The organism is Sphingorhabdus sp., assembly GCF_046596595.1.
GTDB lineage: Bacteria > Pseudomonadota > Alphaproteobacteria > Sphingomonadales > Sphingomonadaceae > Sphingorhabdus_B.
Map to the genome: position 1 here is coordinate 57,672 of NZ_JBKJMB010000036.1, position 57,671 is coordinate 115,342.

45 protein-coding genes and 1 tRNA gene (2 of these 46 cut by a window edge) are annotated in these 57,671 nt (G+C 54.9%); 31 read left to right on the forward strand and 15 right to left on the reverse strand.

All coding sequences use genetic code 11. The features are described 5' to 3' along the window. From ACLL9E_RS03205 to ACLL9E_RS03215, 3 genes are all read left to right on the forward strand, one after another. A protein-coding gene (locus ACLL9E_RS03205; protein ID WP_411290296.1) for a DUF885 domain-containing protein crosses the window boundary here: on the forward strand, window positions 1–877 show its final stretch. It extends 956 nt beyond the left edge of the window; 877 of the gene's 1,833 nt are visible here — the last part of the coding sequence; the start codon falls outside the window, past its left edge; it ends in the stop codon at window positions 875–877. 242 nt (window positions 878–1,119) lie between these two features. Further along, a complete protein-coding gene (locus ACLL9E_RS03210) occupies window positions 1,120–3,042 on the forward strand; it encodes a CocE/NonD family hydrolase (protein ID WP_411290297.1) in 1,923 nt (640 codons plus the stop codon). Window positions 3,043–3,206: 164 nt separating this feature from the next. Further along, window positions 3,207–4,436 carry a threonine synthase gene (locus tag ACLL9E_RS03215; protein ID WP_411290298.1) on the forward strand — a complete coding sequence of 410 codons (1,230 nt, stop codon included), beginning with the start codon at window positions 3,207–3,209 and terminating at the stop codon, window positions 4,434–4,436. Window positions 4,437–4,606: 170 nt separating this feature from the next. Here the strand turns inward: ACLL9E_RS03215 and ACLL9E_RS03220 are convergent, their stop codons facing one another. Both ACLL9E_RS03220 and ACLL9E_RS03225 read right to left on the reverse strand, forming a co-directional pair. Then, complete coding sequence (locus ACLL9E_RS03220; protein ID WP_411290299.1) at window positions 4,607–6,217, reverse strand: M28 family peptidase; 1,611 nt, start codon at window positions 6,215–6,217, stop codon at window positions 4,607–4,609. 422 nt (window positions 6,218–6,639) lie between these two features. Continuing rightward, complete coding sequence (locus ACLL9E_RS03225; RefSeq protein ID WP_411290300.1) at window positions 6,640–7,536, reverse strand: helix-turn-helix domain-containing protein; 897 nt, start codon at window positions 7,534–7,536, stop codon at window positions 6,640–6,642. A gap of 113 nt (window positions 7,537–7,649) precedes the next feature. On the opposite strand from ACLL9E_RS03225, the gene ACLL9E_RS03230 reads away from it, so the two are divergent. The 12 genes from ACLL9E_RS03230 to ACLL9E_RS03285 all read left to right on the forward strand — a co-directional run bounded on the left by ACLL9E_RS03230 (window position 7,650) and on the right by ACLL9E_RS03285 (window position 18,650). Beyond that, window positions 7,650–8,513: an SH3 domain-containing protein gene (locus ACLL9E_RS03230; RefSeq protein ID WP_411290301.1), complete on the forward strand. Its 864-nt coding sequence runs from the start codon at window positions 7,650–7,652 to the stop codon at window positions 8,511–8,513. 277 nt (window positions 8,514–8,790) lie between these two features. After that, window positions 8,791–10,869 carry a hypothetical protein gene (locus ACLL9E_RS03235; protein ID WP_411290302.1) on the forward strand — a complete coding sequence of 693 codons (2,079 nt, stop codon included), beginning with the start codon at window positions 8,791–8,793 and terminating at the stop codon, window positions 10,867–10,869. 240 nt (window positions 10,870–11,109) lie between these two features. Beyond that, a complete protein-coding gene (locus ACLL9E_RS03240; RefSeq protein ID WP_411290303.1) occupies window positions 11,110–11,553 on the forward strand; it encodes a hypothetical protein in 444 nt (147 codons plus the stop codon). Between the two features lie 89 nt (window positions 11,554–11,642). After that, entirely contained in the window at window positions 11,643–12,011 is a 369-nt protein-coding gene (locus ACLL9E_RS03245; protein WP_411290304.1) for a SnoaL-like domain-containing protein, read from the forward strand. Next, entirely contained in the window at window positions 12,004–12,645 is a 642-nt protein-coding gene (locus ACLL9E_RS03250; protein WP_411290305.1) for a hypothetical protein, read from the forward strand. Before ACLL9E_RS03245 ends, ACLL9E_RS03250 begins: the two co-directional genes overlap by 8 nt. Next, window positions 12,645–13,943 (forward strand): MFS transporter, encoded by a 1,299-nt coding sequence (locus tag ACLL9E_RS03255; protein WP_411290306.1) that lies wholly within the window; start codon window positions 12,645–12,647, stop codon window positions 13,941–13,943. The genes ACLL9E_RS03250 and ACLL9E_RS03255 overlap by 1 nt, the downstream gene beginning before the upstream one ends. Window positions 13,944–14,049: 106 nt before the next feature. Then, window positions 14,050–14,259, forward strand: a complete 210-nt coding sequence (locus tag ACLL9E_RS03260) for a hypothetical protein (protein WP_411290307.1) — start codon at window positions 14,050–14,052, stop codon at window positions 14,257–14,259. Between the two features lie 111 nt (window positions 14,260–14,370). After that, a complete protein-coding gene (locus ACLL9E_RS03265; protein ID WP_411290394.1) occupies window positions 14,371–14,733 on the forward strand; it encodes a DUF411 domain-containing protein in 363 nt (120 codons plus the stop codon). Between the two features lie 15 nt (window positions 14,734–14,748). After that, on the forward strand, window positions 14,749–15,147 hold the full coding sequence (locus tag ACLL9E_RS03270) for a BLUF domain-containing protein (RefSeq protein WP_411290308.1): 399 nt from the start codon (window positions 14,749–14,751) through the stop codon (window positions 15,145–15,147). 136 nt (window positions 15,148–15,283) lie between these two features. Next, window positions 15,284–16,717 (forward strand): histidine kinase dimerization/phosphoacceptor domain -containing protein, encoded by a 1,434-nt coding sequence (locus ACLL9E_RS03275; RefSeq protein ID WP_411290309.1) that lies wholly within the window; start codon window positions 15,284–15,286, stop codon window positions 16,715–16,717. A gap of 164 nt (window positions 16,718–16,881) precedes the next feature. After that, window positions 16,882–17,727, forward strand: a complete 846-nt coding sequence (locus ACLL9E_RS03280; protein WP_411290310.1) for a metallophosphoesterase family protein — start codon at window positions 16,882–16,884, stop codon at window positions 17,725–17,727. Beyond that, entirely contained in the window at window positions 17,724–18,650 is a 927-nt protein-coding gene (locus tag ACLL9E_RS03285; RefSeq protein WP_411290311.1) for a diacylglycerol kinase family protein, read from the forward strand. Before ACLL9E_RS03280 ends, ACLL9E_RS03285 begins: the two co-directional genes overlap by 4 nt. 51 nt (window positions 18,651–18,701) lie before the next feature. Here ACLL9E_RS03285 and ACLL9E_RS03290 read toward each other — a convergent pair whose 3' ends face one another. Next, window positions 18,702–20,207: a tryptophan halogenase family protein gene (locus tag ACLL9E_RS03290; protein WP_411290312.1), complete on the reverse strand. Its 1,506-nt coding sequence runs from the start codon at window positions 20,205–20,207 to the stop codon at window positions 18,702–18,704. Window positions 20,208–20,360: 153 nt separating this feature from the next. On the opposite strand from ACLL9E_RS03290, the gene ACLL9E_RS03295 reads away from it, so the two are divergent. The 4 genes from ACLL9E_RS03295 to ACLL9E_RS03310 all read left to right on the forward strand — a co-directional run bounded on the left by ACLL9E_RS03295 (window position 20,361) and on the right by ACLL9E_RS03310 (window position 26,861). Continuing rightward, window positions 20,361–23,543, forward strand: coding sequence for a TonB-dependent receptor (locus ACLL9E_RS03295; RefSeq protein ID WP_411290313.1), 3,183 nt, complete (start codon window positions 20,361–20,363; stop codon window positions 23,541–23,543). 86 nt (window positions 23,544–23,629) lie between these two features. Beyond that, on the forward strand, window positions 23,630–24,604 hold the full coding sequence (locus tag ACLL9E_RS03300) for a family 16 glycosylhydrolase (protein WP_411290314.1): 975 nt from the start codon (window positions 23,630–23,632) through the stop codon (window positions 24,602–24,604). Window positions 24,605–24,607: 3 nt separating this feature from the next. Further along, on the forward strand, window positions 24,608–25,669 hold the full coding sequence (locus ACLL9E_RS03305) for a LacI family DNA-binding transcriptional regulator (RefSeq protein ID WP_411290315.1): 1,062 nt from the start codon (window positions 24,608–24,610) through the stop codon (window positions 25,667–25,669). Then, window positions 25,623–26,861, forward strand: a complete 1,239-nt coding sequence (locus ACLL9E_RS03310) for an MFS transporter (RefSeq protein WP_411290316.1) — start codon at window positions 25,623–25,625, stop codon at window positions 26,859–26,861. Before ACLL9E_RS03305 ends, ACLL9E_RS03310 begins: the two co-directional genes overlap by 47 nt. On the opposite strand, the gene ACLL9E_RS03315 is transcribed toward ACLL9E_RS03310, so the two are convergent. Beyond that, window positions 26,858–28,135, reverse strand: coding sequence for a sugar MFS transporter (locus ACLL9E_RS03315; protein WP_411290317.1), 1,278 nt, complete (start codon window positions 28,133–28,135; stop codon window positions 26,858–26,860). The two genes, ACLL9E_RS03310 and ACLL9E_RS03315, sit on opposite strands and share 4 nt — an antisense overlap. Window positions 28,136–28,154: 19 nt before the next feature. After that, window positions 28,155–30,593, reverse strand: coding sequence for a glycoside hydrolase family 3 N-terminal domain-containing protein (locus ACLL9E_RS03320; protein WP_411290395.1), 2,439 nt, complete (start codon window positions 30,591–30,593; stop codon window positions 28,155–28,157). Window positions 30,594–30,801: 208 nt separating this feature from the next. Here ACLL9E_RS03320 and ACLL9E_RS03325 point away from each other — a divergent pair, with 208 nt between their 5' ends. Next, complete coding sequence (locus ACLL9E_RS03325; RefSeq protein WP_411290318.1) at window positions 30,802–31,701, forward strand: B12-binding domain-containing protein; 900 nt, start codon at window positions 30,802–30,804, stop codon at window positions 31,699–31,701. A 47-nt stretch (window positions 31,702–31,748) separates the two neighbouring features. Here the strand turns inward: ACLL9E_RS03325 and ACLL9E_RS03330 are convergent, their stop codons facing one another. After that, entirely contained in the window at window positions 31,749–32,498 is a 750-nt protein-coding gene (locus ACLL9E_RS03330; protein WP_411290319.1) for a response regulator transcription factor, read from the reverse strand. A 184-nt stretch (window positions 32,499–32,682) separates the two neighbouring features. Between ACLL9E_RS03330 and ACLL9E_RS03335 the strand changes: the two genes are divergently transcribed. The 4 genes from ACLL9E_RS03335 (at window position 32,683) to ACLL9E_RS03350 (ending at window position 36,511) form a co-directional block, all read left to right on the forward strand. Beyond that, the gene (locus tag ACLL9E_RS03335; RefSeq protein ID WP_411290320.1) at window positions 32,683–34,650 is read left to right on the forward strand and encodes an EAL domain-containing protein; all 1,968 of its coding nucleotides are present in this window, start codon (window positions 32,683–32,685) and stop codon (window positions 34,648–34,650) included. A 2-nt stretch (window positions 34,651–34,652) separates the two neighbouring features. Beyond that, entirely contained in the window at window positions 34,653–35,078 is a 426-nt protein-coding gene (locus tag ACLL9E_RS03340; RefSeq protein WP_411290321.1) for a BLUF domain-containing protein, read from the forward strand. A gap of 309 nt (window positions 35,079–35,387) precedes the next feature. Next, window positions 35,388–35,843, forward strand: a complete 456-nt coding sequence (locus ACLL9E_RS03345) for an Ig-like domain-containing protein (protein WP_411290322.1) — start codon at window positions 35,388–35,390, stop codon at window positions 35,841–35,843. A gap of 44 nt (window positions 35,844–35,887) precedes the next feature. After that, window positions 35,888–36,511, forward strand: coding sequence for a PilZ domain-containing protein (locus ACLL9E_RS03350; protein WP_411290323.1), 624 nt, complete (start codon window positions 35,888–35,890; stop codon window positions 36,509–36,511). Here ACLL9E_RS03350 and ACLL9E_RS03355 read toward each other — a convergent pair. The 5 genes from ACLL9E_RS03355 to ACLL9E_RS03375 form a co-directional block, all read right to left on the reverse strand. Continuing rightward, complete coding sequence (locus tag ACLL9E_RS03355) at window positions 36,503–38,020, reverse strand: ATP-binding protein (RefSeq protein ID WP_411290324.1); 1,518 nt, start codon at window positions 38,018–38,020, stop codon at window positions 36,503–36,505. The genes ACLL9E_RS03350 and ACLL9E_RS03355 overlap by 9 nt on opposite strands. A 127-nt stretch (window positions 38,021–38,147) precedes the next feature. After that, window positions 38,148–38,699, reverse strand: a complete 552-nt coding sequence (locus ACLL9E_RS03360) for a VOC family protein (protein WP_411290325.1) — start codon at window positions 38,697–38,699, stop codon at window positions 38,148–38,150. Continuing rightward, the gene (gene hppD, locus ACLL9E_RS03365) at window positions 38,696–39,784 is read right to left on the reverse strand and encodes a 4-hydroxyphenylpyruvate dioxygenase (RefSeq protein ID WP_411290326.1); all 1,089 of its coding nucleotides are present in this window, start codon (window positions 39,782–39,784) and stop codon (window positions 38,696–38,698) included. Before hppD ends, ACLL9E_RS03360 begins: the two co-directional genes overlap by 4 nt. A 77-nt stretch (window positions 39,785–39,861) precedes the next feature. Further along, a complete protein-coding gene (locus tag ACLL9E_RS03370) occupies window positions 39,862–41,097 on the reverse strand; it encodes an alpha/beta fold hydrolase (protein ID WP_411290327.1) in 1,236 nt (411 codons plus the stop codon). A gap of 79 nt (window positions 41,098–41,176) precedes the next feature. Continuing rightward, the gene (locus ACLL9E_RS03375; RefSeq protein ID WP_411290328.1) at window positions 41,177–41,611 is read right to left on the reverse strand and encodes a hotdog fold thioesterase; all 435 of its coding nucleotides are present in this window, start codon (window positions 41,609–41,611) and stop codon (window positions 41,177–41,179) included. Between the two features lie 242 nt (window positions 41,612–41,853). Here ACLL9E_RS03375 and ACLL9E_RS03380 point away from each other — a divergent pair, with 242 nt between their 5' ends. Continuing rightward, the gene (locus ACLL9E_RS03380) at window positions 41,854–43,977 is read left to right on the forward strand and encodes an RNA degradosome polyphosphate kinase (RefSeq protein WP_411290329.1); all 2,124 of its coding nucleotides are present in this window, start codon (window positions 41,854–41,856) and stop codon (window positions 43,975–43,977) included. A 5-nt stretch (window positions 43,978–43,982) separates the two neighbouring features. After that, window positions 43,983–45,437: a Ppx/GppA family phosphatase gene (locus tag ACLL9E_RS03385; RefSeq protein ID WP_411290330.1), complete on the forward strand. Its 1,455-nt coding sequence runs from the start codon at window positions 43,983–43,985 to the stop codon at window positions 45,435–45,437. A gap of 270 nt (window positions 45,438–45,707) precedes the next feature. Here the strand turns inward: ACLL9E_RS03385 and ACLL9E_RS03390 are convergent, their stop codons facing one another. Both ACLL9E_RS03390 and ubiA read right to left on the reverse strand, forming a co-directional pair. Continuing rightward, window positions 45,708–46,727, reverse strand: coding sequence for an aldo/keto reductase (locus ACLL9E_RS03390; RefSeq protein WP_411290331.1), 1,020 nt, complete (start codon window positions 46,725–46,727; stop codon window positions 45,708–45,710). A 9-nt stretch (window positions 46,728–46,736) separates the two neighbouring features. Further along, a complete protein-coding gene (gene ubiA / locus ACLL9E_RS03395) occupies window positions 46,737–47,648 on the reverse strand; it encodes a 4-hydroxybenzoate octaprenyltransferase (protein WP_411290332.1) in 912 nt (303 codons plus the stop codon). 101 nt (window positions 47,649–47,749) lie between these two features. Between ubiA and ACLL9E_RS03400 the strand changes: the two genes are divergently transcribed. Further along, a complete protein-coding gene (locus ACLL9E_RS03400; RefSeq protein ID WP_411290333.1) occupies window positions 47,750–48,493 on the forward strand; it encodes a 16S rRNA (uracil(1498)-N(3))-methyltransferase in 744 nt (247 codons plus the stop codon). Window positions 48,494–48,509: 16 nt separating this feature from the next. On the opposite strand, the gene ACLL9E_RS03405 is transcribed toward ACLL9E_RS03400, so the two are convergent. Next, window positions 48,510–50,366, reverse strand: a complete 1,857-nt coding sequence (locus tag ACLL9E_RS03405; protein ID WP_411290334.1) for a CshA/CshB family fibrillar adhesin-related protein — start codon at window positions 50,364–50,366, stop codon at window positions 48,510–48,512. A 236-nt stretch (window positions 50,367–50,602) separates the two neighbouring features. Between ACLL9E_RS03405 and ACLL9E_RS03410 the strand changes: the two genes are divergently transcribed. From ACLL9E_RS03410 to ACLL9E_RS03425, 4 genes are all read left to right on the forward strand, one after another. After that, a complete protein-coding gene (locus tag ACLL9E_RS03410; RefSeq protein WP_411290335.1) occupies window positions 50,603–52,549 on the forward strand; it encodes a proprotein convertase P-domain-containing protein in 1,947 nt (648 codons plus the stop codon). Between the two features lie 49 nt (window positions 52,550–52,598). Then, a complete protein-coding gene (locus ACLL9E_RS03415) occupies window positions 52,599–53,972 on the forward strand; it encodes a glutamate--cysteine ligase (protein WP_411290336.1) in 1,374 nt (457 codons plus the stop codon). Between the two features lie 153 nt (window positions 53,973–54,125). Beyond that, window positions 54,126–56,468, forward strand: a complete 2,343-nt coding sequence (locus tag ACLL9E_RS03420) for a TonB-dependent receptor (protein WP_411290337.1) — start codon at window positions 54,126–54,128, stop codon at window positions 56,466–56,468. 210 nt (window positions 56,469–56,678) lie between these two features. Then, a tRNA-Trp gene (locus ACLL9E_RS03425) sits at window positions 56,679–56,754 on the forward strand. A 492-nt stretch (window positions 56,755–57,246) separates the two neighbouring features. Here ACLL9E_RS03425 and ACLL9E_RS03430 read toward each other — a convergent pair. Next, on the reverse strand, window positions 57,247–57,671 hold the 3' portion of the coding sequence (locus tag ACLL9E_RS03430; protein WP_411290338.1) for a PEPxxWA-CTERM sorting domain-containing protein. The gene runs 175 nt beyond the window's last position; the window shows 425 of its 600 coding nt (coding positions 176–600); the start codon falls outside the window, past its right edge; its stop codon occupies window positions 57,247–57,249.

The following is a 57,671-nucleotide window of genomic DNA, read 5'->3' on the forward strand; positions in this document are numbered from 1 at the left end:
GATCGAAGCCGAGCAGGATACGTTGGCACAAACTGCAGGATTCAAGGACCGAAGCGCTTTTTATGCCGAACGCGCAAAGCTTTTTCCGCCCAAGCCCTATGACGACGCCTCACGCGCCGAATATCTCGCCACCGCCAATGCGTTTGTCGCTAAAACCCGCACTTTGCTTCCGGCATATTTTGGTATGTTGCCAGCTTACCGGATCGAGGTGGTTCGCGAGCCAGCTTTTAGTGAAGTTGCCGGTGGCGCAGCGCATGCATCGGCGCCAAGTCCCGATGGTGTGCGTCCTGCTCGCACATATGTTCACCTCGCCGGAAATACTGGCGACCCTGCAGCACTTTATACACTGATGTGTCACGAAGCCGTTCCAGGCCACAATACCCAAGGCGACATCCAGGTCCGGCAAAGTGGAGGACCAAAGTTCCGTTCAGTGACCGGCTATGTAGCATTTGGTGAAGGCTGGGGACTTTACGCTGAGGCCTTATGCAAGGAAATGAATGCTTTTCCTGACGTCGCGGCTGATTTTATGCGGTTGGATGCCGAATTGTTCCGCGCGGCGCGCCTCGTGACCGATACCGGTATTCATGCGCTTGGTTGGACTGAAGATGAAGCCGTGACATATATGAACACGACGGGTCGGCAACCAATCGAACGGTCCCGCTCCGAAGTCCGTCGCTATATTACCCTACCTGGGCAGGCCACGGGATATAAGATCGGCATGATCAAGATTATCGCAGAGCGTAAGAGGGCCGAGGCGGCGCTGGGCAATAAATTCGATATTAAGGGATTCCATGATCTCCTCATCGCATCCGGTTCGCAGCCTCTATCAATACTCGAACGCCGGGTAGACGAGTGGATTGCAGCACGAGCCAAATAATGGATAAACAGCCCTCAGGGACATGTGGCAGGATAAAGTGGCGGATGAAAACAGCGGCTGAATATGGGTTTTTTTGGCAGCATTTTTGTAGTCGCGGTACCACCTGCCAACGCCCAAAATTCTTCAGGAGCATCCAAGATCAGAATGCCCACAAAATTGATGCGCTATTTGCTATGGGTAGATCGATTTAAACTTCCCAACTGTTTTTCCCCCAGACTACGACCCTCAGAAAGATTTTTTGGATGACGAAGCTATTCTTATCAAAAGTGCAAATTATTGTTGCGCTTATTACGTTCTCGCTTCTGGTACCTTCATTGGCATTAGCCCAAGAGGCTAAGTTTCCGCCTAGCGACATCCCAGAAAAATTCTTACCTCCTGAAGATGCAAACGACTATGTAAAACGGGAAGTAATGATCCCGATGCGAGACGGCATAAAGCTTTACACTGTGATAGTGTTTCCCAAAGGAACAGCGAACGCGCCGATCGTCCTGACGCGCACGCCATACAATGCTTCAAAGCGCGCCAACCGGATGGATAGCCCGCATATCCTCTCCACGCTGCCCTTGGCCGATGAGATATTCGTGAAGGCTGGGTATATTCGTATTTATCAAGACATTCGGGGAAAATATAAGTCGGAGGGCGACTATATCGTCACCCGCCCTGTGCGTGGGCCGCTCAATCCAACCAGTGTCGATCATGTAACCGATGCGTACGATACGATTGATTGGTTGGTCAAGAAAGCAAACCTTGCCGAATCCAACGGCCGCGTCGGTATGATCGGATCGAGCTATGAAGGCTTCACGGTTGCCATGGCGCTACTTAACCCGCACCCTGCACTCAAGGTTGCTGTTCCTGAAAGTCCGATGATCGACGGTTGGATGGGCGACGACTGGTTCCATTACGGTGCCTTTCGCTTAGCCAATATAGGATGGATCGGATCACAGACTGGATACAAGGGCGAAGGCAAGGACCCTTCGACCGGCATATATGATAATTATGAAGAGTTCCGCCGTTTAGGTGGGGCAAACGAATGGGCAAAGGCATCGGGGTTCGACCAGTTGCCCGCATGGCAGAAAATGGTCGCCCATGTAGCCTATGACGATTTCTGGCAGGGGCAAGCTCTGGATAAGCTGCTTGCTGCCAACCCGTCCAATGTGCCGACGTTGTGGGAACAGGGGCTGTGGGACCAGGAAGACATGTACGGAGCAATCACTGCGTGGGAAGCTCTAAAAGCCAAGGGCAAAATGGCCAACAATTTTTTGGTTATGGGGCCATGGAGGCACAGCCAAATTAATCGCGAGGGACGAGAGCTGGGCGAGTTCAAGTGGGACGGCGATACCGCTGCCTACTTCCGCGAGCAGATGGTGCTGCCCCTTTTCAACCAATACCTAAAGGATGGCCCAGCAGCCAATCTGCCAGCCGCGACCATTTATAATACGGGTGAGAACCGCTGGGATAGGTTTTCCGATTGGCCATTAGCCTGCCCAACGAAATGCGCCGCACCACTCAAGGCTATTTATCTGAAAGATGATGGTGTGCTCGGCTTTGACAAAGGTGCAGAAGGCGGTGATAGCTATGTTTCAGACCCGGACAAACCTGTGCCGCATTTACCTCGTCCGGTGAATTTCAGTGATGGTCGCTGGGGCGACTGGCTTGTTTCTGACCAACGCCATGCCGACGGCCGAACTGACGTAATGACATATCAAACGCCTGTACTAACTGAAGCAGTGCGTCTGTCTGGTGCCCCGTTAGCGGAGATTTTTGCAAAGACGTCGGGCAGTGATGGTGACTTTGTTGTGAAACTTATTGATGTGTTTCCTGATGAAATGGCGACCGAGCCTAAAATGGGGGGATATCAGTTAGCGATCTCGCTCGACATATTCCGAGGCCGCTATCGGGACAGCTTCGAGAAGCCAACGGCGATTCCGGCTGGAAAAGTGCAACGCTACAGTTTTCGGCTCCCAACAGTAAATCATGTGTTCCAACCAGGGCATCGGATCATGGTACAGATCCAATCAAGCCTGTTTCCGTTGTATGATCGTAACCCGCAGAAGTTTGTGCCTAACATTTTCTTGGCCAAGAAATCTGATTATCAAAAGGCGACCGTAACGTTAGAACGCGGCGGAGCGACTGCTAGCGCTGTGTGGCTGCCAATTGTTGATTAACATTTTTGTTTTGAGCGGGGGCTTCTGAAAGGCTCCAGCCTGTTTATTTACGCAGAAGTAACGCCGGTGCGTTCGACAATTGGTCAACTCATGACGAGTTGACCCCACGGCGGTTATTGCTCAAATATTTGAATACTAACACATTAATCGGAGCGATCGTATCAATGGAATTAGCCCACAACATCGTTGCCCAACGCAAGTCGTTTGTAACGCATCTTGAATGCTCAATCACGGGTGAGATTTATCCTGCTGATCAAATCCATGGACTTTCGCGCGCTGGACGCCCGTTGCTCGTTCGGTACGATCTTGCTGCTATTCGCGCGCATCTGTCGCGGTCCGAGCTGGAAGGTCGTGGCACTGATCTATGGCGTTGGAGAGAGTTGCTACCGGTAAGGAACACCGAAGACATCGTCAGTCTTGGTGAGATTGAGACTCCGCTTGTGCCCATACCCAAATCAGGCGGCGCAAATGTTCTGGTGAAGGACGAAGGACGATTGCCTACAGGATCTTTCAAGGCACGTGGATTGGTCATGGCAGTCTCAATGGCCAAAGCGCTTGGTATCAAGCGCATAGCCATGCCAACCAACGGCAATGCTGGCGCAGCTTTGGCCGCATATGCAACGCGATGCGGCATTGAGACCATAGTTCTGTGTCCTGAAGATACGCCTGAAATTAATGTCCGGGAGATTGCCTTGCAGGGTGCCAGGGTATGGCGCGTGAACGGGTTGATTGATGAATGTGGCGTGATTGTAGGCCAAGGAGCAGCTGAGGGGCACTGGTTCGATTTTTCGACCTTGAAGGAGCCTTATCGGATCGAGGGCAAGAAAACGATGGGTCTGGAGCTTGCCGCACAGCTTGGTTGGAAGCTGCCGGACGCTATCTTTTACCCAACCGGAGGCGGAACTGGCCTTATCGGCATGTGGAAGGCTTTCAACGAACTTGAAGAACTTGGTTGGATAGGTCCAGAACGTCCAAAAATGTTCGCTGTGCAAGCGACAGGATGCGCGCCAATCGTCAAAGCGTTCGATGACGGCGTCGAACATGCTGAGCGTTGGGAAAATGCGCACACTGTGGCCGCTGGAATCCGCGTTCCCAAGGCTGTAGGTGATTTCATGATATTACGCGCAGTCCGTGAAAGCGGTGGCATAGCGATGGCTGTGAATGACGAGCAGATTGAACATGCAGTGTTGCAAACAGCAAAGCTGGACGGATTGTTGCTTTGTCCTGAAGGTGGAGCAACACTTGCGGCTTACCATGATGCCCTTGCGCTGGGACATGTTACGCACTCCGACAGAGCGGTGTTATTCAATTGCTCGACCGGATTAAAATACCCCATGCCCGCAGCGCCACAGTGGCTCGACCGAAACGCCCCAATGGATTTTAGCGTGCTCTAAACTTCGTGGCGATCCCAAAACCAGACAGTCAGATCCCGGCCCAGGTTCAGCCATTCGGCTGAGCCCAACCTGGACCTTCACGGCTGATAAGCAATCGATCTTGAACGAACTCCCAAGAATTGTGGAACGGCAGCTAGGTTCGCACCGATCACGATCGACGCAGATGAGTCTTAGCGCCGCTCACCTTCACTTGATCGGCGCGCTGCCGCGTAAGCACTGCCTGGAAGCCAGCCGGGCCAGTACACTGCGTCCGCCACCATCTGCCCAACCCTGTAGGCGGCGAGCGCCTCCTGCGCGGTGCCCGCAAACGTCCAGCTGGCACTGAATTCATCGCACGGCTGGTGATAGCAGCGCACATTATAGGCTTCGACGATCTGCTGACCGGCCTTGACCCCTCCAACCTTAAGGTCCCGCCCCGCCCGGAAGGCAAGTGCCGGCACGCCCCGTTGCGCGAAGGGGAAATGGTCGGACCGGAAGTACCAGCCAGCCTCTGGGCTGGGCTCAGGTTCAACCTGCAAGCGCTGCTCGCTTGCGGCCTTGACGAGCAGGCCCTCGAGGTCGGTCTGCCCCGGCCCAATAAGCTCAAGGTTGCGGGCCGCTGGCAGCACGACATGCGGGTCGAGATTGATGACTGCCGCGGTGCGCGCCAGCGAATAGAGCGGGTGCTGAGCGTAATATTCCGCTCCGAGCAGCCCCTTTTCCTCGGCTGTCCAAGCCGCGAATACAACTGAGCGCGCCGGCCGCTTGCCGGCCGAGAAGGCTCGCGCCACCTCCAGCAGTTCGGCCGTGCCGGTTGCATTGTCGACCGCCCCGTTGCGGATCGTGTCGCCACTCCGGTCAGGACCGTTGTGCCCGTTGGCGTCCCAGTGCGCGCCGTAAAGGAGAAACTCGTTCGGCCGGTCCGCTCCGCGCAGGATGCCGACGACGTTGTGGCTGACCACCTCCTTAGCGATGTTGGTCGCGGAAACACTGACGGTTGCCTCTAACGCAAATGCCCTGAAAGCGGCCGAACGCGCCCGCTGTTTCAATGCCGGAAGGGTGAGCCCTAATCGCGCAAGGATGGGCAAGATCGCAGACCCGCGCACTATTCCGCTGAACTGGAGTGTGTTGGACTTGAGCGGCGCATAAGCGAAACTTGGCACGCGGATGCTATCGCCGGCTTGGGCATAGGGCCAGCTATAGGCTGCAGCTTCATGGATGAAGAGCACGCCAATAGCGCCCGCCTTTGCCGCTGCCGCTGCTTTGGTACCGCCGCGCCCACTGAACACCAGGGACCGCCCACCGAATCCGAGGTCCTTGCCGCCCTCCAAGTCCGGGTCCCCAGCAAGCATGATGACCACCTTGCCCTTGACGTCCACCCCTTGGAACGCATCCCAACCCCGCGCCGGGTCGGGTGCTCCCCAGCCTGCAAAGACCAGAGGTGCATCGGAGAGGCTTGTCACACCCGCATTTGTCGGATTGATGTCGAGATCGGGTCCATCGCGAAGAACTGTCACCTTTTCACCAGCGCGCATCGTCGCCGTCCCACCTGGAGCCGTGTCGAGCCGTACCAGCGGCACCGTCTGGAACCAGCCACCATCCTCGCCGCCAGGTTCCAGCCCCGCCGCCGCCATCTGCTTGGCCAGGTAGGCGATGGTGGCCGCCTCCCCTTCCTCGCCCGGCCCTCGTCCAGCGAAGTCATCAGAAGACAGGGTCTGAACATCGGCCTTGATCCGCGCGGGATCGATCGGCCCGGCAGCGATGAGGGACAGGGCAACCAAAGGCAAAAGTACAATACGCATTGCCGCATGATAACGGCTCGGACGTGCCCGGCCAAGCTCCATCTGGCAGATCACAAAGCAAGGGCGCAAAAATAGGCGCGAATCTTCTGACGAAAATGCTGCCTTATTTGCCCGAGACAGCTCATCTACCCAATCTTGCATTCGCGTCCGCTCAGACTGCCAAGTCACCTGCGAGCCGACTGTCGGCAATCCGCCCAAAACCGGCCATCATGACTAGACGAATACCATGATCAACGCTGCGGCAGCATTCAGGCGACTGTCACCGCTCTCGGAACGACCGCATTTGGGTGGGAAGCGGAACGGCAACTTTTAGCCAATTAAAACCAAAAGCAACCGTTTTGGGCAGTTGGCGGCACGACAGCTTCGCGCCCAAATGCAGACAGCCAAGATACTTTGGTTCAGCCTACAAATGGATATAATATTCACCCCGCTGCTAATTCTGGTCGTTCCGGTGCAGAATGAAGCACTTGCATTGCGGCACCGGCTGAAGCCATCCGCGCACGTGCTGCTGCTCCCAAAATGGGGTGACCCAAACTTGCATATTGTCGAGCCGACATCCCCATAAACCTTTTGAAATCGCGCGTAAAATGCGCCTGGTCAAAATATTGATTGTCGAGTGTGTCGATCCAGCGCATCGATGGGTCAAGCATGAATTGAGATAGTGAACGAAGAAACCGTTGGCGCCGCAAAAGCAATTTTGGCGTAAAGCCGAACGCGCGTCGTGACAGCCTCTCTGTTGATCGTGGTGACATACCGACAAGTTCAGAAAACTGGAGCACCGAAGATACATCGCTATCCACTAGTGCTGTCTGGGCTAGGATGATGCGCTGATCTTCCTCTTCATCGTCATTTCCATTTAATAAGGCCAAAAAATGGGCATCGATTTCCCCCAACTCTTGGTCAAGCTCTAGATTGCCCTGACATAGCACGCTACCTAGCCCGCTTAGATGAGCAAACGTTTTATCCGCCGCACCATCCACAAAACGGTCAGCATATATCTCAGCTGGAGCGCCAACAAAGCGAGCCCAGCCTAAAGGCAGTAATCCGACACCCCACGCGCGCATATTTCCAGCAGCGAATTGGCAAGCGCGGCTGGTAGGACCAGTCACGCTGACCGCATGCGTTTCTAATAGTGGCCCAACGCCGATCGATGCGAGTGGCAATACACCACGAATAAAACGCAAGTTAGCCCATTCCGGATGAAGGTAATCGGTAACGCGCTCTCCATCTTGGGCGGTCACCTCGGTTAGGTAGTAAATGGTAATATAGCCAGTTAGAGCTTCGTGGGGCTGAAAGAAACGTACTTTAACATCAGCCATATTCACCTGCTTAAATCTGGATGGACTTCTTTAATACGTGGCACGCCTGTCGCGTATTTACAATAAAATCTGAGCTTGCTGACATAAGCTTGGGAATCAACAGGGGAACGATCATGAAATTTGGACAAAAAACAGCAACTGCGGCAATAATGGCGTTGTCTTTAAACAGCATGGTCTTCGCGAAAGAAGCGCCGGTAGAACTGGCAAAATGTTCAACAAATCTGGGTACGATAGCAGTCGTCGAAGGTGACACTCAAGGTTGGGTCAAATATAATCTGGGCAGCCCGCGTGAATTAATCGCAGCGATGGCGATCGAGTCTGGGTGTTTTACGCCACACAACATGGCAAGCGGAAAGCCGGTCACTTATCTAATGAACGTCATTGCAGGTGACGCGGAGGAAGTGGACAAGGGCATGGAGATGGCCAAAGGCGCTGCGGTGGAAGGACTCGTAAGGTCTGGGGCTGCCGGACAACTTCTCGGCAATGTTCCGATGGGCGGGGCCGTTCTGGGCATGCTTGGCGGATTAGGCGGAAAAAAGAAAACTGTTGCAGCCGGGATCCGCGTAATTAACCCTGCGACTGGTACAACGCTTGTTTCTGGGTCCGGAACAGTAAAAAAATCGACGCTTACTTTCGGCGGCACAGGCGGCTTGGTGCAGAACGCCTCCGGCTACGGGAGCACCAAAGATGGTCAGATGTTGACCCAAGCGTTCGTGACTGCGTTCAACGCAGTCGTTGGCCAGCAGTCCGTGCTCACGTCGATGCCGACGCAGGAACCGGCAGCGGCGGCTTCTTCAAGTGCGACAGTAGCTGTGAACACATCAATGCTTGCAGAACCGAATGTGAAAGCAGCGGCTCTCCGTTCCCTTAGGGAATGTACGAAACTAAACCCAACGGGCAAGCGAAATGGACTATTTATCGAAGTAACAGACAATTTTGGCACGAAGGGTTGGGTCTCTGTTGAGAATTTAAAATAGCAGCCGTTTGGGTTCCATAATGTGGAACGGCCCCAGACCGGTTTTGGAATGGACATACCTATGCCTAAATTCCCAAATCAATTTCTGAAAGCACCTTACTCGGCAATCTTCTTGCAGCAATCCATTGCTGTGCTTGCATATTTCTAAAGGGCGCACTTCGCCTGCCGAGTAGCCTGATTAATTTAACATTGCCCCTTGCGCGATTTACGATACGTTGCCGTGCACCGGTTGGGGGCGGTTTGGGGTGGACCAAATACAACGACATACAGCTTGTAAGTTGGCGCATGTCCGCGTCCATGCATCGCTGTTTGGCGAATTCAAGCTGAAGACTCCCGGCGGATGCGACATCCCGATTTCCAACCGCCGGGCAAAAGCAATATTGGCTATGCTTTGCCTGGATAGCGACGATCCGATCGACCGCGACCACATAAGCAAATTATTATGGTCAGGCCGTTTTGAAAGCCATGCCAAAGCTAGCCTTCGGCAGTGTTTGCTTGACCTTGGCAAATTGCTTGAACCGTTTGGTTGCGATATAGTGCACATCACCCGCAACAGCCTCAGCTTGAATAAAGAAGCCGTCACCACTGACCTTAGCGAACTGGAAACCGCGTTAGCCAATCAGGACATAGTCGCGGCGGCAAAACAGATATCCGCAATCGGTAATTTGCCGCTGGTCAACCAGATGAATTTTGGCGAGGCATTTCACGGCTGGCTTTTGAATCGCCGGTCTCAAGTGGAGCAGCGGTTGAAAATTGCGGTGGACGAGGCGCTTGCCGCGGCTGCAACATGCGGTGACATGGATGGTCATGCGGCGCTGGCAAATGCGTGGGCACTGCATAATCCCTCAGCCTCGACCATGTTGACGGCAACAGCGACTGAAACACAGACGCGCATCGCGGTGCTGCCGTTTCAGGCGCTCAATACCAAGGAAGGTTTTGACTATTTTGCAGACGGTGTTGTCGATGAGATGATCACCACGCTTGGTCAGGTGCCCCAGTTGCTGGTGGCTGGCCGCACGTCTTCCTTTCATTTTCGCGATAGCGATCTGCCCTCGCCCGCTATCGCCAAGGCGCTCAGCGTTGCCCACCTGATCGAAGGGTCAGTACAACGGCAGGGCGAGCGGGTGCGCATTCATGTCCATCTGATTGATGGCGACACCGGATTTGAGGTGTGGGGCGAGCGTTTTGACGGCACACTGGATGATGTCTTTGCGTTACAGGAAAGTATTGCACAGGCCGTTACATCTGCAATCAGCAACGCACTTGGCATAGCGATGCGGCCGCCTCAATTGCGCGGATTGACACATAGCAAAGCGGCCTATGACCTATTCCTGCAAGGCCGCGCGCTGTGTGCGCGGGTATTTGGCGATGGCATATTGGACAGGGCGGTTACCCTTTTTGAAGAGGCGCTGCTGCTTGATCCTGACTTTGCCGAATGCTGGGTGTGGCTTGCCGAAGCGCATCAGCTCGTGGCGGTCTATACCCAGTGCCTCGACCGCAACGCTGCGTCACTGCGGATGGCAAAATGTGCCGAACGGGCCATCACGCTGTCGCCCGAACTTGGCTATCCCCATTCGCTAGTGGGTGTTCACCGATGGACACAGAATGACATTGTTGGCGGTCTCGATTCCGCGTTTGAGGGATATCGCCGCGAACCTGAAAATCCGGCGGTGACTATGCGGCTGGGGTCGTTCCTGATCTATTGTGGCCGGACACAGCAAGCGCGGCCATATGTCGATGCTGCAATCGAACGGGATCCGGTGGATCCCCGCAAATATGCATTGCTTTGGGCGATCCATATGGGTTCCGGCGATCTGAAATCAGCCCAAGCGACCGGTCAACGCATGGTAGATCTTGGTTGGCCGTCAATGTATCTCGCCATCGCCTCGGCCGCCTTGGGGCAGCATGATGTCGCCGTCGAACAATATCAACATACCAAACGACTTGTAAATACCATCATCCTCCCCCCGGTCGGGAGCACGACGATGACTCCCGAACTGATGGACACGTATTGGCAGGTCGCAGCCAAGGGCATTTGCAGCGGGCAGGAAACCGACCGCCTCATCTATGGCCAGTGGCTAGAAATGATGTATGGCACCCTGCACGACAAGGCCGACCTTGCGATCACTGGCCCAGCCATTTTTACAGGCAATGCTGCACTGGTCTTTAAATCACTTGGCGATCACATCAGCCCTGCCAATACCCTCTCCTTTGTCGCACTTTGGTCCGATATCGACCCCATCCGCAAGATTTGGCAGCATGAGGAGTTTATCCCGTTCGCCCAGCGAATCGGAATGGCGAAGGCGTGGGACAAATATGGCTGGCCCGATTTGCTGCCCCCGCCCGCAAATATATAACTATCGATATCAGGGCAAGCACAATTTGACGTCGGATTGACGATAAATTGACGGTAGGGTGCATTGCACTTTACGTTACGGCAACGCATACTCTCCGCTCGGGATCGCAGACATAATTAAAGCTTTGAGCAAGCCGGATAAACGCGGTTCTGCAAGCGGCAAGCCATGTCTGCAATCGCACGACCAATTTTTTTGGGAAGCCACTTCATTGCGAAGCGGCGGTTAACAGGAGAGACGGCAATGCAATTCAAGAAATCATTATGTGTTGGCGCGGCCATGGTCGCCGCCACCTTGGCGGCCCCGGTTATGGCGCAGGAGTCAAACTACAAACCGGGAACGGTGTGGGAGGCAAGCCGGATCGACGTTCTGCCCGGACAATTTGAAAATTACATGGATTATCTGGCGACGACCTGGAAGAAAAATCAGGACCTGGCCAAGTCAGAGGGCATTGTCCTGGATTATCACGTTCTGGCGGTCAACAATCCCCGGCAGGGCGAACCCGACCTGGTCCTCATTGTTGAATATAAGGATTATCAAACAACGGCCCAGCAGGAAGCTTTCCGCAAAAAGGTCAATGCCATGATGGCCATGGATGACCGCAAGCAGGCAACCGCCAATGGTGAGCGCGGCAAAATGCGCGATCTGATGGGTTCGACCGAGTATCAGGAAATGATTCTGAAATAAATGCGACCTTTTCAGGATCATGGCAGGCGGTAACCTCCCAGCGGTGCCGCCTGCCACATTATCTGCTTCATCCCTCTAGCGAGGACGCGATGGCCAGTATCACCGACATTGCCCGCGATTTCACGTCCATGCTGCGTCAGGGCCAGTTCGTGGCTGCGCGTGAGCGATACTGGGCTGCTGATGTCAGGAGCATTGAGCCGCATGACCTTCCGGATGGCATAAAAGCAGAAGTTTTGGGCTTTGATGCCGCGCGCGCGAAGACTGTGCGATGGTTTGTCTCAAGAAAAGTGCGTGATGTTACGATCGATGGCCCTTTTGTGACCGGCAATCAATTCGCTCTGTTCCTCGACATGATGATCGCCGGGCAGCCAAACGGGTTCGCTGAACCCTTCACCGAAATCGCCATTTTCACTGTCCGCGACGGACGCATTAGCGAAGAAAGATTTTTCTATGATTGATCCAAAACACTCGCTTTCACGCCGCGTATTTGGCGGTTCGGTATTGGCTCTAGGTGCAATTGCCGCGTCCAAAACCGTTGCTGCGGTAGAGCTAGCGCCAACACCCGATCAGGCAATGGGTCCCTTTTTCCCAATTGAACGTGTGGCCGACGAAGATGCCGACTTGACCTGGATCAAGGGGCACAAAAAGCGTGCAGACGGCGAGGTCATCCAAGTAACCGGGCGTGTCCTTGACCGCTATGGCAATCCAGTCAGCGGTGCACGGCTTGATCTGTGGCAATGCAATTCACTCGGCCGGTACGCGCATGCCAATGATACAGCGACGATGCCGCTTGATCCACATTTTCAGGGCTATGCCTCCATCAGGACGGGTGCAAATGGTGACTGGCGTATTACGACCATAAAGCCAGCTGCCTATGACTCACCAATTGGCAAGCGGACTCCGCATATTCACTTTGATGTTCAGGGAAAGCGCCATCGGCTGATCACCCAAATGTATTTCTCCGATGATGGCGCAAATAACAGCACAGACAGATTGTACCAGGACCTCGGCAGCAGCGCGGAACGCGCATTGGCGCGGCTGAGCGGGGCCGGGAAATATGACTGGAATATTGTGCTACAGGACGCCGGATAATGATCGCGGTTACCGGCACCGCAACAAATAGCGGCCCCTCGTTCACACTTTGCGAACATCGAAACCTGCGGTTTGTGGCCTTATTCCTGCTGTACTTTGCCCAAGGCTTGCCATTTGGCCTGATCGATTTTGCCCTGCCCGCATGGCTTGCGCAAAACGGCGCTTCTGCCGCTGCAATCGGCGGGGTTCAGGCGCTGGTTATCCTGCCGTGGACGTTCAAGCTGGCTTATGGCTTAGTCATGGACCGATACGCCTTCCTTCCTATGGGACGCAGGCGGCCCTGGATTATTATCGGCCAGTTCGGGCTTGCGGTCGGCTTTTTAGTGATGGCCTATGCCAATCCGGGCGTGCACCAAATCGGTCTTATCGCCGCATTGGCCTTCGCGCTTGGCTTTTCGTCGGCGGTGCAGGATGTGGCAGTTGACGGGTTGGCAGTCGACATACTGCCGCCGCACGAAATCGAACGCGTCAATGGCTATATGTTTGGTGCTCAAGCCATCGGGATCGCTGTGAGTGCGGCTCTGTCCGGATATCTTATCGCCTATGTCGGCCTACCGGCAGCATGTTTAACATTGGCAACCATAATCATCGCTATTTTGATTTTGGTGATCTTTGTGCGCGAGCGCCCGGGCGAGCGCTTTATGCCCTGGACCAAGGGCAGTTCCTCGCAACGCAATCTCGACCTGCATCTGGGTGCATTCGGTCCAATCGTTCGCAACCTTGCCACTGCAATGTTTACCAGACAGACCCTTATCCTGGTCCCCGCTTTGGTTTTTATCGTCGCAGCCTGGGGAATATTTTTGGGACTGGCGCCAATATTTGCGGCCAATGTATTAGGTTGGGAGAAAGCGGTTTACAGTGGCTGGAGCGGTCAGGCCAGTCTGGTGGCCGGCCTTGCAGGCGCTATGTTCTTTGGCATGATGACGTCGCGTTTGGGTGCGCGCCGCATGTTCATTGTGACCGCCTTGGTTGCCGCCGCATCAGCAGCGATTATGCTCCTCCTGCAAGACTATTGGACAAACTCTGCCATTTTCATTGCGGCAATTTTCACGTTTAACGCACTGGTCGTCCTCCGGGGCGTGGCGGCAGGATCACTTGCGATGCGGTTATGTACCCCAGCGATTGCGGCCACCCAATTTGCCGTTTTTATGGCGATCCTTAATCTTGGCCGGACGCTTGCATCGGCGTCCTTAGGCTGGATCGATAGCATCGGCGGCCTCCCGGCAATGTTCACAGCGATGGTGGTTTGCAGCCTGCTCGCAGCGCTCTTTGCATTTTTCGCAAAAGTGGGGCGCTGAACCCGTCCACTATATTCGTTTAGGCTGTCACACAGGCCATTGCCGATGAAGAAAGGTCGTAGTACATCCACGGCATATAAAGGGCATAAGACCGAAGGAAAATGTGGTGACACTTAAAATGATGATTTCGGTTCTTGCGCTGACCTTGTCCACAGTTGCGATGGCTGCAGAGGTCGCGAAACCAGACGCTAAAATGGAATGTTGCTGCTGTAAAAAAGAACAGCAGGGCAAAATGGATTGCTGCAAAGACAAGGCTAAAGACAGTGAAAAAGCCGGTCATGAAGGCCATGATATGGATGGTATGAACCACAAATGATGGGTCACCTTTTCACAGGCTTATAAAAGGACTGGCATATTGATCGGGAAGAGTTTTGCACTGGCGCTGGCGCTTGTTTCAACATCGGCGATGGCAGCGGGCGATATTGTTATGCACCGCGATCCAGGCTGTGGCTGTTGTGAAAAATGGGCGGCGCAAGTCCTGCAAAAATTCGGGCGGACGATAAAGGTCGTCAACACCACTGACCGGGCACCATTACATAAGCGATTAGGTATGCCTGCAAATTTGGCGTCTTGTCATACTGCGATCATCGACGGGATTGCTTTTGAAGGGCATGTTCCCCTTGCGGATATGAAACGGGTGCTCGCCAAGAAGCCAGCCGGAGTCCGCGGCCTCGCTGTCGCCGGAATGCCTATGGGTTCCCCCGGCATGGAAGCCCCCGGATACCCCGCCGATCGTTATGAAGTTATCGCCTTTGGTTCGGGCAAAACAACGGTTTTTGCGCAACATTGATCCAGAGGAAAATTGATGTCCCTTACGCAGATTATATATGCATCCAAGCCATTTGGTTTTGACGCTTCAGTGCTTGACGACATCCTGACAATATCGCGCGTCCGTAACAGCACGTGCGACATCACCGGGACGTTGATTTGCCGGCACGACATGTATCTTCAACTCATTGAAGGGCCTGATTCAGCGATTGAGAGCACCTATCGCCGGATTGAAGGCGATGACCGGCATGTGGAAATGACGTTGCTATTTTCGCGCCAGGTCACCGATCGGCTTTTCCCGCATTGGGCCATGCGCGATGACCCGGCGCGCAGTTGGATGTGGAGCCCGCAAGAGGTCACCGCTGGTGCGATAACTAACGCAACACCCCAAGAAATTCTGGCAATTTTCGAACGGCTGGCGGCTGATCCCGCGTAACCCGTACCCAATGATGTGGGGCGCTTGCAACGCAACAAAGACACGCGCCAATTGTTGACGTGAAGTATAATATATTTGAAAAGCCTATTGGAGCAGAGACGTTCTCGACTTCTTTGCTGGCGGAGACGGGGAGCAGGTGGCCGATATATTTTCCGATCAGATTAGTAATGATGAACTTCAAATACTCGCTGACAATCTGCCAATTCCGTGTTGGATAGCGAGTGCAAATGGTGGCATCTTTTGGTTTAACCGGCGCTGGCATGAATATTGCGGATCTACGGCAGCGGAAATGGCGGGCGGCGGATGGAAGTCGGTCCATGACCCCGAAGACCTGCCCCGAATACTTGCGTCGTGGGAGCCCGCATTTGCGGCGAAATTACCCTTTGAGACAACCATGCGTCTTAAAGGGCGCGATGGTGTGTTCCGTTCGTTCTTAACCAGATTAGAACCTGCCTTCGATGCCGCCGGACAACTCATCCGATGGATTGGCGTGCACACGGATATCTCCGCGCAATTGGAAGCGGAAACGAAACTGAAGGCAGTGTATGAGGTCGAGCGGCAACGCATATCCTATCGAGAGGCGACACTTGCGCAGCTTGCCGAGGGAATCATCATAACGAATGCCGATGGCCGAATTTTATTCGTCAACCAAGCAGCCAACGACTTGCACGGCGTTTTAAAGCTGGACGTTGCTCCGGAAGAATATGCGCAAAGCTACAGTCTGTTCACTGAAGACGGCGAACCGCATCCTTTCACAACCTTGCCCTTGACCCGCGCGGTGGTGAATGACGAAACGGTCATTGGCGCTCGGTGGCGGATCCGTCGGCCCGACGGACACGAGGTACTCGCCATTGGTAACGCGCAACCTGTATATGCCGCCGGTGGCGAAAAAGTTGGCGCAGTTCTGACAATAAAGGATGATACCGCGCGTCATGCAGCGGAAAAAGCCTTGGCGGAAGCATTGGCGGTCAAGGATGCATTGCTCGTTGAAGTAAACCATCGGGTGAAAAACAGTCTTCAGATCGTCACGTCTTTGCTGATGATGCAAGCACAGCGAAGCCAGTCCCCGGAACTGCAAGAAAAATTGAAGCAAGCATGTGCCCGAGTGGATGTCGTGGCGCGGCTACATCAGCATCTTTATGCAGCAGGGAACCACAACAGGGTTAATCTCGGCAGCTATTTGCGCGATTTTGCCCAGGAAACGGTACGAGCGTTTTCGGATGGTGATTCTGTCGAAATCACGTTCAACGAATTGGCAAATATCGACATCGAAATGGATCGCGCGGTGTCGCTCGCATTGATTGTAGGCGAACTTTTGACCAATGCGTTGAAATACGCTTTTACCGGAACGAGCGGCAATTGCATCGAACTGACCATATCATCGACCGAAACCGAAATTTCGATTTCAATCAGTGATAATGGTGTGGGTGTTCCAACCGGTTTTGAAATTGCGGCGTCGCTTGGGTTTGGAATGAAAATCGTCACCGGTTTGCTCAAGCAACTGTCCGGAGAACTGACCATAATCCCGCAGGAACGTGGGACAGGCTTTATGATAAGGTTTCCCAGATAATGCTACGATTGCTCGCCACCGACGGCAGTGATCATGTGTAAGCTCCGCACCCGATACCGCCTTGTCAGAGATCATGGGTCCAATGCAGCAGCTATTGGAACGGCGAAGTTTGTCATGCTGGGCTTATCGCTTGAACTTCCGTCAATGTTTAGCGTTTGTGAAGCATGACCCGTATCGCGCATCTGTCCGACGTCCATTTTGGCGCCCACGACCCTGATATCGTCGCTGCATCAGTAGCGTGGATGGAAGTGCATAAGCCAGACCTCATCATCATCAGCGGCGATTTTACCCAACGCGCAAAAGTGGATCAGTTCCGTCAGGCATCGGAATATTTGGACCGCCTTCGTTCCACTGGTTGTCCGACGCTGGTTGTGCCGGGCAACCATGATGTCCCATTATACGATGTCTTTCGTCGTTTTGCAGCGCCGCTAGACCGCTACAAGCGGTTTATTGAAGATGATTTATGTCCTTGGTTCGAAAATGATGAAGTTGCGGTGCTTGGCCTCAACACCGCCCGATCATTGACCATCAAGGACGGGCGCATCAGTTATGAGCAGATAGAAATGCTGCGCGATCGCTTTGCGGAAGTTCCAGCAGGCAAGACGCGCATTTTGGTGACGCACCACCCCCTGTTTGCAATGCCAATTGCCAAAGAGGGCGAGCTAAGCGAAGCCGTCGGGCGGCACCGCGATGCCATCGAAGCCGTCGCAGATGCTGGCGTTCATCTTGCCTTGGCAGGTCACTTTCACCGCACTTATGCAGAATCCGCCCTCAAGATGGTCGAAACTGCACATACCGTCCTTGTCGTGCAAGCTGGGACAGCCACCTCCACACGTTTGCGCAACAATGAATTACAGAGTTTTAACTGGATCCATGCGCGCCGCTATGATGAGATCGAGTTACAGGTGATTGCGTGGAACGGCCGCGAATTTCAGCGCGGAAGCCATGAAAAGTTCACGCATGATGGAAATATTTGGACGTCGCAGTCGATTTCAGGTCCGGAGCAATGATGGATAGAGCAACGGGCGAGAGCGTCCTCCGAGAAATTCCAAGGCAGGCGATACTGATCGTCAACGCAATGAGCCGCAGCGGTGCGGATGTCTTTGATGAGGTGCGCGACAAGCTGATTGCCGCTGGCGTCGAACTTATCGAAGCGCACGCAATCAATAATCCGGATGACATGGAACCAGCCGTGCGTAATGCTGTGGCAAAGGCGCCTATGGTCATCATCGGTGGCGGTGACGGATCGCTATCGTCAAATGTGGATTTCTTTGTAGGCCATGACACGGTGTTTGCATTCATTCCGCTTGGCACGGCCAACAGCTTTGCCGGAACGCTTGGCATTCCCAAAGATATAGACAGCGCCGTTGACGTCATTGCAAATGGCGTGCTCAAACGTATCGACCTTGGGCGCATCGATGGCGATTATTTCGTGAATGCAGCCGCGATTGGTCTGTCGCCAATGATCGCACAGACCGTCCCACATAGGCTGAAACGGTATCTTGGAATTGTCGGCTACCTCATTTGGGCATCATGGTGCGCAGTCCGTTTTCGGCCTTTCAAGATCATCATCACAAGCGAGGATGGCCTGAAGGAGAAATTCTGGGCAACTGAGGTCCGGATTGCGAACGGCAGCCACCATGGCGGGCTTGAGCTTATCGAAAGCCAGCAGGTCGACAGCGGTGTTATCGTCATTCAGGCCGTGACTGGGCGCAGTGTCTGGGGGCTATCATGGAGTTGGTTTGCAACTATCTTCAAATTGCGCGCAAGACACGGCACGACGCGGGAGTTTCGCGGTACGAACATGCAGCTAAATGCGCGGCCGCGTCAGAATATCTCGATCGATGGGGAGGTTGCGGCAACAACGCCGGTCACAGTGAGCATCGCAGGCGATGTCATTGAGGTCGCGGCTCCCCGAGAAGGACAATTTTGACGCCTTCGCCGGCATAAATCCAATAAAGCACCCCGCCCTTTCAAGCGCTTCTCAAGCTGGCGCCGGGCAATATTGCTTCAGATAGTCGCCATGCGTCGGCATATGTTGGACGACAAACTGGATCGATTTTTCCATTTCGTCGAATTCGCGCCGCGTAGTCGGTTCCTTCACCGCATCCGCCATCGCATTGTGCCCGCCCATTTTAATACCCTGCCCCATCATGACGGCGGCCCAGCTGGTTTCGGTAAACAACTCGTCATCTTCGCGGAATATCTGACCATTTTGACGGAACAGGTCCACCTTCTCTGTCAGGCTTTCCGGAACGGGCATGTTGCGACAATAATTCCAGAACGGACTGTCGTCGCGTGTCGTGCTGTTATAATGCAGAATAAGAAAATCACGGATACGCGCGTATTCCTTACCCGTTAATCGGTTAAAGGCGTCTTCCTGCGCTTGCGTGACGCCGTCGAGCGAAAGCAGCGCGATCAATTTGTTGATGCCGGTATTTACCAAATGAAGCGACGTCGATTCCAGTGGTTCCATGAAACCGGAGGCGAGGCCCAAGGCGACAACATTCTTGTTCCAGAACTTCTTGCGCCGACCCGTTACGAAACGCAGGAAATTTGGCTCTGCGCCGGGTTTTCCCGCGATATTGCCGACGAGGATCGCGTGCGCCTCATCATCGGACATATAGTCGCTGCAATAGACATGCCCATTGCCGTTTCGGTGCTGCAACGGCACCTGCCATTGCCATCCAGCCGAATGTGCGGTCGCACGGGTGTAAGGCAGTGGTCCGCTTCCGTCTTCGCGCAGGCAAGGTAATGCAACAGCCCTGTTACAGGGCAAATAATTGGACCAGTCATCATATCCGGTTTTGAGGGCTTGCTCGATGAGCAGCCCGCGAAACCCTGAACAGTCGATGAAAAGATCGCCTGCTAGTATATCCCCATTGTCCATCGTGACCGATGAGACAAAGCCGCTTTCACCGTCCAATGCGACATCCAATATTCTGCCTTCGCGGCGCACAACGCCTCTTGTTTCAGCATAATTGCGCAGATATTTCGCGTAGCGACCGGCGTCGATGTGATACGCATAATTGACCGGCGGCAGGTCTTCGCGCTGATAGTCCTCGGTCCGGGCAAAGCGCCCGAAATGCGCGGCCATTGTTTCGACGTTGAAAAGCTGAATCGGCCGTTTGTCGCCTGCCTGCTGATATTTGTGCCAGACATGGTGAAACGAAATTCCGTCGACCTGATAACCGTAATTCCCGAAAGGGTGGATATAGCTGTCGCCAATCTTGCCCCAATTCACGAACTGTATGCCAAGCTTGAAACTGCCCTGCACCATTGACAGCATGTCGCGTTCGTCGATCTCAAGCAAACGGTTGAAGTCCAGAAAGGGCGGAATCGTGGCCTCGCCGACGCCAACCGTGCCGATTTCCTCGGACTCAATCAACGTAATCGCCACTTCCCGACCAGCCCGAATGCGCGAGAGTGCAGCAGCAGCCATCCAGCCAGCAGTTCCGCCACCTACAATGATGATATGTTCGATTGCCATCTTGCCTCTCCCTTAGAACTTTACATAGCGACATCAGTCAAATGTGCAAATTGTGAACGTTCATTTTATTCTTGTGAACGCTCTCAAAAATGTTTATGCATCAGGCATAACAATGGGGCAATACCCATCAAAAATGGTATGAGGGAGGATAATTTGGCACGCAATTCTGTATTCGGGGCATCGCATTCGCAACGCCTTGTCGTCTTGACGACTGTTTCCGCTCTCGCATTATGCGCAACCCAGCCGGCTCTGGCCCAGACAACCGAGGACCCACCGGAAGCTGCCGAAACCGAAGACGCAATCATCGTCACGGGTTTCAAAAAATCGCTTGAGAGCGCACAGAATATAAAGCGCGACGCCGACACCTTTGTCGACGTGATTTCCGCCGAAGACATCGGCGCGCTTGCCGACAGGTCCGTTGCCGAAGCTTTGCAACGTGTGCCAGGCGTAAACATTTCCCGCTTTGAACAGCGCAACGACCCCGACCGTTTTTCTGTTGAAGGCTCGGGCGTCATCATCCGCGGCCTGCCTTTTGTGCGCTCTGAATTGAATGGCCGCGACATTTTCTCCGCCAATGGCGGACGCGAGTTGTCGTTCAACGATGTGTCGCCCGAGCTTCTTGGCCGAGTCGAAGTTTTCAAGAACAACACCGCCGACATGATTGACGGCGGGATTTCCGGCACGGTCAACCTTGTTACCCGCAAACCGCTCGATAAGCGTGGCTTCCATGTAGCGGGCACGGTCGAAGGTAACTACGGCGATCTTGCCAAGAAATGGTCGCCGGGTTTCTCGATCCTGGGATCGAACACCTTTGAAACAGACATTGGTACCTTTGGCATCCAGCTGGCTTATGCCCAGTCGGAGCTTGTGACCCGCACTGACGCGTCGCAGATTACTGATCCGTGTTACCGCGCACCTGCGTTGAATGCACCCTGTATCCGCGTTCGGCCAGTTGGCTCAGGCGGCTTTGGTGGCACCCAGACATTGAATGCCTCAAACTTCCCGCCAGCGGGCGCAGTATTCGTCCCCAAAGGCGCCGGCGTGCGAACAACAGATCTTACGCGTGATCGCAATGCCTATTCCGCGGTTGGTCAGTGGGAAAGCAATGACGGCCGCGCTCAGGTAACGCTCGAATATCTGCGTGCCGAAACCGAAGCCACGCTCAACGAATTCGCGATCTTGGCGCTGGTTAATGACGACGGGCTATTCCCGACGATTGCACCGGGGACGACCCCGACGTTCAACGGCAACCAGTTTGCAACGGGAACACTTACGCAGGTGCAGCCCTTTAACGGCGGACGTGGAATACCCACCGAACTGCTGCGGTTCCAGCGTGAAGACGCGGCGAAAACCGAGGATATCTCGCTTCAAATCAAGCTGACCCCCACGGATCGCTTGCGTTTCAATTTCGAGGTCCAAAAAATTAAGTCTGACCGGACCGAAGACGGCTTTATCTCTGCCATGCAGACATACACCGATGTTTCCATCGACAATACCGGCAGCACACCGTTGGTGCAGTTTCTTCAACCGGGCGCGACCACATCGCCTGCTGGCTATTTCAACGACCCTTCGCGCACCTTCTTCTGGTTCTTGCTTGATAACCAGGTTAAAAATGACGGTGAGCTCACCAGCATGCGCTTTGACGGCGAATATGACGTCAGCGAAGATAGCTTCTTTAAAAAAGCCCGTTTCGGCGCACGTTGGGGTGACCGCAACCGCGTCACCCGCAGTGCCAACTTTTCAAACTGGGGCAATCTGGGTGCGCCTTGGACTGGCCGTGGCGGCAACTGGAACTGCGGCGATTTCCAGGCCTTTGGTTGCGGCGGCGCATATGTGAAAGACTTCCCGAACTCGGCAAGTCTGCGCAATCCTTTTGGCGACAATTTCCAGCGCGGCAACGCGCCAGTACCATTGGGTGATGGCTCGGCCTTTTTCTTCGGAGGCGACAATGTTCTCAAGGATTATCTCAGCGGAGCAGTCCGTCAACAGGCGGGGGCGATCACCGCTTTCACCCTGACACCAAATGCCTGGTTCCCGATCTCGGCGCGTTCGAACGTGTTGCCTGGTGGTCCATGGACAGCAGGCGAAATTTCGAACGTCGATGAATCGACTTTTGCTGCCTATGGACGTGTCGACTTTGGCACTAATCTGAGTGACACGGTCTCAGTCACCGGCAATTTCGGTCTTCGCTACGTGCGCACCGGCGTGCAGAGCGGTGGTTCATTCAGTTTGCCATCACCAAATATCTTCGATGACAATGGCAATCGTGACGGCGTGGTGCAACTTGCCGAAGTGCAAGGATCGTGCGCATTCATCCTGCAGAATAACATTACCCCAGTGCCGGGCTATTGCGGTCTTTCTCCGGCCCGCCAAGCCGATTTTGCAAAGCTGTTCACGGGCGAAGTTATTCCTGACCCTGTGAATGTCAATTTCTCGCACTGGCTGCCGAGTTTCAATGCCCGGGTTGATTTTGGCAACGGCATGTTGGTGCGCGGTGCCGTCTCCAAAGGGATATCCAGACCCGACCTGTCCGCCTTTGCATCAGGCGGCGGTGCATTCGACAATACCAACAACCTGCGTGCTGGAGGGACATTGGCGACCGGCCCGTTGATTGGCATCCGAACCGGTAACCAGTTCCTGCGTCCGGTGGAAGCGTGGAACGTTGATTTGTCGTTCGAATGGTATTGGGACGATGTTGGCTCGCTTTCAGTGTCCGGTTTCTACAAAGACATGGAGAAAATTGTGAACAGCGGCGCGCTTGTGCGTCGTTTCAACACACCAGCAGGCATCAGCACAGACGTTCTTTTCGAAGCCCCCGTCAACAGCGATGGCGGCAAGTTGAAAGGTGTCGAAGTCGCCTACCAGCAGGCTTATGATTTCCTTCCGGGTTTGTTGAGCGGGCTTGGCTCGCAATTGACTTACACATACGTCGATGCTGGCGATTTCAACAATTCCTCGCTGGGATCTGAACAGAGTCCATTCGCCGGTGGGCTTCCTTTGGCCGGGGTATCCAAACATACGATCAACGCGGTAGCCTTTTATGAAAAGGGGCCGTTGTCGGCGCGTGTTGCCTACAACTGGCGGTCTGACTTCCTGCAGACGCCCCGTGACGTCATCTTCCCCTTCTCGCCCATTTATGGCGAGGCAACGGGTCAACTTGACGGATCGATTTTCGTCTCTGTGACCAAGCAACTTAAACTGGGCGTTCAGGGTGTAAACTTGCTGGATGAAGTGACGCAGACATCGCAGGTGATCGATTTTGACGGAACCCGCGCGACGCGCTCGGCCTTCCGCAATGACCGACGCTTCACCTTCCTGGCAAGGTTTGAATTCTAGCAAATACTATCGGAGTCGCAAAGAACGGGCCTTGGTCGCATGACTTGGGCCCGTTTTTCGTTCAAACAGCGTCTGAGGAGAAATGCATGTTGTCCCGAATGATGTCACTATTTGCCCTAGCCGCATTGTCCGGCTGCGCTTCAACCGCGGCTATCTCAAAACCGGCACAGACCGGCTGGAGCCTTGTCTGGTCGGATGAATTTAATGGCACGCGTCTGGATCGCAACAAGTGGAAGCCCGAGGAGTCCTGCTGGGGCGGGGGCAATCAAGAACGCCAATGCTACACCGACAGATCGCAGAATATTCGCGTCGCTGATGGCAGTCTCCATTTAATGGCGCGCAAGGAAAAATTCACCGGCCCCGACCGGCCGCCCGAGATTGCAAACAACCCCAATCGCAAAAAAACTCAGGAATATACCTCAGGCAAAATCCGAACTTTGGGCATTTCCAGTTGGAAATATGGTAAGATAGAATTTCGCGCAAAGCCACCCAAGGGGCAAGGCACATGGCCGGCTGTCTGGATGATGCCGGCCAACAATTTCTACGGTGGATGGCCACGCTCGGGTGAAATCGACATTTTGGAAGGCGTGAACCTTGGTGCGACTTGCGACACCTGTAAAGGCGGCGTCGGCGAAAACCGGATGATCAGCGCGCTGCATTTTGGGGATTATGCGCCAAAGAACAAAATTCACGACACCCGCGTTGCTTTGCCGTCGAACGCCTTATTTTCAGACGATTTTCATGTCTGGACGCTCGAATGGGGCGAGGGCGTGATGCGTTTTTCCATCGATGGACGTCAATATTGGGAGCGCACGGCAGCCGATTGGGAAACTGCGTCGCCGTTGGCGAAATCAAATCCCGTTGCGCCGTTTGACCAGCCCTTCTACATAATGGCCAATCTTGCCATTGGTGGTGGCCTGTCGGAAAAGAATAATGACAAAGGCGTCGCCGACAACGTGACGCCGGCGGCATTTTTGATCGACTGGATCCGTATCTATCAATGCAGCGAAGATAAGGAAAAGGGACTGGCCTGCATGCAGGGCGTCAAAGAAGGCAAATAACCTATGGCGAGACGCCGCCAGGCAGTGACAATCAAACATGTGGCAGCCGATGCAGGGGTATCCCTGCAGACGGTAAGCCGCGTTATCAACAATGAGCCCAATGTCCGGCCAGCGATGCAAGCGCGGGTGCAGGCATCGATTGACAAGCTTGGCTATGTCCCCTCGATCGCGGCGCAGCGGATGAGCGGTTCGCGTTCTTACCTGATCCTCGCGATCAATGACCGTGAACGCACCATCGCCGATTGGCAAACGCGTCAGGGGTCGGACTGGGTCGATCAAATGTTGTTGGGCGGCATGTTGAAATGTGCCGAATATGGTTATCGCATGATCTTTGAGCTTGTCGACACGCACAATGACCATGTCGAGCGCGAATTGGGCGCGACAATTGCGGCGCTTCAACCCGATGGCGTGATACTTACCCCTCCGCATTCCGAAAACCCGCTGATTACAGGGTTTCTGGCGAAGCAAAAGATACCGTTTGCCCGTATCGGTTCGATTACACCAGGCCCCGGTGTGGCGATGACGATGGATGATGAGGGGTCAGCGCGCCGCGCGACGGAGCATCTGATAGCACTTGGCCATCGCCGCATTGGATTTATCGCAGGTTCGGACGAATATGACCTGTCCAACTGGCGCATCAATGGTTGGCGCGAAGCCATGGAAGCGGCGGGATTGTCGCCAGATGAATTGTGTACAAGAGGTGACTTCAGTTATCAAAGCGGCGTGACGGCGGCGAACCTGCTGCTTGACGGGAAGACCCCGCCAACGGCCATTATCGCGAGCAATGACCAGATGACCCTTGCGGCATTGGATACTGCAATCCAGCGCGGGTTAAAGGTGCCGGACGACTTGTCGCTGATAAGTTTCGACAACACGCCCGTAGTGCGCTTCACTGTCCCTCAGCTTACAGCGGTTGATCAGCCGATTGCAGCAACCTTTTCAAAAGCGGTTGAACTGCTCATCGTGAATGGCGACGATATGGTGCATGATCAGCCAGTAGTTACCGAGGGTCGTCTCATTGAACGACATAGCACAAAACGGCCACGCGGTAGTGCCGGGCATTAAATCGGCCGCATCTGGCCGGCAATCGCCGCGATTCATGTATTTATACGCGCTGGCGGTATCAGGTGGCGCGGTTGCCTATATCCCTTTTCTCACCATCCTGTTGCCGGTCCGCGCAACGGCACTTGCCGGTGACGGTGCGCTCAATTTATTGGCTATCGCTGCCTTTGCAGGTGCCATCGCCGCAAGCATAGCCAACATTTGTTTTGGATGGGCAAGCGATATCACTGGCACGCGCCGACCATATATGTGCGCTGGCTTAATCCTGTCGACGGGGTTGCTGTTGGCCATACCGCTGGCAACGTCTGCGGCAATGTTGATCGCGATGATCGTTCTTTGGCAGGTCGGGCTCAACATGATGCTCGCCCCGATGGCCGCATTAGCGGGCGATAGCATACCCGATAGCCAAAAGGGTATGCTGGGTGGCCTGCTGGCGCTTGCGCCTGCTTTGGGGGCTTTATCAGGCGCTCTGGTAACGCTGGACGGCGTCACGCCCTTCAAGGACCGCGAAACGTTGGTCGCTTTAATCGTAGTGCTTTTGGTTTTGCCGTTGTTGCTTATGGGAAAACCAGTGCCCATGCCGCATTTGGTGGGACACAACATCGCGGAACCGGAAAGTAGTCTGGTGCCGCGATCGGCCACATTGCGGATGTGGTTCGCGCGATTGCTTGTCCAGATCGCCGAGGCGTCGTTGTTTGCGTTTCTGCTTTTATGGTTCCGCAGCCTTGATAGCGACTTTCGCGCCAATGACGCGGCAAGCATCTTTGCCCTCGTCTTGGGGCTGGCGGTTTTTCTGGCGCTTATGATTGGCCGTTGGTCGGACCGGGCAAACCGCCCCATTCTCCCACTTGTTTATGGTTCTGGATTTGCCGCAGGCGGGCTTCTTATCATGGCCTTTGCGCCAAGCCTGCCTATCGCCATTGCAGGCTATGTCACCTTCGGACTTGCGAGCAGCATCTTTCTGGCGCTGCATTCCAGCCAGACCCTTCGCGTCCTTCCCCGCAACCATACGCGCGGCCGCGATCTTGGCATCTTTAACCTTACCAACACATTCCCGTCGCTGATCATGCCATGGCTGACGCTTGCGCTGGTCCCCAATTATGGCTTCTCCGCACTGTTCGTGCTGTTGGCGGGGCTTGCAACAGGTGGTTGCCTGTTGCTGTTAACACTGCCCCGCCGCGTTACAGAAATTTAAGCTGGCCGCCGCGCATAAAAGCCAAATCCGGCGATGACAGCATAGCATGCCATCGGAAGCATGAACGCAATGGCCAGGCTTGAGGTTGCGTCCGCGATTATGCCGGTAAGCAGCGGGATGACCGCACCGCCGACAATGGCGACATTGATGATCCCAGAGCCGTCGGCAGCGCGCGAACCGAGTTTTTCGCACGCCAGCGTGAATATGGTGGGAAACATAATCGCGTTCGCCAAACCTACCGCAAGCAGCGCGTAGCCCGAAACGTCGCCGGTGGTCTGAGTGGAGATGATCAACAAAGTAATGGCAGCAATCGAAACGCTCGCCAGCACTTTACCCGGACTTAAAATGCGCAACACCGCGGACCCGATAAACCGGCCGACCATCGCCCCGCCCCAGTAAAGACCAATCAGCTTACCCGCATCCTGTTCCTGCAAAGCCATGACATGGTCCTGCATCAGGTAACTGACAATGAGCGACCCGATGGCAACTTCCGCGCCTACGTATAGAAATATGCAGAGCGCGCCAAAACCGAAACGCGGACGACTAAGCAGGTCAAGCCCGGCCAAGCCTTCGCTCGCTTCATGCTTTTCCCCTTTGAGGGCATTACGGAACATCCAGACGACGGCTGCGACAATCGCAAGCGCAACGGCAATCCCCAGATAGCCGTTCACGATCGCCTGGCTTTCGGCGGTGCGATATGCGTCCAGTTCAACGCCGGACAGTTGGTCTGCAGTAACGGTTGCCAGACTGCCAAGAATTAAAATCGAGCCGACAATCGGAAAGACGGTGGTGCCAAGCGAATTGAACGCTTGCGCAAATGTCAGACGGCTATGCGCCGTGGCGGGTTTGCCGAGCATAGAAATCAGCGGGTTAGAAACCACCTGCACGATCACCACGCCGCTTGCCAGAACGAATAATGCCAGCAGGAATACGCCATAGGTCGCTGTCTGGCTGGCGGGAATGAACAACAGGCACCCTGCCATCATCGTCAACAGCCCGGCAACCGCGCCGCGCATATAGCCGATTTTCTTGACAAGCCGCGCGCCGGGAATGCCGATGACGGCGTAAGCCGCAAAGAAGCAAAACTGCACGAGCATGGCTTGCGTGTAATTAAGCGTAAACAGCTCTTTCAATTTCGGGATGATGACATCATTCAGGCTGGTGATGCCGCCAAAGATGAAGAACAGGCCCATCACGAACAGTTGCAACTGCGGTGCGTCGATATGGGTATCGCCAGTGTCTGCGGACACAGCCCCGCCGGGTGCCAAAGCCATCTTCTCTCTCCCTCTTTTTTTAGCGTCCTTTGCCTGGGCAGGGAGCGCTTTCGTTTGTCATTTCGATATGAACGTTGCGGATAGTCGCAACAAGGCCTTTTGCCGCCTGCATACGTATGGGTGAGCCGACTGCGTCGAATTTCGCGCCTGCTTCGGCAAAGCAGCGCAGCGGAATACGGGTTTGTGTGGCTGATCCGATTGGTAATCCGCGCATGGTTTTTTGCAGATCAAGCGCCGCGCCATTGAACGAAAGCAAGACTGGCCCGGTGGCGCGCTGGTCGATCCGCCAGTCAATCAGCAAGGCCCAGCCTTCCATCACCTGCTTGCTGAGGTCAACCGCGGGTCCGTTGACGACAAATGCACCGTCGGCGTTCCAGGTGAATTGCCGCGCATCCTCCTGTGCCGATATATCGACCGCGCGCGAGCTGATCGCGCCGTCCATCTGCAAATTCCAAGGCGCCGGAACTTTACCGCGCAACATATAATGGGTTGCGATGGTCAGCGTCGACAGGTCAACGCGCGGGTCTTCGTTGACGGCGGCAAGCGGTGCTGACTGGGCGTAATTGAGGCCATAGCCCAACGGAAACAAGGGCGCAGATACAGGCGACCGTGCGTCAGCCGGCCAGGCAAAGGACAGCCGCCCCGTAAAATCACGTGCGGGCTTTCCATTGCGGCCAGCAACCAGCACATCGGCAACACCGCGCCCTTGCGTGCCCGGCAACCAGGCTGCGACAAAAGCATCGGCTTGATTGATGATTTTGCCGGTAAACATTGGCCTGCCCGACAGAAACACGACCACGACCGGAATGCCTTGCGCCTTGAAACGCGCGATCATCTCTTCTTCCGCGGGTTGAGGACGGAATGCGAGGTTTGGAACATCGCCTTCAAACTCGGCATAGGGCTTTTCGCCCATGACGACGACGGCCACGTCGGGCTTCGCTTCCGATATACCGTCTGCTGAAATCGTAGCAGCACCGCCGCTTGCCTTTACCGCTTCGGAAATCGCACGCCCGATGGTCTGTCCATTGGGAAAGTCTGCTGCCGTTGTGTCCGTACCCTGCCAGCTTATCGTCCAGCCACCAGCCTGCATCGCCATATTGTCTGCGCCAGAGCCTGCTACCAAAACCTTGGCACCATTGCGGATAGGCAAAACACCACCGTTATTTTTGAGCAATACCAGAGATTTTGAAACCGCCTCGCGCGCCAGATCCAGATGCTCTTGCTTGCCCACCAACGAAGTCTGTCCGCGCATGGTGGGCGCATCATCCATCAGGCCCAATTTATACTTCACACGCAAGATGCGTCGCACCGCATCATCAAGACGCGCCTGTGGGATTCTGCCATCGCGTGCTGCCGCCAATGTTGAGGCAAAAAGCCCCTTCCAGCTGTCGGGTGCCATGAACAGGTCAAGCCCGGCATTAATCGCCGCAGCGCAATCAGTCGCCGAACAGCCCGCGACCTGGCCATGACCGTTCCAATCGCCAACGACCAATCCAGCAAAGCCCATTCGCTTTTTCAAGACATCCGTCAAAAGCGAAGCATTGCCATGGTGCTTCACGCCATTCCAGCTGGAGAAGCTGGCCATTACGGTCAACGCGCCAGCACTAATCGATGCGGGATAGCCCGACGCGTGTTTAGCGACCAGCTCGACCTCGCTTATTTGCGCGTCGCCTTGGTCGCGCCCATCCATCGTTCCACCATCTGCCAGAAAATGTTTTGCTGTGGCTGCCACATGCGTTGCCTCCAATGGCGCACCTGCCACCAGCTGACCTTGCAGGCCAATTGTCATCGCGCGGGCATATTCGGCAATCAACGCCGGGTCCGACGAATAGCCTTCATATGTGCGGCCCCAGCGCAGGTCCTGGGGCACCGCAAGCGTCGGTGCGAAAGTCCATTCAATCCCGCTGCCGGAAATTTCGGCTGCGGTGGCCTTACCAATACGTTGGATGAGGTCAGCATCATGGGCAGCGCCCAGCCCGATGTTATGCGGAAAGATCGTAGCTTGTGGCAGGTTCGAATGCCCATGTACCGCGTCAACGCCAAATAATATGGGGACGCCGGCACCTGACTTTCGGGAGGCATCGCGAAATGCGTTGACCATTTGCGCCCATTTGGCGGCGCTCGCGCGTTCATCCCCATATGGCCCTGAGTTGCCACCGGCCAAGATGGAACCGAGCGGATAACGCGCAAGGTCCTCGGGTTTGATGGCGCTAATATCTGCCTGAATAAGCTGGCCGACCTTTTGCTCCAGCGTCATCGTTAAAAGGCGCGCCGTAATTGCGTTTTCGGTCTTTTGGTCAGTAATGGCAGACGGACTTGCAGCACCCGGCCAGTTGTCGGGATTTGCCGTGGCCTGCGCAGGTGCCGTTGCCGAAATGGCACTTTGCGGTGGCGTCAACGCCGGAACGCATCCTGCAGTCGCGAAGGCAAGCAGCGCCATCGATCCCTTAAACCGCATCAAATCCACTCCGATAGCCATATTGTGAACGTTATCATGAATTGATGACAGCAACCTTGAGTAAAATCAAGCGGCTTCGCGGCAGCGGTGGGAAATTGGGGATTAAAAGATTATGAAAATAGCCGATTATCCTATCGACTCTCGCTCAATGTTCTGCTGTTATGCTTCGATAATAAAAAAACAGCACATCGTCGGGGGAGAGAGCGATATGGGCCAAATTGGAAATGCGGTAGCGTCACCGGTTTTTGACCGGCAAACTCTTCGTCATTTCGAAAAGCATTTTATCTCAGCCGAAATTCAACAGCGACCGGACGTCAGTGTACGTCAATTTGACCTGGCCCGCGTTATTTCGAACGAGATTATCCCTCGATTGCTGCGTCTACATCGTGAGGTTGTGCCAAATGCACCACCAGTTGACGATGTAATTGACGCATTGCGCCCAAGCAGTAACGAAATTGACGCGCTTGCGCACATTGTTCTGGGTGATGATTTGGAAGCTGCCGCGACGTATATCACGATCATGCGCGACCGCGGTCTTTCCATGGAAACACTTTATGTCGAACTGCTGGAACCGACGGCACGCCATTTGGGGGAAATGTGGGATAAAGACGAGTGTGATTTCATTGACGTCACTATTGGCGTCGGGCGGCTGCAAAAATTGCTCGCCATCTTCAACGACACCTATACCCTGCCCCAATTGGGAACGCGACGCCGCGTATTAATGGCGACAACGCCAGGTAACCAGCATAGCTTTGGCGCATCGATGATCGAAAAGCTTCTATCCGCAGCCGGTTGGGATGTGGAAACTGAATATTCAGGTGAAGCCGATGAAATCGTTAAGATGGTGCAGCGGAACTGGTTCGCTGTGATTGGTCTCACCGCAGGGTCCGATGGCCAGCTTCCCGCACTCAAATCCATCGTACCGCTTATTCGCAAAAAGTCGCAGAACAAGGACATCGGGATCATGGTCGGCGGCCCCATGTTTACACAAGACCCGTCATTGGCGGTCACAATGGGCGCGGATGCGACTGCACCCAATGCACCCGCTGCCGTTCTGGCCGCGCAAAAGCTGTTTGATGTTGGCGCACAAAAATGGCGGGTGGCGTAATCGAAACTCAGCGCTTGGTGGCCCCTGAGGCCGTTTACGGACGCTTCCTAAGCATATTGCGTATGATATTGCGGGATAGTGGACATATCGGGTTCAATCGCGCTCGCCAAACGAATGACTTCAGCGATGCTTTTCACCTGCAGTTTGGCCAAAGCATTCGCGCGGTGCATTTCCACCGTCCGCACGCTTAAATCAAGAACATGCGCGGCCGTCTTGTTTGGCATGCCACGCATCAGGACATTGATTACGTCGGCTTCGCGTGGGCTTAATAAGGCAAACGCAGCCCGTGCAGCATTGCCTGCAGCAACCCTGTCATTTACGTGCGCCAAATGCGCAAAGGCAGCTCGCAAGGACAGGTCCAGCGCTTCATACCCAAAGGGCTTTTCAAGAAATTCAATAGCACCAAGTTTGATCGCTTGGACCGCCACCTTGATGTCACCGTGCGCACTCATAACTATAATCGGCCATTTGACACCGCGCTCACGCATCACAGTCATAAGTTCAAGGCCGCCCATTGCGGGCATGCGAATGTCGAGTAAGACAGGTCCAGGTTCCAGGCCGGCAAAGTTGTCGAGAAAATCCTGAGCGGACGCAAATGGCCAGCTTTTCAGCCCTATCGTTGCCAGCAGAAAATGGAGCGAGCGACGCACATCGCTCTCGTCGTCGATGACATATACCGGCGGGCTAGACTTTGCCGGGTGCACTGGGGCCGGCTGCACTGGGCCCGGGTGCGCTGGGGCCGGCTGCGCAATTCTGGTGTCGGTAACGGGTGATTGGAACACGGTCGTATCCCCCAAGTTATATGTCCCACCGCGGTGGCACTACTGGAGCGACAGCAACAGTAACATGGCGTTTCCTCCCCGCGCTGTAACGCCGTGTTACGTGCTGGCTTAAATGGTTAAGAATTTATTAACGCGCTTCCCGCACTTTCCCGATCTCGCGTATAGCCCCCGGTTCGTTACAGCCTTAAGGTTCAGGAAAATGACGGGCGCGAAAACTGTGACTATGCTGTGCGGAATCGACGAATTTAATCTGCCTAATTTGTCCGCTGCCGAACGCGCGGCCGAGGTCGCAAAGAGGTGCGAAAGCATCAACCGCTACGATATACTGGACACACCGACCGAGCCGGAATTCGACGAAATTGCTGGTCTTGCAGCCGCGGTCTGCGGAACGGCGTTCGCCGCGATTACTTTCTTATGCGAAGACCGGCAATGGTTTAAATCGGATGTCGGGTTAGGCATCAACCAAACCCCGATCTCTGATTCGTTTTGCGCCTATGCGATAACGCAGCCAGACGTCTTCATAGTTACCGATGCAAGCCGGCATCCCTTATTTGCCGCCAACCCCTTTGTCACCGGAGCCCCCGGACTGCGCTTTTACGCAGGTATGCCATTGCAGGCTGCGGACGGCACGCCAATTGCGACATTATGTGTACTTGATCCAGTGGCACGGCCAGCAGGTCTTACCGAAGTCCAGCAGCTGACATTGCGCGTGCTTGCCCGGCAAGTGGAGGCCCAACTGGAATTGCGCCGTTCGATAAAGGAACGGGACACCCGTGCAGCGGAACAACGGACCGCAGCAACAGCGTTGCAGTGGATCGCCACCCACGATTCACTGACTCATCTTGGCAACCGAACCTTATTTCATAGCCAGTTGGCGACCGCTTTGGTCAACGCCGAACGCGACGGCTCGGGCGTTGCCGTTATTTTGATCGATGTGGATCATTTCAAACAAATCAACGATTCCTTGGGCCATGACGCTGGTGACGCCGTTCTATGCAGCTTTGCCTCGCGGCTGCGCGATGTGGTGCGTGAGGGCGATACTGTGGCACGGCTGGGCGGCGATGAATTTGGTATCGTATTGACCTCGGTCAAAGCCCGCAAGCACCTGGCGACAATCGTTGAGTCGCTGAATATGCGCTTGCGTGAAAAGCTTGAACATAACGGCCGGTTGATCGAATGTCGCGCAAGCATTGGCGTTGCTGTCTATGGCGAACATGCCAAAACGGCCGAAGGTTTAATCAAATGCGGCGATCTGGCCTTGGGTGTCGCCAAGGCAAAGCGCGGTTGTGCGGTTGATTTCCATCCGGATATGGAAACCGCATTCGAGCGCGAAATCAACATGACGGCACTCGCCCGCACAGCAATCGCCGAGGACCGGGTATTCCCTTATTACCAGCCAAAAGTCGACTTACTAACGGGCGAACTTACCGGGTTTGAAGCGCTGCTGCGATGGGATCAGGCGAGCGGCCGCTTGGGTATGCCGCATATGATTGCCCCTGCGTTTCTGGATACCGAACTTGCGCTCGTCATTGGCAACCGGATGATGAACCTCGTGCTCGACGACATGCAGAAATGGGTCGCTGCGGGTTTGCAATTTAGTCAAGTTGCGTTGAATACCTGTGCGGGCGATTTTGCCGCCAATGATTTTGCCGAACGGTTGCTTGCTGCAATGAAGGTAAGGGGACTCTCCCCAAGCCTTATCGAAGTTGAAGTAACCGAAAGCGTTTTTCTTGATCGCGGCAGCCATTATGTTTTGCGCGCCCTCACAACGCTGGCGAAACGTGGGGTTCGCATCGCTCTGGATGATTTTGGTACAGGCTTCGCATCGCTGACTCACCTGAAGAAATTTCCCGTGCATGTTTTGAAAATCGACCAGACATTCGTATCAGGGCTTGGCAAAAGTTCGGACGATGCCGCAATTGTCCGCGCGCTTATCGGGCTTGGCTCCAGCCTCGGGATCGAAACTGTGGCAGAAGGTATCGAGACACATGAGCAGGCTGCATTTGTCAGATCCTGCGGCTGCACCGTGGGTCAGGGCTATCTTTATGGCATGGCCCGACCAGCCTCGGATATTCCTGACTTGGTAAGTTGCATGACGCGCAGCGCAAATATCATTCCCTTTAAGCGCGCCCGCCGAAACGGTGTTCCCGGGTCAAAATTGCAATAAATATGCGGCTGGAACGCATCATATATGTCAGCGAATGTCGGATTGATGTTGCAGATATAAAGGCAGCGATGGCAAAGCTCGTGAACGATGCCCGCTCACGAAATGCGAAATTGGCGGTTTCGGGTGCGCTTTTATTTACGGGCACCCATTTTGCGCAAATTCTTGAAGGGCCGCCGAGCTCACTTGCGCAGATCATGTCGGCTCTTCGACAAGACCCGCGGCATGACAATATCTTCATTGCGGCGCGCCATTCTATTTCCACACGGATATTCTCCGGTTGGCACATGGCCTATCATGGTCCGTCCCAATATGTTGCGCGGCATGTCAAACGGCTGTTGCCAAATGGCTCGGACGCCGATCAAAGACGCGGCACCGAGCGCTTTACGCAACTGGTCATAGAATTTCTGGCCGCGCCGCGTGCGGCATAGCTAATTGACGGCGTTCACACGCGCGCTCACACTTTCAAATCGTATTCGTTAACATGCAACGATGTGCATTAATTATATGCCGTTCGGTCTTGGCCCTATGAAAAACAATGATATTTTTTACTCATACCGTATTTTTGCGGGGTGTGCTGGCACGCAGGTGTTAACATTTTGGGGGTTATCTGGACTTGTTGGCGGTCTGGTCCCTGCCGACCGGCGGCGGGCCCCACACCCGCCGCCACTCCAGTTTTTCAACTTCCAGAGATCGCGCGCACGGCGTGCTGCGGTCGGTCAAAAGAAAGACGTTGCGCGATGAAGCAGAATATTTCCTCTCTCATAGCCGCGACCACCCGGTTTCCTCGGGCGCATGGGCGGGCGCAAATAGTAAAGGCTATGGCGCTCGCAACGTTCGCAACATGCTTGCCAGCCTATGGCCAAGTGCCGCACGTTGCGCAAACGTCGCCTAGCGGCTCCGCGAAGGATTCATCAGTCACCCTGAATACACCGCCTGTGGCCAGGGTCGATTATGTCGATCTTTCCAATGCGTCGAAGGCGTTCAACGTGCTGGCTAACGACCACGATGCGGACAATGACGCGCTGACGGTCATCGGGGCATCTGCCAAACATGGTACCGTCGCATTTACCACAGACGGTTTGGTCGCTTATGCCGCCAATCCAACGGAGCGCCGATCGGACGAGATCATTTATGTTCTCGCTGATAACAAGGGTGGGATGGCGAAGGGCAAAGTCATTGTCGCTTCGAAATGATTATGAGCAAATTGAGCGATACTTTGGGAGGGGACGTTCACGACATGCCATTTGACACATTGACGGCTGAAAAATGGATAGCATCCGACATATCGCCGACGCCAACATCATCGAAACGCAAAGAAAGCAGGCAACGCGTACTTCTGCGCGCGCAGATCCACGTCGTCCGCTCACAAAGCGACTTGCTGGTAACCGACATTTCGCGGAGCGGATTGCGCGGCTCGACGGACATCGACCTGCGCGTCGGTCAACCCGCTTATATCAGCCTTGATGACTTAACGCACGTCGCGGGCAGCATCCGATGGGTTCAAGATGGTCGCTTTGGAATGAAATTTTCCAAGATGCTCGATGTGCTCCCGGAATGCGCGCAGGTCGACTTGGGCCATCTGCCTGACCATCAGGAGCGCATGCCGCGCACCGCAGCCCGACTGAAGGCCAAAATAAGCCTTTCAAGCTGGTCATCCTCCGCGCGCGTGCGCAATGTATCAAAAACGGGGATGATGATTGAATCCGACCTTCCAGTTAGTCCCGATCAACAACTTTTGGTGAACCTAAGCGACGGCAAGATCCTTAATGCCACCGTAAAGTGGGTCGAAGGCGACCGGGTTGGCATTCAGCTGACGACGCCGGTCTCGATCCTGCATTTAACCTATGGTGACTTAAGATAGCTCAGCTAGGTTATGGGGGAGCGAAAAACGGAATTCGGATCCGCTTGTACTTGAATCCTCCAGCCAAATCCGCCCACCATGGGTTTCAATGATCGTTCGGCAAATGGAGAGCCCCAAGCCCATTCCACTCTCCTTGGATGAATCAACCCAGGTAAAAATATCCTGCGCGGATTCTGCCGCCAAACCTGGACCAGTGTCACGAACCGACACAACAACTTCGTTGCCTGTAACTTCGGCCGCAACGGTGACCTTCTGCTCTTTTAATCCTGAGGTTGCGTCGCAACCATTGCGTACCAAGTTGATAATTACCTGCTGGATCTGAACACGATCGGCCGTTACAGCCAAACCGGATGCGATGTCGGCGTGCAACTGCGTATCCACTGAGCAGCTATTGCGCACCAGGTTCAATGCTTCTGCAATAACAGGCTTAAGCTGAAATTCAGCATGCGCACGCGCGCGCCGATCCGTCAGGTCCCGCAATGTGCGGATAATTGAAGCAGCGCGCTCACCGGATTCCTGAATTGACAATATCGCCTGTTTGATAATGTCGGTATCTGTGTCTGGACGGTCCAATAATCGCAACGCGCCGGTCGCGTAGTTCAGGATCGCCGTCAGCGGTTGGTTCAACTCATGCGCCATGGTCGTGGCCATGGTCCCCATGGCATTGACCCGCGACGCATGTGCGACCCTCGTTTGAAGCGTGGTCACAGATGCCTCCGCCTCTTTCTGTTTGGTGACGTCATACCCCTCGCAAAAAAGACCAACAATCTTCGCGTCCGCGTCTCGGACGGGGGCATAAACGAAGTCGCTGTAATGCCGGATAACTTCTCCACTCTCGGTATCGTGAAATTCATATGGAACCCCTTTGCCATGAAATGGGATTCCCGTCTTAAACACATTGTCGAGCAAGCTGACGAAACCCTGCTCAACAGCCTCGGGCATAGCTTCAGCAACGGTGAGACCCTCAAGCTCCGACTTTCCCACATATTGTTTGTACGATTCATTGGCGAATATCACGCGGTGGTCGGCGCCTTCGGACATGGCAATAAAACCCGGCGTATGTGCGTATAAAGACCGCATTTCGGCAACAGTCGGCGTTGACGGCGATGCCGCCTTTCTGGGTTCGTGAAAGGATAATATGTGCTGTGGCTCTGGTGACCCGGCCGTGAATAACGGAAAATCAAATACGCACACCGGGATCATTGACCCGTCGGCACATATTGAATCAAGTTCCCAAGTTGCAGGCTGATTAAGCGCCAGTCGTTTCGTCATATATGCAATATTTTTTGCGTCCATCATTCCGGCAAGTGCGGAGGCAAGTGGGGTGCCAACAATCTGCGCGCTATCAAGGCCGCTCATGCGCAAGAAGCTGGAATTGGCCATCAAGATGGTGTTGCATGCCGGTCCGTCGATCAAAAGCATGGGAACAGGGCTGGATTGCGCCCCCATGATGAAGCGACCCGCAACGTCCGCGTGCTCGCGTTGCGTATTTGACGTGGGAATGTTCATATCTTTCTCGCCCGTATCATATGGCGGGCGCGCAACATCGCCCCCAACATCATGCTATCAGGCAGCATAGCATATCAGCACACAATTCCGACCATCATTCACAAATTTATCTGGCAGACGAGATACGTTAATTCTGCTTGTCAGGGTCAACATGGAGCCAATCGGCATGGCGCGGCGCTTTTTTGGTCTCGCTCCATTCGGCAAGCATCAACGGCGCAACGCGTTTCAGTTCGGCATATTGTTCCGGCTTGCCAATATTGCAGGCAAGTTCGAGCCGGTGGCCATTGGGGTCAAAGAAATAGATCGACCGGAAGATACCGTGGAATGTTGGGCCTACAACATCAATGCCCTGCGCCTCGATATGCGTCTTAGCCGCCAGCAACGCGTCGAGATCAGACACCTCAAACGCAATATGCTGCACCCACGCAGGCGTGTTGGGGTCTTTGCCCATATCGGGCTGGTTGGGCAGTTCGAAGAAAGCGATGACATTGCCGCCACCGCAATCGAGGAAGATATGCATATAAGGGTCATATTCGCCGGTAGACGGCACATGATCCTCGGCAAAGGCCGTTGTGAATTCCATGCCCAGCACCTGTGCATACCAATCGGCGGTCGCTTTGGCGTCTTTGCAACGATAGGCAACATGGTGGATGCGGTTCAGCTTGATGGGTGCGTTCATTCTGCCGGCTCCTCGACCTTCAACGCGCCGCGTTCAATCTGGTCACGCTCGATGCTTTTGAACAAAGCGGTAAAGTTGCCTTCGCCAAAGCCTTCGTCTTTCTTGCGCTGGATAAATTCGAAAAACACAGGTCCAATCATGGTCTGCGAAAATATCTGCAGCAACAAGCGTGGGTCGCCGTCTTGCGTTGACCCATCAAGCAATATGCCACGGGACTGCAGTTTATCCACGGGCTCGCCATGGCCCGGCAAGCGCTCTTCTAGCATGTCATAATAAGCTTTTGGCGGTGGCGGCGCAAAGGGCGTGCCAAGCGCCTTCAGCCGGTCCCAGCACGCAGGCAAATCATCGCAGGAAAATGCGATATGCTGAATGCCTTCACCATTGTATGCGCGCAGATATTCCTCAATCTGTCCGCCGCCAGCCTTGCCTTCTTCATTTAGTGGAATACGGATCTTGCCGTCAGGCGCAGTCATCGCACGGCTGGTGAGGCCAGTATATTCGCCCTTGATGTCGAAATAGCGGATTTCGCGGAAGTTAAAGACGCGTTCGTAAAAGCTGCCCCAATGCGCCATGCGGCCGCCATAAACATTGTGCGTCAGGTGATCGATAATCTTGAAACCAGCGCCGACGGGATTGCGATCCACACCGGGCAGATAGTCGAAATCAATGTCGTAAATGGATAAAGCGTCGCCATAGCGGTCCACAAGATAAATCATCGCGCCGCCAATGCCGCGAATGGCGGGTAGGCGAAGCTCCATGGGACCAGTGCGTGTTTCAACCGGCTCGGCACCCCGCGCAATCGCCTCGTCATAAGCAATGCGCGCATTCTTCACCCGAAACGCCATGCCGCAGGCCGATGGCCCATGCTCAGCAGAAAAATAGGCCGCCGGGCTTTTGGGTTCGTAATTGGCGATCAGGTTAATTTCGCCCTGCCGCCACAAATCGACATCCTTTGAGCGGTGCCGCGCTATGCGGCTGAAACCCATGCGTTCGAATACGGGTTCAAGCAGGCCTTTTTCAGGTGCGGAAAATTCGATGAATTCGAACCCGTCCAAACCCAATGGGTTTTCGAATAGATCGGCCATGATACGCTCCTGCAAAACTGGTTACATTTGCAACCAGTTTATGTGATCGCAGGCTTCGAGTCAATGCGAGCCGGCGTTTAGGTAAAATGCAAACGCCGATATTTGCCGCGAAAGTATAACAAGGGATCGCGGCGTGGTTCAAAGCTCGCCTTTTCGACGCGACCAACAAGGATGAAATGGTCGCCAGCCTCGTGCAATGCGTGCCGTTTACATTCAAAAATACCAAGTGAACTCGGCAGAATTGGCGCGCCATATTCGCCGACCTCCCATCGCGTTCCGGCAAAGCGGTCTTCGCTTTTGCCTGCAAACAGGTTGGACACTGGCTGCTGCCCGATTTGCAGCACGTTGACCGCAAATTCGTCGATTTCGCGCAAAGTTTCTGCGGTGCCGGCGTTGTTGGCAATGCACACCAGCAACAAGGGCGGGTCAAGCGACACGCTGGTAAAACTGTTTGCCGTAAGGCCAACCGGCTTGCCATCGCTGGCATGCGCGGTGATGATCGTCACGCCAGTTGCAAAACAACCCATCGCGTCGCGCAAGGTCCGCGCATCGGAACCAGAGCGGTATTCAGGAATGAAACGCGGCTGCTTGCGCTCCAGAAAATCAATCAACAGGCCATTGAAGGCCTCCGCCCTTTCCGCGACGATAAGCAAGCCGCCGCCATCCACATCGATTGCTTCTGCATTGGGAAGTGCGTGGACAAAACTGACCTGCGCGGCATCGGTCTCGATATGGCCCAAGGCGCCGCGAATAATGAGCGATGGCAAACCGATTGACGGAGCAGCGGCGGCGAGCAGTTCACCCACGCCCTGCGCATCGAACGCGTCAAAAATATTGTTGTCATAGTCAGGCTGCTTTAAATTCCGTCCAAATGCGGACGATAGCCGCTCTGCCGACGACCGAACGGAATGTGCGTCATGCGCCGCAGGTGGGTCGACAAAAATCAGGCCTGACGCCAATGTTGCGGCATCCTCTGCCAATGCCATAGTTGCAATCCACGCACTATGCGATGCCGCCACAACCACTGGGCGCGTGCGCATTTGTCCAAGGACAGCGCGCAAATCCTCGACATAAGCCGTAAAGTCATACCGGCCATCGGAGGGCCACTCGCTTCCGCCATGGCCCCGCAAATCGACATTGATGACATGCCGTCCCGCCTGCTCAAGGCCGATGGCAACATCCTCCCACACTTTGCGGGTCTGGCCAAATCCATGCAGCAGGACGATAGAAGGGTCATCGGCAGAACCAATGTCATCCGCCTCAATCCGTATCCCGGCAAAGCCCTTAAATTCCCGCACATATCGTAGCGACATTCGCTTAAACCCCATTTCTGTCCACCGGTGGACATGCCCAACATGGCAGATGGACGTCAACCGCCTTTGGAACAATGACTCATGCGCGGTCGGTAGAAATGACCGCCATGGTAATGCGTGAAATGCAGACCAGCTTTCCGGCCTCATCCTCAATGCGGATAGACCAGATTTGCGTCGTCCTTCCAATCGATTCCGATGTCGCGGTTGCAAAAACATCGCCGTCCTTCACGGGGCGAATATGGTTTGCGTTGATTTCCATCCCCACTGTCGCAAATTTGGTCGGATCAACCGTCATCGCCGCGGCGACAGACCCCACTGTTTCAGCGAGCACCACCGACGCACCGCCGTGCAAACGGCCGTAAGGCTGCTTCGTCCGGTCATCCACAGGCATGCGCGCCTTGATCCAATTATCCCCATAATCGATAAATTCGATGCCGACAAAACCGGGCATGCAGCGAGCCCCGTTTGCGGTAAGCGCCTCAAGATCAAGCTTTTCATGAAACCAAATAGTCATAGTCATCCTCATGCGCGAACACGTCGGCAGTGTCTAGGGCAACCTATCCATATTCAGCAAAGTCAGATCCCGACGCGGCTCATCACGCGCGGGCTAAAATCTTCAAGACATTATGCTGGATTGGACACATCGTCTTAGGGACGGGTATAAGCTGCCGTAAAATGGTAATGAAACCGTGCAACGCAATTGCGTACAGGCCATTAAGGAATTATCGCGTGACCCCGCCGAAGAGTAAGAGTTTAATGCAAAACGACAAGAATCTCCCATCCTCGCGCTACTTCAACCGTGAGCTTTCATGGCTGAAGTTTAACGAGCGGGTGCTGGAGGAGGCATCAAATCTCGCGCATCCATTGCTTGAGCGGCTTCGTTTCCTGTCGATTTCCGGCACCAACCTGGATGAATTTTTCATGGTGCGTGTCGCTGGCCTACGCGGCCAACAACAGCGCAACATTGAACAGCTTTCCATTGATGGCCGAACGCCGTCGGAACAGCTAATCGACACCGTTGCTGCCGCAGACCAGCTGATGATCCAACAGCAAAAGCTTTGGCGCAAGCTGATGAAAGAGCTGGCGGGCGAAGGCATTAAGATTGTCCAACCATCCGCCATGGGCAAGTCGCTTCAGGCGCAAGTCGGCAAATATTTCCGCGAACAAATCTTGCCAGTGCTCACCCCGCAAGCGCTTGACCCGGCGCATCCTTTTCCGTTCATACCCAATCAGGGCATCAGCCTGATTTTCGATATGCGCCGCAAGGACGATGGCGAAGTTGTGCGGCAACTTGTCATGATCCCGCAGTCGCTCGTCCGCTTTGTCCGGTTGCCCGGCGCCGGCACGCGCTTTGTCACCATCGAAGCGCTGATCAAGCATTTCGTCGGCCAAATGTTTCCGGACTATTTGCTGGTCGCGGCAGGAGCATTTCGGATCATTCGCGACAGCGATATCGAGGTGGAGGAAGAAGCCGAGGACCTCGTGCGTTATTTCCGCAGCGCGATTAAGCGACGCCGCCGCGGACGCATCATCCGGCTGAAGCTGGAAAAGGGACTGCCAAACGAATTGGCCACTTTGATCCGTTCCGAACTGGGTGCAGGTGCATCCATCGTTGTTGAAACTGTTGGCTTCCTTGGCATTGGCGATTTGGGTCAACTGGTGGAGGAGGACCGCCCCCATCTGAAGTTCCCCCCTTACTCGCCGCGCTTCCCCGAGCGCATACTTGAGCATGATGGCGACTGTTTTTCCGCGATCAGCCAAAAAGATATCGTCATTCATCACCCCTATGAAAGCTTCGATGTCGTCCTGGCGTTTTTGCAGCAAGCCGCGCTCGACCCTGATGTCGTTGCGATCAAACAAACACTGTATCGCGCAGGCAAGCAGTCGGCAGTTATCCGCGCCTTGTGTGAAGCCGCAGAGGCCGGAAAATCGGTAACCGCCATTGTTGAATTGAAGGCACGGTTTGACGAGGAGCAGAATCTGCATTGGGCGTCGCAGCTTGAAAATTCCGGCGTGCAGGTCGTCTACGGCTTTGTCGATATGAAGACCCATGCCAAGATTTCACTTGTGGTGCGCCGCGAGGCGGACGGGTTTCGCACCTATTGCCACTTGGGCACGGGCAACTATCATCCGGTTACCGCAAAAGTTTATACGGACATCAGCTTCTTCACCGCTGACCCGCGTGTCGGGCATGATGCCGGCCAGATTTTCAATTATATCACTGGCTATATCCCGCCAACGGGGCTTCAGATTTTGACCATGAGCCCGCTTGGGTTGCGTGAAAAGATCATGTCATTGATTGATGACGAGATTGCGCATGTCGCCGCTGGCCGTCCCGGCGCTGTATGGGCAAAGCTGAATTCTCTGGTGGATCAGGCCGTCATCGATAAATTATATGAGGCAAGCGAAGCGGGCGTTGAAATCGACCTGATTGTGCGCGGTATTTGCTGCTTGCGCCCGGGGGTCAAAGGCATGTCGTCGCGCATCCGCGTTAAATCGGTGGTGGGACGCTTTTTGGAACATAGCCGCATCTGGGCGATGGGCAATGGCGCCGATTTGCCGAATCCCGATGCCAGGGTATTTATTTCGTCGGCTGACTGGATGTCGCGCAATTTTGACCGCCGCGTAGAATATATGCTGCCAATTGAGAACCCTACCGTGCATGACCAGATCCTTGATCAGGTTATGGTTGCAAACATGCTCGACAACCAGCAAAGTTGGATGCTGCGTTCGGACGGACGCTATGAGAGGGTGAAAGCCGGAAAAATGCCATTCAATCTGCATCACTATTTTATGACCAATGCGTCGCTTTCTGGACGCGGAGGCGCGCTTGCAGATGATAAGAAGGTTCCAACGTTGAGCCTCGTCCGACAAAGATGAAGGCGGTGCGTCAGGCCGTCATCGATATTGGCTCAAACACTGTCCGGCTTGTGGTTTATGCAGGGCTCGCGCGCGCGCCCATGCCGATCTACAATGAAAAAAGCCGCGTGAAGCTCGGCGCGTGCCTCGCTGGCGATGGCGAGATTGACAAGGCCACTATGAAAAAGGCGTTGGCGGCGCTCGCGCGGTTTGAAACGCTTGCCCGTGCCATGAAGGTCGACAGTATGCGTGTGGTCGCAACAGCCGCCACACGTGAGGCCAAAAACGGCCATGAACTTGTCGAAAAAGCAGCGGCGCTTGGCATAAGTGTCGATGTGCTGAACGGCGACGCCGAAGCAACAGCGGCAGGCTATGGCGTGTTGAGCGATAACCCCTTTGCCAATGGCTATGTGGGTGACTTGGGCGGCGGTAGCCTTGAACTGATCCGGATCGCCGATGGCAAATTAGGCGCGCGGGTGTCGCTCCCGCTCGGCACGCTGCGCCACGATATATTGCTGGGCAAGTCCGTAAAACAAGTCACGCAGATGCTGCGCACGGATATCGCCAAGGTGATGGGCAAGCGCGCATTCCCGCTTGAGGCTGGCCTGCCATTCTACATGATCGGCGGTTCGTGGCGGACATTTGCGCGCCTGCATATGCATCAAACGGGCTATCCGCTGACCATCCTTTCCAATTACGAAATGCCCCCCGAAGCGCCAGAAATGTTATCCGCAATTGCAAATGATCGGGATGCACTGACGCTGTCGAACGTGGTCGCTGCGGGGCGCGTTTCTGCCCTGCCCGGGGCGACGGCCCTGCTGGGTGGTATCGTTGGCCTTTTGAAGCCCCGCAAGCTTGTGACGAGCATCTACGGCCTGCGTGAGGGGCTATTGTTTGAACAACTCACGCCCACTGAGCGAAAACAAGACCCGTTGATTGCCGCCGCCCGGTTCGAAGGCGAGCGGCTGGGGCGCTTTCCCTTTCACGGTGATGCGCTTGCCGAATGGATTGCGCCCGTATTTGCAGGGCAAAGCGTGCATGATGCGCGGCTGTGCCGGGCGGCCTGTCTGTTGTCAGACAGCGTGTGGAACGTGAACCCCGAATATCGCGCTGACCATGCACTTGACCTTGCGCTGGATGGCAGTTGGCCCGGCGTCAGCGCAAGCGACCGCGCGGTGATGGCTGCTGCGCTGTGGACGGTGCATGCGGGAAAACGCACCTTGCCGGAAATGCTGACCGCGCTGGCGAAACCCGGCGCGCTGGCGCAAGCCGTAATCTGGGGCCTCGCCATCCGCCTTGCGCATCGCTTGGACGGCGGCACGGGCGGCGCGCTGGCCGACAGCCGCATCGACGGAGAAGGCGCGACGTTGCGTTTGCACCTCAGCCGTTCGGCAGTCCGGTTACAGTCAAACAGCGTCCTGCGGCGTTTGCAGGCGCTTGGCGAAGCCTTGGGCTACCCACAGGCGGAAATTACGGGCTGAGGGAAGTAATCGGATTTCGGGTAACCAACTCCCATTCTAGCGGCAACAATTGCTCTCCCTTGCCCATCACCCGTCACCCTGAACAAACTCCCCCGTCGTCATCCTGAACAGAATTCCCCGTAGTCATCCTGAACAAACACCCCATCGTCATCCTGAACTTGTTTCAGGATAACGAACAACCGTCGCATGTTATCCTGAAACAAGTTCAGGATGACGAAGGGGGTGGTGAAAAACGGGACTTGTCAAAACAATGAAATAGCAAGTTTGCCCTCACCCCATTGGGTACAAAATCTCTTTCGTCACCTTGTGGATCGCGGTCATCACCTCGGCGCTGAGCTTCAGGTCAATCGCGGCGAAGATGTCGTCGAGTTGATCTTCCTTGCTCACGCCAACAATCGTCGACGCGACAAAGTCATGTTGTTTGGACCACGCCGTGGCCAGCGTCACTGGAGACATCCCTGCCTCTTTAGCAATCTCCACAATCCGCATCGTGCTTTCCAACGCGCGGGGTCCGGCGAAACGCTGTGCCATTTCGACCTGACGCGAGCCGGTCATTTCCAGATAGCGTGAGAAACGCGCGCCTTCGGGACGTGCGCCGTCGAGATATTTGCCCGACAACACGCCGCCACCCAAGGGCGAGTACGGCAGCAACGACACGCCTTCCTGACGGCAGACCTGCTTGAGTTCATCCTCAAACCGGCGGTTGTTAATCGAAAAGTTATTTTGGATGCTCTCGTAGCGCGCGGTGCCGAGCCGTTCCGATGTCGCGAGCGATTTCATTAGGCCATAGCTCGTCTCGTTCGAACATCCCAGCACGCGCACCTTGCCGGACCGCACCAGTTCATCAAGCACTTCCATGGTCTCGTCATAGGCAAGGCCGTGGTCGGGCCAATGCGTCTGGTACAGGTCGATATAGTCGGTCTGCAATCGGCGCAGGCTTTCCTCGACCGCAGTGATAATATTGTGCCGATCAAGCGTCGTCATGCCGCCGCGTTTGGGGGATTTAAACCATGTATGGCTTGGCCCCGAAACCTTTGTCGCCATGATGATGGCGTCGCGGTTCTTCCCCTTCATCCACCGGCCAACAATGTCCTCTGTCCGGCCAACCCATTTAATGTCCGGCGGCACGGGATACCCCTCTGCCGTATCGAAAAAGTTGATGCCGGCGTCCAGGCATTTGTCGAGAATGCGGTGCGCCTCTGCTTCATCGGTTTGGGCCCCAAAGGTCATGGTGCCCATGCAGATGTCAGATACATAAATGGCACTTTTGCCAATGCGACGATGATCCATATTCTTCTCCTAATATTGACTGGCTGCGCCGACGACGAGGAAAGCAAGCGCGGCAAGCAGTCCGGCGACGCGATTTGAACGGAAATGACCAAGTGCATTGCTGCCATCCGCCTTAAGCGATGTGACCTGCATCGCAAGATGAAAGGCAACGGGAACCAATGCGACCAAAGCCTGCTTTTCGGGACGGACGCTCCAAATCGCCATGCCCCAGCCGATGATCGTCAGAATATAAAAACAGGCGACGCCAACGCGGATTTTCCCGCCGAGCCGCAAGGCACTTGAACGAATGCCGACAAGCGCATCATCTTCGCGGTCTTGCATGGCATAAATGGTGTCATAGCCGACGACCCAACAAATCGTACCCGCATATAGCCAATACATCGCAGCATTGCCCTGCCCCGTGATCGCGACCCAGCCAACCAACGCGCCCCAGCTGAATACCAGCCCAAGCCAAAGCTGCGGCCACCAGGTGATACGCTTCATGAACGGATAAGCCGCAACCAGAAACATGCTGCCGACCGCGACAATCTGTGCCTCCCAGCGTAGCTGGATGAGCACAAGTAAGCCAATGGCGCACAAGCCGGTCAAAAATACCCACGCCGCGCGCACGCTTATCATGCCGCTGGGCAATGGTCGCAAAGCCGTGCGGGACACCTGCGCATCCAGATCGCGATCAATGATATCATTATACACACACCCTGCCCCGCGCATCGCCACCGCGCCAAGCAGCATCCAAAGCGCAAGATCCCAGCGTTGCACAACCCCGCCAGCAAGCGCCAACCCGAATATGCAGGGCCAGAATAGCAACCACCAGCCAACGGGGCGGTCTAACCTTGCCAAAAGGGCAAGCGCGCGCAACTTGACGGGCAGCACAGCAAGCAGGCCAGTATATTCGCTGTCGGGCACAAGGTTCGAGGTCATGGACAAGGCCCTGCCAAAATTTCGCCTGCTCGTCATCTGCGAAGTTGAACCGCACGAAGTTGGGAGATGACGGCACCGGGATTTACGGGTAGATGCAGACTATGCCCGCAACACCCGCCTGGCCCCCAAAATCAACGCCCCGGCTGTTTGTAGAACAGCCGTTGACCGTAGGCGCTACGCTGAACATCGATGGCAACAGTGCCCATTATTTGACCAGCGTGATGCGCCTGAAAGAGGGTGCGGTGGTCAAATTGTTCGACGACATTTCGGGTGAATATCTTGCCACGGTGGCACAACTGGGCAAACGTCATCTTGACCTGACCGTCGATGCAAAGTTGCGCGACCGCGAGCTAACCCCAGATCTGTGGATTTGTCAGGCCCTTGTAAAAAAGGATCGTTTCGACTGGATCGCGGAAAAAGCCTGCGAACTGGGCATATCCCGCTTTGTGCCAGTGCTGACTGCGCGTTGTGTGGTTGACAAGGTCAAGGATGACCGCTTGCGCACGCACATGATTGAGGCGGCCGAGCAATGCGAGCGGACAGCATTGCCCCAGATTGCGGGCCTCGCACGGCTTGATACGCTGTTGAAAGACTGGCCGGCTGAAAGGACGTTATATTTCTGTGACGAGCGCGGCGGCCAAAACTTTCTGGATGCAATAACCGTCGGGCCCGCCGCAGTGCTGATCGGGCCAGAGGGCGGATTTACCGACAGCGAAAATGCCGCCATTCGTGCGCATCCGAACGCGCGACCTGTCTCGCTTGGTCCGCGCATCCTTCGTGCTGACACCGCAGCAGTGACTGCGATTTCGGTCTGGATGGCAAAACGCGGTGACTGGGCTGACTAAGGTCGTGCCAGGCACGTCAATTCATCTGGCCTGTGAAGCTAAACGAAAAAGTCGATGGTCCCGCGGTGCTGGCCGCGGCCATTGTGCCGGACGGCTGAAAGCGCAAACCTCGCAAGGCGCTGTTATATCCCGACCCTAACGGCGCGGTGTAAGGCGCACCTCCGCTGGCCTGGCTGGAATAGGTCACCATCGTTCCCTGGTTGAACGCCGCAAGCCCGCTCGTTCCTGTGTTCATTGTAATGGGCGTCGATGCGTCAAGCGTGAAATTGGTCGGAAAGGGGTCCGTGATAACGATGCTGTTGGCATCGACCGCGATGTTGCCCGTATTCTGAATACTGATGGTATAACGGACCCGCGCGCCCGGAAGCGCTTTGGGATTTGCGCCGCTAACGCCGTCGCTTAACACTGTCGATGTCTTTGTAACCACCAATGTCGCATTGTTACCAAGCCGTATGTTGGTGATCGTGCAGGTGAGTATGTCGCCCAGCACTGGGGTAATGTTTCCCGGCACGGTGGTCGGGAAAACGCTGGTCACCCCGTTGGTCGCATTCGTGCAGGCAAGCGTTGCTCCATATTGGGTCAGACTGCCGGGTCCCGCCATGATTTCGTCCAGCGAATAGCTTGTGCCTGCGGTGAGCTGAACCAAACCGGTGTCGCCACCGGCAACTGCGGAATTGCTGCCCGTCGTCGTCGAAGATGCAACGACGGTCGTCCCCTGGTTGATCCGAACGGTAAACTGGTCGGTCGAAAAACGCCGGTTAGATCCAAGCACTTTGCGCAGCCGGATATGCGGAATCGCGGCATTATTGAAAACGCAGATTACAGCATCGCCGAATTGTAAGGTGCCAAAAACATAATTGGTCGTGAGCATGTTATTCGGCAGCGCTGTGGTCGATCCTGTTGTGCTGTTGGTGCAGGTCAAACGGCCTTGATATTTCGACAGAGCGCTGACGCTGCCCGAGGCCATGGTTTCCGATAACGTCAACGATATGCCGGACGCCAGCGACAATGCCGCGGCCGTAAACGGACCATTGCCGGTGCCAGTGGTGGTACCATTTGCCAATACTGTACCGCTGGATGTTGCAGTTACGCGAAAGTTAAACTGATCGGCAGCATCGACGCGCGCACCTGTGATGGTCTTTCGCAACCGTATCGAGGCAAAACGCACTGCGAACATTGCGCCTTGCAAGCCGCCAGCCTGCATATTCACGGTAACCGTTGTCGGGCTGTTGGTGCCGACGATATAGCCGCCCACGGTGCCGGCAACGCCCGTTTCCGTGAAAGTATTGGTCCCCGTCCCCGTGATAGTGGGGTAAATATTTCCGCTAATCGGGTTGACCTGGTCCAGTATTTGCCACCCCGACCCATTTGTTACGAATTGCAGATTTTCGTTATCGTTGGTGGACTCTGCGTCCGCAGCTACGAATGAATAGGCCGTAACTGCAGGCGCACCTGGCGGTGGCGTAATCAATATCGCCGAAAACACCAACGACCTGCTTCCCGCGGTCGCAGTGTACAACACAGGCCGTCCGGGTATGCCGATAAAGGCAGAGTTTCCAACCGCCGCGCCCGTCCATGACGGCGCGGAGATTGCACTGAACGCGGTCTGGGTCGTCGGCGTTGCCTTAAGATTAAGAGACAAAACCGAACCGTCGTTGAGGTTGAATGAGAAATTCTGCCCCGCCCCCGAGCGCGCGGTGGCGTCGTTATAACTGCTGAAATCGAGCCAGCAATAGGTTTCCCACCCTGATGGTGCAGAGCCCTGCGTTGCGGCTGGCGCACAGCTTTGCGCATAAGCAGGCGTGCTCGACAGGCAAAGCCACAGCGCAAACACGCTGGCAAATCCGCATAACACACGCTTTAACCGGTCCACCGAAAACATCCCACTTCAACGGCAAAAAAACACGAACTATGTCCATAATGATACGTAGTTAACAACGGGTAAGCAATTTTCGATATCATCCATTTTGCTGACTAAACTGGATGCTTGCCATGCCATGAACCATTGTTTTTTATGGTTAAGTTAATGTTTGGGGATCAGCCGCTCGAAATTAAAAAACAAAGGGTTCGCGGTAAATGACAAGAGGGAACGCATCATGGGTCAAACTCATGTCCCGTATCAGTATAGCACTTGGATTTGCAGTGCTCTGCCTTACAGCGTCGCCGGCCTCGGCGCAGGTGGAGAGGAGGTATTCGAACATTATCAGCGGCGCCATCACGGACTCCCCAAGTTGCGCGTCGACCCTAACCCGCACCTTTACTGTCGGTTTTAGCTTTATTGTCATTTCGGATGTCAATATTGGGATATCGTTAAGCCATAGCTATCGGTCCGATTTACGGGTAACATTGACCGCGCCATCCGGAACATCGGTGCAATTGATGAATGGCATCGGCGGCGCGGCGAACAATTTGAACGTCTTGTTTGATGACGAGGCATCGGCCCTGATTGCGTCTCATACGAGGGACGATACCAATGGAACTGTCCCACCATATTTACGCACATTTCGTCCAGCTGCTGCGCTCAGCATTTTTGACGGGCAAAATGCCATTGGCACATGGACATTGGAAATCTGTGATTCGGTTAACTCCGACGTCGGGACTTTTGTCCGCGCCGATCTATATTTTTATTATGTCCCAACCACATATTCCGATCTGGCGCTGACAGTTGATTTCACGGAGTTCAACCCAGGCTCGGGTTCAAACTTTACGTACAAACTTACCCTCACCAACAATGCACCACCGTCTACAAATGCAAGCGGCGTTTCCGTCAGGGCTGCATTACCGGCCGGGGTTACATTTTTAAGTGCAACAGGGACAGGCACCTACAACAGTACCACGGGGATCTGGACTGTAGGTGACGTTGTAGCTTGGGGCACTGCGACAATCGACATAACGGTGACAGTCGATGCCCCTGCCGGAACGACAATTGCGGCCAGCGCTGAAATTATTGCGTCATCGAACCCCGATAGAGATTCCATCGTAAATAATGGCTCGACACAAGAGGACGACGACGCATTTATGAACTTTGTTGTTGGCACCGGCCGAACCGCGGGGTCACCCCCGACATTAGTTTGTCCGGCGGGATCAACCCTGTTTGACTGGGACACAGTAAGCTGGACCTCAGGGTCAACCAACAACAATTATGCCGTAACCAACCTCGGGCCAATCAATTTTAGAATGTCGTTGAGCGCGGGCGCAGCTTACAGCTCCAGTGGTCTTTACAATGGGCAATCGCCATCGCGCCAAAACGCGGTCACTTCGGGCACCGTTCCTACACAGTCGTCGCTTATCCTATTTATGGATAATACGAACCGGGATGCGACGGTGACAACCACCATCAGCCTGCCGACGGCGGTACCGGGCGCCCAGTTTCAGCTTTCTGATATCGACACTCAACCCGGTGCCGTTCCCGCTAACGGCTCAAACAACGCCGACCGCATTATCATTACCGGATTGTTCAACGGCGTTTCCGTCAACCCGATACTAACCAACGGTCTGTCCAATTATGTTATAGGAAATGCGGCCTACGCGGATGCTGATAGTGGGGACGGCTCGGCAAATGGCAATGTAATTGTTACATTTTCCAGCCCGGTCGATACAATTATCATTGTATATGGCAACCACAGCATTTCGCGTAGTGATCCGTTTCAGCAATTGATAACCATCCATGACATCAATTTCTGCCGCCCGCAGGCTACGGTCACCGCCACCAAGACGAGCAAAATCATCAGCGACGGGATCAGCGGCAGCAACGCTAAGGCGCTTCCCGCAGCAGTCGTCAGCTATTGCATCTTGGTCAGCAATGCGGGCTCCGGTGCCGCCACGCCTGTCGAACTAACGGACGTTATTCCGGCGACGCTTACGTATGTCGCAAATACGCTTTCGACGGGGCCAAGCTGCATTGTTTCTAAAATGGCTGAGGATGACGATGCCGTGGGTGCAGACGAAACCGACCCTTTTGGTGCATCGGTAAGCGGCAATACCATCAGTGCGTCCGCAACGACAATGAGCCCCGGCTCCACCTTTGCAATCACATTTAACGCGACAGTTAAATGATGAACTGAATCTGCTGGCATAATATCACTGACATTTCTAAACCGCCGCTATGAGCACCAAAACCACTTCGGACCGCATATATCCCGTCATCGAGACGCGCGACCAGCTGATTGCCGCTATTGCCAAGGGCGAAAAGTCCAAGGACCGCTGGCGGATCGGGACGGAGCACGAGAAATTTGTCTACTCCCGCGCTGACCACCATGCGCCGTCTTATGACGAGCCGGGCGGTATTCATGATCTGTTGATGGCGCTGACCGAATTCGGTTGGGAACCAGTTTACGAAAATGGCAAAGTCATTGCCATGAGCGGAAGCGACGGCACCGTCAGCCTCGAACCAGCAGGACAGCTTGAACTGTCCGGAGCGCCGCTTGAAAACCTGCACCAGACCTGCGCCGAAACCGGCCGGCATTTGAAACAAGTAAAGGCGATTGGTGACAAGACCGGCACTGGCTTTTTAGGCCTTGGACTTTGGCCCGACAAAACGCGCGCCGAACTGCCGATCATGCCAAAGGGCCGCTATGAAATCATGTTGCGCCATATGCCACGCGTTGGCAGCATGGGGCTCGACATGATGCTGCGCACCTGCACGATTCAGGTCAATCTCGATTATTCGAGCGAGGCGGACATGGCGCACAAGTTCCGGACCTCGCTTGCGCTTCAACCCTTGGCCACTGCCCTGTTCGCTAATTCGCCATTCTTGGAAGGCAAGCCGAACGGCTATCTATCCTATCGCAGTCATATCTGGTCTGACACCGACCCGCACCGCACTGGTATGCTGCCCTTCGTGTTTGACGAAAATTTCGGCTACGAACAATATGTCGATTATATGCTCAAGGTGCCGATGTATTTCGTCTACCGCGACGGCAAATATATCGATGCGGCCGGCCTTGATTTCCGTGACTTTTTGAAGGGCGAACTTTCCGTTCTCCCAGGTGAAAAGCCAACGGTCAGCGACTGGGAAGACCATATGTCGACTGCATTTCCCGAGGTGCGCCTCAAAAGCTTTCTCGAAATGCGCGGCGCGGACGGTGGCCCATGGAACCGGATTTGCGCGCTTCCCGCTTTCTGGGTCGGCTTGTTATACGATCAGGGCGCGCTGGATGCCGCTTGGGACGAGGTAAAGCATTGGACCATGGAAGAGCGCGAGACGTTGCGCACCGCAGTGCCTGTGCAAGGGCTGAACGCATCGATTCCCGGTGGCGGCAAGCTGCTTGACCTTGCGGGGCGCATACTCGAAATCTCATCCTCAGGCCTGGCCGCGCGCAATTGCCTTAACGCCAGTGGTGACAATGAAACCGGCTATCTTGACCCGCTGCGCGAAATCGTCGCAAGCGGCAAGACGGTAGCGGAAGTATTGCTGGACAAATATCACGGCGAATGGGGCGGCGATGTGTCACGCGTGTACGACGAGATGAGCTTCTGACGGCATAGTGCCGAAGTGCCACAGTGCGTGTAAAATTTCACTGTTGTTGCAAAGCTTTGTTGACGCTGCGGCCGGGCATCGTAAAGCCGCATTCGGTATCAGGAGCGCGCAACAGACCGCCGCTCAATCATTTGTCACACCGGGGAGAATCACATGCGCTCTGTACGCTCAACCTTAGTATCCAGCGTCGCGATTGCCGTCGCCGGTGCTGCCCTTTTCATCGCACCTGCCGCTTATGCGCAGGACGAAAGCGCGCAAGATAGCGCTACGCTTGGTGAAATTGTCGTCACCGCGCAGCGCCGCGAAGAAAATCTGCAGGATGTACCTTTGTCCGTTACCGCCGTCAGCGGCGACCAGCTAGGCGCCATCACTGCCGGCGGCGTTGATATTCGCGGTATTTCGGGACGCGTGCCCAGCCTTTTGGTTGAATCATCCTTTGGCCGGACATTCCCGCGTTTCTATATCCGCGGCCTTGGCAACACGGACTTTGACTTCAACGCATCGCAGCCCGTCAGCTTGGTCTATGACGACGTCGTTCTGGAAAACCCGATCCTCAAGGGCTTTCCGATTTTCGACATCGAGCGCGTCGAAGTGCTGCGTGGTCCGCAAGGGACGTTGTTTGGGCGGAATACGCCCGCAGGCATAGTGAAGTTCGACAGCGTTCGCCCAAGCGATGTTGCAGGCGGCTATGGCAAGATTTCCTATGGCCGTTTTAACGCCGTGAATTTCGAAGGCGGCTTTGGCGGACCTTTGGGGGAAAAGGTAAGCGTCCGTGTATCGGGCATGTATCAGCGCCAGGACGATTATGTCGACAATGTCGTCCCCGGCAAAACGACCAAAGACGCATTTGAAGGCTACAAGGAATATGCGGCGCGTCTGCAATTCCTGATCAAGCCAAGCGATGATTTCGACATCTTGCTGACGGGTCAATTCCGTTCGCTGGACGGCACTGCGCGCCTGTTCCGCGCAAACGTGTTCACGCGCGGGCAAAAGGGCCTGAATGCCAATTACAACCGGTACCGCGTTTCTACCGACGGCAAGAACGAACAAAGCGTCGATACCCAAAACATGACTGCGCGCATGACCTATGACGCAGGCCCGGTATCGTTCATTTCAGTCACCAGCTATTGGCAAGGTGACGCAACATCGGTGGGCGATGTCGATGGTGGCTTTGGCGCCAACTTCCTGCCGCCAAATCTTTATGGCCCTGGCCAGATTCCATTCACCGCCGAAACCCGCGACAGCGTTCCAACATTGAACCAGTTTACGCAGGAATTCCGTATTGCCAGCAACAATGATGGCCCGTTGAGCTATCAGGCGGGTGTATTCTACTTTGACGAAGACCTCAGCATCGTTTCGGAAAACTACTCGACGCTTGGTGACCCGAACAATGCACCCGATGGCGTCAACATCATCGTGTCGCAACGCCAGAACAGTAAGGCGTACGGCATATTTGGTTCGATGACCTACCAGTTGAGCGACCAATTCAGCGTCACGGGCGGCCTGCGCTACAATGACGACAAGCGCGACTTTGTTGCTGTACGCAGCAAGGATAGCCAGTTTCCCGGCTTCCTGCAGAATCCACTCGGCACGGTCAGCCGCGATGTGAGCGACAACAATCTGACGTGGGACCTGAGCGGCACATATGCGGCGACCGATGACGTAAACCTGTATGCCCGCGTTGCACGTGGCTACCGCGCGCCATCGATTCAGGGCCGCATATTGTTCCCGCCAGCAACGGCCACCCCGTTGCAAAGCGGTGTAACCGTCGGCCAGTCCGAAACGATCACTTCGTACGAAAGCGGCATCAAATCGACGCTTTTGGACGGACGGGCCCGTTTCAACATCAACGGCTTTTATTATGAGCTGAAGGATGCGCAATTGACCGCAGTTGGCGGCGGCGTGAACGCCAACCGCCTGATCAACGCCGACATGGTGCGCGGCTATGGCTTTGAAGCCGACTTGGAATTCAAGCCGTTCCCTCAATTGCTGCTGACGGCGGGCATCAGCTACAACAACACCAGCATCCGCGATGCGAACCTTACGACGGCAGCCTGCGGCGCTGTGCGTCTCGACACTTTCCCGAACGTGTCCTTGTGTACGCCGCTTGACCCGATTGTCGTTGCTGCAGCGCCCTTCTCGGCTGCCATCGTCAATATCAACGGCAACAGCCTGCCGCAGAGCCCCAAATGGATTGCCAACTGGACAGCGCGTTATGGCGTGCCTGTCGGCAATGGAGAGGTTTATGCCTTCACGGATTGGGCGTACCGGTCGAAAATCAACTTCTTCCTGTATGAATCGGTTGAGTTCCAGGACAAGAGCATGCTCGAAGGCGGCCTGCGTGTCGGCTACAAAACCGACGCCTTTGATATCTCGGCGTTCGTCCGTAATATCACCAAGGATACGTCTGCGGTCGGCGGGATTGATTTCAACAACCTGACAGGCTTCGTCAACGAACCACGCATCTGGGGCGTTGAAGCCGGGTTCAAGTTCTAAGACGTCCCGCATTCAAAAACAGTTGTCATCCCCGCGAAAGCGGGGATCCATGGTCTTATCTAATAGTTTAAACCAACCAGTCAGACCATGGACCCCCGGTCAGGCCGGGGGTGACAATCTTTTTAACGGCGCGCGATATTGTCGAAAGCGTACTTGCCCCTGACCGATATCGGGGTTAAGGGCACATTCCTTCGCTGCAAAGCGGAGTGCAGGAGTTTAGCTCAGTTGGTAGAGCATCGGTCTCCAAAACCGAGGGTCGTGGGTTCGAGTCCCCCAACTCCTGCCATTTTTCAATGGTTTAGCTGATTTTAGAGCTGCGGTGTTTCCGTAAACAATTTACGTAATACCCTCACTTTTCCGTATTTTTTATAATTTCATAAGCTGATGTCTTGATTTTATTAATTGAGCATCGGTTTCGTTACACGAATTGGCAATCGCTTTGTTAAGCGCGAGACTCCAGACAAACTATGAACCAACGGTACGTAACGACGGTGTGAACTTGTTGCCATGATGTCTACAATTGCGGAGCAAGCGGACAAGCGGCATTCAGGCGATTGAAGCTGATAGGATCTGCTCGCACAAACTTGGTTTCGACGGCTTCGCCTCCATTTCCAAATATCATTGGTCTTAGCAATGCCGCGGTAAAAGAGAGTTCACTGCATTTATAAACCAGCGAACCCTGATCCAGAGCGGAAACGTCGCACTAATCTTTACAGCAGACATAAAAAAAGCCGCCGATCCTAGGACCGACGGCTATCATTCAATTGAATTGAGAGTGTTAGGTGTAGCGAACGCGCAAAGTCTGCTTGTCCTTACGACGCATTGCAAAGCCGACACCCGTCATGCCGAGCAGCATAAACATCCACGTGGCGGGCTCTGGCACAGCGCCCATCTGTCCAGTTCTGAAAAGGACTGCGTTCGACAGCCCATTGCGATTAAAGTCAAAACTATCGACTCCTGAGCCTGCATCGAAGCGGAAAAACGAAGTTGCGCCTCCGCCTTCATCACCGCCTCCACCATAGTGAATGCCGATAAATGTCGTGCCTACGAGTAAAGAAGAGAAGTTGATCGAGTTGCCCGACAGTTCGTCCAACTTCTGCAAGTAACTCCCGTCGCCTACATACCCAAGCGCTTTCAAGGCAGCCAAGCCCGGGTCTTGAACAGTTCCCTTGAGAAGGTTTTTTTCATACCCCCCGGCACAGG

What these genes read in the sequence shown, in the direction of transcription:
- ACLL9E_RS03410 (WP_411290335.1), top strand. Translation starts at nt 50,603, where the DNA reads ATGTCCCGTATCAGTATAGCACTTGGATTTGCAGTGCTCTGCCTTACA.
- ACLL9E_RS03350 (WP_411290323.1), top strand. Translation starts at nt 35,888, where the DNA reads ATGCCATTTGACACATTGACGGCTGAAAAATGGATAGCATCCGACATA.
- ubiA (WP_411290332.1), bottom strand. Translation starts at nt 47,648, where the DNA reads ATGACCTCGAACCTTGTGCCCGACAGCGAATATACTGGCCTGCTTGCT.
- ACLL9E_RS03285 (WP_411290311.1), top strand. Translation starts at nt 17,724, where the DNA reads ATGATGGATAGAGCAACGGGCGAGAGCGTCCTCCGAGAAATTCCAAGG.
- ACLL9E_RS03415 (WP_411290336.1), top strand. Translation starts at nt 52,599, where the DNA reads ATGAGCACCAAAACCACTTCGGACCGCATATATCCCGTCATCGAGACG.
- ACLL9E_RS03300 (WP_411290314.1), top strand. Translation starts at nt 23,630, where the DNA reads ATGTTGTCCCGAATGATGTCACTATTTGCCCTAGCCGCATTGTCCGGC.
- ACLL9E_RS03270 (WP_411290308.1), top strand. Translation starts at nt 14,749, where the DNA reads ATGTCCCTTACGCAGATTATATATGCATCCAAGCCATTTGGTTTTGAC.
- ACLL9E_RS03360 (WP_411290325.1), bottom strand. Translation starts at nt 38,699, where the DNA reads ATGAACGCACCCATCAAGCTGAACCGCATCCACCATGTTGCCTATCGT.
- ACLL9E_RS03280 (WP_411290310.1), top strand. Translation starts at nt 16,882, where the DNA reads ATGACCCGTATCGCGCATCTGTCCGACGTCCATTTTGGCGCCCACGAC.
- ACLL9E_RS03380 (WP_411290329.1), top strand. Translation starts at nt 41,854, where the DNA reads ATGCAAAACGACAAGAATCTCCCATCCTCGCGCTACTTCAACCGTGAG.
- ACLL9E_RS03245 (WP_411290304.1), top strand. Translation starts at nt 11,643, where the DNA reads ATGGCCAGTATCACCGACATTGCCCGCGATTTCACGTCCATGCTGCGT.
- ACLL9E_RS03335 (WP_411290320.1), top strand. Translation starts at nt 32,683, where the DNA reads ATGACGGGCGCGAAAACTGTGACTATGCTGTGCGGAATCGACGAATTT.
- ACLL9E_RS03345 (WP_411290322.1), top strand. Translation starts at nt 35,388, where the DNA reads ATGAAGCAGAATATTTCCTCTCTCATAGCCGCGACCACCCGGTTTCCT.
- ACLL9E_RS03370 (WP_411290327.1), bottom strand. Translation starts at nt 41,097, where the DNA reads ATGTCGCTACGATATGTGCGGGAATTTAAGGGCTTTGCCGGGATACGG.
- ACLL9E_RS03215 (WP_411290298.1), top strand. Translation starts at nt 3,207, where the DNA reads ATGGAATTAGCCCACAACATCGTTGCCCAACGCAAGTCGTTTGTAACG.
- ACLL9E_RS03400 (WP_411290333.1), top strand. Translation starts at nt 47,750, where the DNA reads ATGCCCGCAACACCCGCCTGGCCCCCAAAATCAACGCCCCGGCTGTTT.
- ACLL9E_RS03420 (WP_411290337.1), top strand. Translation starts at nt 54,126, where the DNA reads ATGCGCTCTGTACGCTCAACCTTAGTATCCAGCGTCGCGATTGCCGTC.
- ACLL9E_RS03340 (WP_411290321.1), top strand. Translation starts at nt 34,653, where the DNA reads ATGCGGCTGGAACGCATCATATATGTCAGCGAATGTCGGATTGATGTT.
- ACLL9E_RS03225 (WP_411290300.1), bottom strand. Translation starts at nt 7,536, where the DNA reads ATGGCTGATGTTAAAGTACGTTTCTTTCAGCCCCACGAAGCTCTAACT.
- hppD (WP_411290326.1), bottom strand. Translation starts at nt 39,784, where the DNA reads ATGGCCGATCTATTCGAAAACCCATTGGGTTTGGACGGGTTCGAATTC.
- ACLL9E_RS03255 (WP_411290306.1), top strand. Translation starts at nt 12,645, where the DNA reads ATGATCGCGGTTACCGGCACCGCAACAAATAGCGGCCCCTCGTTCACA.
- ACLL9E_RS03355 (WP_411290324.1), bottom strand. Translation starts at nt 38,020, where the DNA reads ATGAACATTCCCACGTCAAATACGCAACGCGAGCACGCGGACGTTGCG.
- ACLL9E_RS03320 (WP_411290395.1), bottom strand. Translation starts at nt 30,593, where the DNA reads ATGCGGTTTAAGGGATCGATGGCGCTGCTTGCCTTCGCGACTGCAGGA.
- ACLL9E_RS03220 (WP_411290299.1), bottom strand. Translation starts at nt 6,217, where the DNA reads ATGCGTATTGTACTTTTGCCTTTGGTTGCCCTGTCCCTCATCGCTGCC.
- ACLL9E_RS03305 (WP_411290315.1), top strand. Translation starts at nt 24,608, where the DNA reads ATGGCGAGACGCCGCCAGGCAGTGACAATCAAACATGTGGCAGCCGAT.
- ACLL9E_RS03390 (WP_411290331.1), bottom strand. Translation starts at nt 46,727, where the DNA reads ATGGATCATCGTCGCATTGGCAAAAGTGCCATTTATGTATCTGACATC.
- ACLL9E_RS03325 (WP_411290318.1), top strand. Translation starts at nt 30,802, where the DNA reads ATGGGCCAAATTGGAAATGCGGTAGCGTCACCGGTTTTTGACCGGCAA.
- ACLL9E_RS03290 (WP_411290312.1), bottom strand. Translation starts at nt 20,207, where the DNA reads ATGGCAATCGAACATATCATCATTGTAGGTGGCGGAACTGCTGGCTGG.
- ACLL9E_RS03210 (WP_411290297.1), top strand. Translation starts at nt 1,120, where the DNA reads ATGACGAAGCTATTCTTATCAAAAGTGCAAATTATTGTTGCGCTTATT.
- ACLL9E_RS03250 (WP_411290305.1), top strand. Translation starts at nt 12,004, where the DNA reads ATGATTGATCCAAAACACTCGCTTTCACGCCGCGTATTTGGCGGTTCG.
- ACLL9E_RS03315 (WP_411290317.1), bottom strand. Translation starts at nt 28,135, where the DNA reads ATGGCTTTGGCACCCGGCGGGGCTGTGTCCGCAGACACTGGCGATACC.
- ACLL9E_RS03375 (WP_411290328.1), bottom strand. Translation starts at nt 41,611, where the DNA reads ATGACTATTTGGTTTCATGAAAAGCTTGATCTTGAGGCGCTTACCGCA.
- ACLL9E_RS03240 (WP_411290303.1), top strand. Translation starts at nt 11,110, where the DNA reads ATGCAATTCAAGAAATCATTATGTGTTGGCGCGGCCATGGTCGCCGCC.
- ACLL9E_RS03230 (WP_411290301.1), top strand. Translation starts at nt 7,650, where the DNA reads ATGAAATTTGGACAAAAAACAGCAACTGCGGCAATAATGGCGTTGTCT.
- ACLL9E_RS03265 (WP_411290394.1), top strand. Translation starts at nt 14,371, where the DNA reads ATGCACCGCGATCCAGGCTGTGGCTGTTGTGAAAAATGGGCGGCGCAA.